At 65.0% G+C, this 57118-nt stretch carries 53 protein-coding genes and 2 pseudogenes (2 of these 55 running past the window's edge); 32 read left to right on the forward strand and 23 right to left on the reverse strand.

Going from position 1 to position 57118, the window contains the following annotated elements; translation table 11 throughout:
* The 3 genes from QO014_RS04995 to QO014_RS05005 form a co-directional block, all read left to right on the forward strand.
* Positions 1-880, forward strand: the 3' end of a protein-coding gene (locus tag QO014_RS04995; RefSeq protein ID WP_266347518.1) for a sensor histidine kinase. 908 nt of this gene lie to the left of the window's left edge; 880 of the gene's 1788 nt are visible here — the last part of the coding sequence; the start codon falls outside the window, past its left edge; it ends in the stop codon at positions 878-880.
* Positions 880-2223 carry a sigma-54-dependent transcriptional regulator gene (locus tag QO014_RS05000; RefSeq protein ID WP_266347519.1) on the forward strand — a complete coding sequence of 448 codons (1344 nt, stop codon included), beginning with the start codon at positions 880-882 and terminating at the stop codon, positions 2221-2223. Before QO014_RS04995 ends, QO014_RS05000 begins: the two co-directional genes overlap by 1 nt.
* A gap of 192 nt (positions 2224-2415) precedes the next feature.
* Complete coding sequence (locus QO014_RS05005; protein ID WP_266347520.1) at positions 2416-3495, forward strand: Ldh family oxidoreductase; 1080 nt, start codon at positions 2416-2418, stop codon at positions 3493-3495.
* A 45-nt stretch (positions 3496-3540) separates the two neighbouring features.
* Here the strand turns inward: QO014_RS05005 and QO014_RS05010 are convergent, their stop codons facing one another.
* Positions 3541-4578, reverse strand: a complete 1038-nt coding sequence (locus QO014_RS05010) for a C-terminal binding protein (RefSeq protein ID WP_266347521.1) — start codon at positions 4576-4578, stop codon at positions 3541-3543.
* A gap of 69 nt (positions 4579-4647) precedes the next feature.
* On the opposite strand from QO014_RS05010, the gene QO014_RS05015 reads away from it, so the two are divergent.
* From QO014_RS05015 to QO014_RS05080, 14 genes are all read left to right on the forward strand, one after another.
* Positions 4648-5358, forward strand: coding sequence for a GntR family transcriptional regulator (locus QO014_RS05015; protein ID WP_266347522.1), 711 nt, complete (start codon positions 4648-4650; stop codon positions 5356-5358).
* Positions 5359-5481: 123 nt separating this feature from the next.
* Positions 5482-6822, forward strand: coding sequence for an ABC transporter substrate-binding protein (locus QO014_RS05020; protein WP_266347523.1), 1341 nt, complete (start codon positions 5482-5484; stop codon positions 6820-6822).
* A 256-nt stretch (positions 6823-7078) separates the two neighbouring features.
* Complete coding sequence (locus QO014_RS05025; protein ID WP_266347524.1) at positions 7079-7957, forward strand: carbohydrate ABC transporter permease; 879 nt, start codon at positions 7079-7081, stop codon at positions 7955-7957.
* Positions 7954-8820, forward strand: a complete 867-nt coding sequence (locus QO014_RS05030; RefSeq protein ID WP_266347525.1) for a carbohydrate ABC transporter permease — start codon at positions 7954-7956, stop codon at positions 8818-8820. The genes QO014_RS05025 and QO014_RS05030 overlap by 4 nt, the downstream gene beginning before the upstream one ends.
* A gap of 11 nt (positions 8821-8831) precedes the next feature.
* On the forward strand, positions 8832-10103 hold the full coding sequence (locus QO014_RS05035; RefSeq protein WP_266347526.1) for a mandelate racemase/muconate lactonizing enzyme family protein: 1272 nt from the start codon (positions 8832-8834) through the stop codon (positions 10101-10103).
* Between the two features lies 1 nt (position 10104).
* Positions 10105-11187, forward strand: a complete 1083-nt coding sequence (locus QO014_RS05040; RefSeq protein ID WP_266347527.1) for an NAD(P)-dependent oxidoreductase — start codon at positions 10105-10107, stop codon at positions 11185-11187.
* A gap of 35 nt (positions 11188-11222) precedes the next feature.
* Positions 11223-12008 carry an HpcH/HpaI aldolase family protein gene (locus QO014_RS05045; protein ID WP_266347528.1) on the forward strand — a complete coding sequence of 262 codons (786 nt, stop codon included), beginning with the start codon at positions 11223-11225 and terminating at the stop codon, positions 12006-12008.
* An 84-nt stretch (positions 12009-12092) separates the two neighbouring features.
* Positions 12093-12884, forward strand: coding sequence for an SDR family NAD(P)-dependent oxidoreductase (locus QO014_RS05050; RefSeq protein ID WP_266347529.1), 792 nt, complete (start codon positions 12093-12095; stop codon positions 12882-12884).
* A gap of 3 nt (positions 12885-12887) precedes the next feature.
* The gene (locus QO014_RS05055) at positions 12888-13742 is read left to right on the forward strand and encodes a transketolase (RefSeq protein WP_370877096.1); all 855 of its coding nucleotides are present in this window, start codon (positions 12888-12890) and stop codon (positions 13740-13742) included.
* A complete protein-coding gene (locus tag QO014_RS05060; RefSeq protein ID WP_266347530.1) occupies positions 13735-14718 on the forward strand; it encodes a transketolase family protein in 984 nt (327 codons plus the stop codon). The genes QO014_RS05055 and QO014_RS05060 overlap by 8 nt, the downstream gene beginning before the upstream one ends.
* Entirely contained in the window at positions 14715-15887 is a 1173-nt protein-coding gene (locus tag QO014_RS05065) for a mandelate racemase/muconate lactonizing enzyme family protein (RefSeq protein ID WP_266347531.1), read from the forward strand. The genes QO014_RS05060 and QO014_RS05065 overlap by 4 nt, the downstream gene beginning before the upstream one ends.
* A gap of 193 nt (positions 15888-16080) precedes the next feature.
* Positions 16081-16899, forward strand: a complete 819-nt coding sequence (locus QO014_RS05070) for a transporter substrate-binding domain-containing protein (RefSeq protein ID WP_266347532.1) — start codon at positions 16081-16083, stop codon at positions 16897-16899.
* A gap of 82 nt (positions 16900-16981) precedes the next feature.
* Positions 16982-17647, forward strand: coding sequence for an amino acid ABC transporter permease (locus QO014_RS05075; protein ID WP_266347533.1), 666 nt, complete (start codon positions 16982-16984; stop codon positions 17645-17647).
* A 10-nt stretch (positions 17648-17657) separates the two neighbouring features.
* Complete coding sequence (locus QO014_RS05080) at positions 17658-18329, forward strand: amino acid ABC transporter permease (protein WP_266347534.1); 672 nt, start codon at positions 17658-17660, stop codon at positions 18327-18329.
* 20 nt (positions 18330-18349) lie between these two features.
* Here QO014_RS05080 and QO014_RS05085 read toward each other — a convergent pair whose 3' ends face one another.
* Entirely contained in the window at positions 18350-19384 is a 1035-nt protein-coding gene (locus QO014_RS05085) for a LacI family DNA-binding transcriptional regulator (RefSeq protein WP_266347535.1), read from the reverse strand.
* 223 nt (positions 19385-19607) lie between these two features.
* Here QO014_RS05085 and QO014_RS05090 point away from each other — a divergent pair, with 223 nt between their 5' ends.
* The 4 genes from QO014_RS05090 (at position 19608) to QO014_RS05105 (ending at position 24115) form a co-directional block, all read left to right on the forward strand.
* A complete protein-coding gene (locus tag QO014_RS05090) occupies positions 19608-20687 on the forward strand; it encodes an ABC transporter permease (RefSeq protein ID WP_266347536.1) in 1080 nt (359 codons plus the stop codon).
* 57 nt (positions 20688-20744) lie between these two features.
* Entirely contained in the window at positions 20745-21692 is a 948-nt protein-coding gene (locus QO014_RS05095) for a sugar ABC transporter substrate-binding protein (RefSeq protein ID WP_266347537.1), read from the forward strand.
* A 63-nt stretch (positions 21693-21755) separates the two neighbouring features.
* Positions 21756-23327, forward strand: coding sequence for a sugar ABC transporter ATP-binding protein (locus tag QO014_RS05100; RefSeq protein WP_266347538.1), 1572 nt, complete (start codon positions 21756-21758; stop codon positions 23325-23327).
* The gene (locus QO014_RS05105) at positions 23324-24115 is read left to right on the forward strand and encodes an SDR family NAD(P)-dependent oxidoreductase (protein WP_266347539.1); all 792 of its coding nucleotides are present in this window, start codon (positions 23324-23326) and stop codon (positions 24113-24115) included. The genes QO014_RS05100 and QO014_RS05105 overlap by 4 nt, the downstream gene beginning before the upstream one ends.
* Here the strand turns inward: QO014_RS05105 and QO014_RS05110 are convergent.
* Together QO014_RS05110 and QO014_RS05115 are read right to left on the reverse strand one after the other, a co-directional pair.
* Positions 24112-25023, reverse strand: coding sequence for an aldose 1-epimerase (locus QO014_RS05110; protein ID WP_266347540.1), 912 nt, complete (start codon positions 25021-25023; stop codon positions 24112-24114). The genes QO014_RS05105 and QO014_RS05110 overlap by 4 nt on opposite strands.
* Entirely contained in the window at positions 25007-25612 is a 606-nt protein-coding gene (locus QO014_RS05115; protein ID WP_266347541.1) for an SDR family oxidoreductase, read from the reverse strand. Before QO014_RS05115 ends, QO014_RS05110 begins: the two co-directional genes overlap by 17 nt.
* A gap of 136 nt (positions 25613-25748) precedes the next feature.
* On the opposite strand from QO014_RS05115, the gene QO014_RS05120 reads away from it, so the two are divergent.
* Together QO014_RS05120 and QO014_RS05125 are read left to right on the forward strand one after the other, a co-directional pair.
* The gene (locus QO014_RS05120; RefSeq protein WP_266347542.1) at positions 25749-28199 is read left to right on the forward strand and encodes a thiamine pyrophosphate-dependent enzyme; all 2451 of its coding nucleotides are present in this window, start codon (positions 25749-25751) and stop codon (positions 28197-28199) included.
* A gap of 10 nt (positions 28200-28209) precedes the next feature.
* Positions 28210-28944 (forward strand): E3 binding domain-containing protein, encoded by a 735-nt coding sequence (locus tag QO014_RS05125; RefSeq protein WP_266347543.1) that lies wholly within the window; start codon positions 28210-28212, stop codon positions 28942-28944.
* Between the two features lie 87 nt (positions 28945-29031).
* Here the strand turns inward: QO014_RS05125 and QO014_RS05130 are convergent, their stop codons facing one another.
* Positions 29032-29811: an SDR family NAD(P)-dependent oxidoreductase gene (locus QO014_RS05130; protein WP_266347544.1), complete on the reverse strand. Its 780-nt coding sequence runs from the start codon at positions 29809-29811 to the stop codon at positions 29032-29034.
* A gap of 247 nt (positions 29812-30058) precedes the next feature.
* Between QO014_RS05130 and QO014_RS05135 the strand changes: the two genes are divergently transcribed.
* The 7 genes and pseudogenes from QO014_RS05135 to QO014_RS05165 all read left to right on the forward strand — a co-directional run.
* Positions 30059-30832: a GntR family transcriptional regulator gene (locus tag QO014_RS05135; RefSeq protein ID WP_266347545.1), complete on the forward strand. Its 774-nt coding sequence runs from the start codon at positions 30059-30061 to the stop codon at positions 30830-30832.
* 201 nt (positions 30833-31033) lie between these two features.
* Positions 31034-32095, forward strand: a complete 1062-nt coding sequence (locus QO014_RS05140; protein ID WP_266347546.1) for a substrate-binding domain-containing protein — start codon at positions 31034-31036, stop codon at positions 32093-32095.
* 64 nt (positions 32096-32159) lie between these two features.
* Positions 32160-33662, forward strand: coding sequence for a sugar ABC transporter ATP-binding protein (locus QO014_RS05145; RefSeq protein ID WP_266347547.1), 1503 nt, complete (start codon positions 32160-32162; stop codon positions 33660-33662).
* Positions 33659-34675, forward strand: a complete 1017-nt coding sequence (locus QO014_RS05150) for an ABC transporter permease (protein WP_266347548.1) — start codon at positions 33659-33661, stop codon at positions 34673-34675. Before QO014_RS05145 ends, QO014_RS05150 begins: the two co-directional genes overlap by 4 nt.
* Complete coding sequence (locus QO014_RS05155) at positions 34672-35655, forward strand: ABC transporter permease (RefSeq protein ID WP_266347549.1); 984 nt, start codon at positions 34672-34674, stop codon at positions 35653-35655. Before QO014_RS05150 ends, QO014_RS05155 begins: the two co-directional genes overlap by 4 nt.
* Before the next feature lie 31 nt (positions 35656-35686).
* On the forward strand, positions 35687-36565 hold the full coding sequence (locus QO014_RS05160; protein ID WP_266347550.1) for an SMP-30/gluconolactonase/LRE family protein: 879 nt from the start codon (positions 35687-35689) through the stop codon (positions 36563-36565).
* A 6-nt stretch (positions 36566-36571) separates the two neighbouring features.
* Positions 36572-36726: pseudogene (locus QO014_RS05165) on the forward strand (IS630 family transposase); the annotation flags it as partial.
* 341 nt (positions 36727-37067) lie between these two features.
* Here the strand turns inward: QO014_RS05165 and QO014_RS05170 are convergent.
* Together QO014_RS05170 and QO014_RS05175 are read right to left on the reverse strand one after the other, a co-directional pair.
* The gene (locus QO014_RS05170; RefSeq protein WP_266347551.1) at positions 37068-39491 is read right to left on the reverse strand and encodes an arylsulfatase; all 2424 of its coding nucleotides are present in this window, start codon (positions 39489-39491) and stop codon (positions 37068-37070) included.
* Between the two features lie 190 nt (positions 39492-39681).
* Positions 39682-40260 (reverse strand): HdeD family acid-resistance protein, encoded by a 579-nt coding sequence (locus QO014_RS05175; protein ID WP_266347552.1) that lies wholly within the window; start codon positions 40258-40260, stop codon positions 39682-39684.
* Positions 40261-40579: 319 nt separating this feature from the next.
* On the opposite strand from QO014_RS05175, the pseudogene QO014_RS24550 reads away from it, so the two are divergent.
* A pseudogene (locus QO014_RS24550) lies at positions 40580-41194 on the forward strand (transposase family protein); the annotation flags it as partial.
* A gap of 30 nt (positions 41195-41224) precedes the next feature.
* Here the strand turns inward: QO014_RS24550 and mfd are convergent.
* The 12 genes from mfd to QO014_RS05250 form a co-directional block, all read right to left on the reverse strand.
* Positions 41225-44731: a transcription-repair coupling factor gene (mfd, locus tag QO014_RS05195; protein WP_266347553.1), complete on the reverse strand. Its 3507-nt coding sequence runs from the start codon at positions 44729-44731 to the stop codon at positions 41225-41227.
* Positions 44732-44735: 4 nt separating this feature from the next.
* Positions 44736-45023 carry an FAD assembly factor SdhE gene (locus tag QO014_RS05200; protein WP_266347554.1) on the reverse strand — a complete coding sequence of 96 codons (288 nt, stop codon included), beginning with the start codon at positions 45021-45023 and terminating at the stop codon, positions 44736-44738.
* 74 nt (positions 45024-45097) lie between these two features.
* On the reverse strand, positions 45098-46540 hold the full coding sequence (locus QO014_RS05205; protein ID WP_266347555.1) for an amidase: 1443 nt from the start codon (positions 46538-46540) through the stop codon (positions 45098-45100).
* The gene (locus tag QO014_RS05210; protein WP_266347556.1) at positions 46537-47715 is read right to left on the reverse strand and encodes an amidase; all 1179 of its coding nucleotides are present in this window, start codon (positions 47713-47715) and stop codon (positions 46537-46539) included. Before QO014_RS05210 ends, QO014_RS05205 begins: the two co-directional genes overlap by 4 nt.
* A 26-nt stretch (positions 47716-47741) precedes the next feature.
* Complete coding sequence (gene hpxZ, locus QO014_RS05215; protein WP_266347557.1) at positions 47742-48158, reverse strand: oxalurate catabolism protein HpxZ; 417 nt, start codon at positions 48156-48158, stop codon at positions 47742-47744.
* Positions 48159-48241: 83 nt separating this feature from the next.
* A complete protein-coding gene (locus QO014_RS05220; RefSeq protein ID WP_266347558.1) occupies positions 48242-49165 on the reverse strand; it encodes a ribokinase in 924 nt (307 codons plus the stop codon).
* An 84-nt stretch (positions 49166-49249) separates the two neighbouring features.
* Positions 49250-49666, reverse strand: coding sequence for a VOC family protein (locus tag QO014_RS05225; protein ID WP_266347559.1), 417 nt, complete (start codon positions 49664-49666; stop codon positions 49250-49252).
* A gap of 106 nt (positions 49667-49772) precedes the next feature.
* Complete coding sequence (locus QO014_RS05230) at positions 49773-51038, reverse strand: RNA polymerase sigma factor (RefSeq protein ID WP_266347560.1); 1266 nt, start codon at positions 51036-51038, stop codon at positions 49773-49775.
* On the reverse strand, positions 51035-51442 hold the full coding sequence (locus tag QO014_RS05235; RefSeq protein ID WP_266347561.1) for a YciI family protein: 408 nt from the start codon (positions 51440-51442) through the stop codon (positions 51035-51037). Before QO014_RS05235 ends, QO014_RS05230 begins: the two co-directional genes overlap by 4 nt.
* A 138-nt stretch (positions 51443-51580) precedes the next feature.
* A complete protein-coding gene (locus tag QO014_RS05240) occupies positions 51581-51946 on the reverse strand; it encodes a hypothetical protein (protein WP_266347562.1) in 366 nt (121 codons plus the stop codon).
* Between the two features lie 124 nt (positions 51947-52070).
* The gene (locus tag QO014_RS05245; RefSeq protein WP_266347563.1) at positions 52071-52607 is read right to left on the reverse strand and encodes a hypothetical protein; all 537 of its coding nucleotides are present in this window, start codon (positions 52605-52607) and stop codon (positions 52071-52073) included.
* A 157-nt stretch (positions 52608-52764) separates the two neighbouring features.
* The gene (locus QO014_RS05250) at positions 52765-52989 is read right to left on the reverse strand and encodes a hypothetical protein (protein WP_266347564.1); all 225 of its coding nucleotides are present in this window, start codon (positions 52987-52989) and stop codon (positions 52765-52767) included.
* A gap of 305 nt (positions 52990-53294) precedes the next feature.
* Between QO014_RS05250 and mazG the strand changes: the two genes are divergently transcribed.
* The gene (gene mazG, locus QO014_RS05255) at positions 53295-54122 is read left to right on the forward strand and encodes a nucleoside triphosphate pyrophosphohydrolase (RefSeq protein WP_266347565.1); all 828 of its coding nucleotides are present in this window, start codon (positions 53295-53297) and stop codon (positions 54120-54122) included.
* Between the two features lie 11 nt (positions 54123-54133).
* On the opposite strand, the gene QO014_RS05260 is transcribed toward mazG, so the two are convergent.
* The 4 genes from QO014_RS05260 to QO014_RS05275 all read right to left on the reverse strand — a co-directional run.
* Positions 54134-54817: an HAD-IA family hydrolase gene (locus tag QO014_RS05260; RefSeq protein ID WP_266347566.1), complete on the reverse strand. Its 684-nt coding sequence runs from the start codon at positions 54815-54817 to the stop codon at positions 54134-54136.
* A gap of 99 nt (positions 54818-54916) precedes the next feature.
* A complete protein-coding gene (hflX, locus tag QO014_RS05265; RefSeq protein WP_370877107.1) occupies positions 54917-56299 on the reverse strand; it encodes a GTPase HflX in 1383 nt (460 codons plus the stop codon).
* Between the two features lie 9 nt (positions 56300-56308).
* Positions 56309-56563 (reverse strand): RNA chaperone Hfq, encoded by a 255-nt coding sequence (gene hfq / locus QO014_RS05270; protein ID WP_266347567.1) that lies wholly within the window; start codon positions 56561-56563, stop codon positions 56309-56311.
* Positions 56564-56713: 150 nt separating this feature from the next.
* Positions 56714-57118 carry the final stretch of a D-amino-acid transaminase gene (locus QO014_RS05275; RefSeq protein ID WP_266347568.1) on the reverse strand. The gene runs 474 nt beyond the window's last position, so 405 of the gene's 879 nt are visible here — the last part of the coding sequence; its start codon lies beyond the right edge, outside the window; its stop codon occupies positions 56714-56716.

Here is a 57118-nt window from a genome sequence, read left to right on the forward strand (position 1 = left end):
CGGACTGGGCGCTGCCGGGTTCTGGCTGCTGCGGCGACAGAGACTCTTGGGCGAACAGACCCGACAGGCGGCGATGCGCCGTGATCTCGAAGAGCGTGTCGCAGCACGCACGGCCGAACTCAGCGCCGCCAATGACCAGCTCCGAGCGGAGATGGCCGAAAGGCGGCGCGCGCGTCTCGCCATGCAGGCCATGCAGGACGATCTTGTCCAGGCGAGCAAGCTCGCCGTGCTCGGCCAGATCGCGGCCAGCGTCGCCCATGAGGTCAACCAGCCGGTTGCTGCCATCCGCACCTTCGCGGAGAACGCCGAGTTGCTGCTCGCCCGGGGCGATACCGGAATGGTGCGCAGCAATCTCTCGACCATCACCACGCTCACCGAGCGGATCGGCGCCATTACCGGAGAATTGCGGGCCTTCGCGCGCAAGACACCCGGCGAGGTCGAGCACGTCTCATTGCGGGGAGTGATCGACGGCGCCCATCTGCTCGTCGGCCATCGCCTCCGCGAGCAGGAGATCGCGCTTTCGGTCGAAATGGCGGAAGCGGACATCATCGTGGTGGCCGCGCGGGTTCGGCTGGAGCAGGTCTTCGTCAATCTGCTGCAAAACGCGATCGAGGCGCTCTCAGGACAAACCGACGGGCGCATACGCATTGATGCCAGGACGGAGGGCGAGCGTGTCACCATCATCGTCGCCGACAATGGCCCCGGCCTGCCGCCGGAAGTCATGAGTGAACTGTTCATGCCGTTCACCACGACGAAACCGAAGGGATTGGGCCTCGGGCTGGTGATCTCAAACGACATCATCGCCGAATGTGGCGGCACCTTCGTCGCGGAAAATCGCGATGGTGCCGTCTTCACGATCACACTGCCGAGGGCACTCTGATGGATGTCGCGTTCATCGATGATAACGAAACGCTGCGCGCCGCCAACGTCCAGGCCCTGATGCTCGCGGGGCTCACCGTCGTGCCCTATGCATCCGCCATGGCCGTGCTCGATGCCATCGACGCCGACTTTGCCGGTGTCGTGGTGAGCGATGTGCGCATGCCACGCATCGATGGGCTCGAACTGTTCCGCCGCCTGAAGCGGATCGATCCAGACCTTCCGGTCATCCTCATCACCGGCCATGGCGACATCGCGATGGCGGTCGATGCGATGCGCGAGGGTGCTTATGATTTCCTGGCCAAGCCCTATGCCATCGACCGGCTGCTCGGCAGCGTTCGACACGCGCTCGAAAAGCGTCGGCTGATTCTCGAAAACCGCGCCCTCCACCGGGCCGCCGAAGCGTCGAACGACGACATGCCCCTGCTCGGTGCAACGCCGGCCATGATGCGACTGCGGCAGACCTTGCGCCAGATTGCCGACGCCGATGTCGACGTACTCGTCGAAGGCGAGACCGGCAGCGGCAAGGAGGTCGTGGCCAATACCCTGCACCGCTGGAGCCATCGCGCAGCCCGGCCCTTCGTGGCGGTCAATTGTGGCGCTCTGCCGGAGACGATGATCGAGAGCGAGCTGTTCGGTTACGAGGCGGGCGCCTTCACGGGCGCGGTCAAGAAGCGCATCGGCCGGATCGAGCATGCGCATGGCGGCACGCTGTTCCTCGACGAGATCGAGGCGATGTCGCCCGCGCTCCAGGTCAAGCTGCTGCGCGTGCTGGAGGCGCGGGAAATCACGCCGCTCGGCGCCAATGATCTGCGTCGGGTCGATATTCGCGTGGTCGCCGCGTCGAAGGCCGATCTGCATCAACTGGTGCGCAAGGATCGTTTTCGGGAGGATCTCTATTACCGACTGCACGTCGCCACCGTCAGCATCCCGCCGCTGCGCGAGCGACGTCCGGACATTCCGCTTCTCTTCGGGCATTTCCTGGCCCGCGCGGCGAAGCGCTTTCGCCGGGACCCGGCCCCGATCGGCGAGACGGTCTGGCGCCGCCTCGACCAACACGATTGGCCCGGCAATGTCCGTGAACTCGCCCATTACGCGGAACGCGTCGCTCTTGGCCTGACCGACGAGCCCACCGCGCCCGAGCCCCTCCCGTCACCGGCCATCGCCGGCGGGACGCTCCCGGAGCGGGTCGACGCCTATGAGGCCGATCAGATCCGCGCCGCGCTGACCGCCAACCGGGGCGATGTGCAAGCGACCGTCAAGGCGCTCGGCATCCCGCGCAAGACCTTCTATGACAAGCTGCGCCGACATGGCATCCACCAGTCGGCATTCAGGGCGCCCCGGTAGCGCCGGACCTTCGCGGCGGAAGCCCGCTCGCGCCGGCCGGTCGGCGTCCCGGCCGTTGCGATTTCGTCTTCAAAATGCTGGTCGTCGCCACGACGACATTCCATTGCGAGCCGGATTGGGCTAACCAACATAGTATTATAATAATAGCCGCTCGACGGGGCCGTATGAGCGGTTTCTGGTTGGGGAAATGCCTTGGCTCTGGAAAGCATCGATGGCGTGCGCGTCCCTGCACGCGACCTCTCTCCGTTCGTGATCGACATCTTCAAGGCCGCGGGCGCGGATCAGCCGAGCGCCGAGGCGGTCGCAGCGGCCGTGGTCGACGCGTCTGCGCGGGCGTTCGACACGCATGGCGTCCGACTGGTTCCCTTCTACATGCGCGGTCTCGAAGGCGGGCGGATCAACAGCGCCCCGCATCTCGACATCACGCGGAAGGCACCGGCTGTCGCCCATGTCGATGCCGATGACGGCTTCGGTCATCTCGCAAGCTATCGCGCCATCGAGGAGGGTTGCGCCATCGCAGCCGAAACCGGCGTGGCCGTCGTCACGGTCGGGCGATCATCCCATCACGGCGCAACCGGCTGCTACACGAGGACCGCCGCGACCAAGGGCTTTGCGGCGATCGGCATGACCCATGCCGACAGCGCCGTCATACCCTTCGGCGGGACGAAGGCGTTCTTCGGCACCAATCCGCTGAGCTTTGCCATTCCGGTTGCAGGCGAAGACCCGATCCTTCTCGACATGGCGACCAGCGCCATACCGTTCAATCGCGTCCAGCTTCGCCAGGCGACGGGGACACCCCTGCCCGAGGAGGTCGCGATCGACAAGAACGGTGCCTTCACGACGGATCCCAATGCGGCGGTCGCGGTCGGACCCGTCGGCGGCGCGAGGTTCGGCTATAAGGGCAGCGGGCTAGCCACGATGGTCGACCTGCTCTGCTCGGCCTTCACCGGCATGGCGCATGGCCGGGCGCTCGCGGCGTTCGGTGGGCCGGATTTCGCCACGCCGATCCCGATCGGACACTTCTTCATTATTCTGTCGCCTGCCCTCTTCCAGACGCTCTCGCTGTTCGATGCGCGGATCGCCTCGTTCCTGGCCGATCTCAGGGCACAGCCGGGCAAGGACGGACGAACCGTTCACGCACCCGGCGATATCGAAAAGGCGGAGGCACGGCGCCGCCTGACGGAAGGGCTGCCGATCGATCGCGTCACCTGGGCGGCGCTTTCGGATTTCAGCACGCGCTTTGGCGTTGCCTTGCCACTGACGATCAGTTGATGGAGGGCGGAGGACCGGCACCGGTCCTCCGCCTGCTTGCCGGCGTCAGGACGCCTTGCGGATCGACACGGCTGGCTTCAGAAACTCGCGATTGACGCAGTTGGTCAACCGTCCCTCGTTCAGATAGGCGAGGATCACCTCCACCGCCTTGCGCTGCATGTCCTTGATCGCATCGGGACTGTAGAATGCCGCGTGCGGCGTGAGGATCAGCCGGCCCGCGAGCCATGGCTCGCCGCTCGTCCAGGCCTTGACCAGCGGATGATCCTTATCGGCCGGCTCCTGCGGCAGCACGTCGAGCCCGGCACCGGCGACGCGTCCATCGCGAAGCGCGGCATGGAGAGCATCGAGATCGACGATCGGGCCACGCGCCGTATTCACCAGAATCAGCCCGGGCTTGGCGGCGGCGAAGGCTGCCGCGCCGACGAAGCCCCGCGTCTCGTCGTTGAGCGGCGTATGCACGCTGACGACGTCGCTTTGAGCCATCAAATCGGCGAGGCTGTGCACGCGGTCATAGCCGACTGACAGCTCGGCGCCGTTCGGCAGATAGGGGTCGTAGAACACGACCTTCATGTCGAAGGCAGCAGCGCGGCGCGCGGCGGCCAGGCCAATCCGGCCGAGGCCGATCACGCCGAATGTCGCCCCCTTGTGGCGACGGATGAGCGGCGCGGCGGCAAACCGCCAGTTGGCGACGGGATCGCGCTTCAATCCCTCGCCATAGGTCGATGTTCCGCGCGTCAGCGACAGCATCAGCGCGAGCGCATGGTCGGCAACTTCGGTGGTGCCGTAATCCGGCACGTTGCAGACCGGCACGCCGCGGGCGCCCCAGCCCGCGAGGTCGAGATTGTCGTAGCCCACGCCCTCGCGGACAACGATCCGGACGCGCTCGAAATCATCGAGATCGGCCGGCACGAGATGTGTCGCGGAGCAGTTGATCAACGCGTCGGCCGCAGCGCTTCGTTCGCGCGCGATCCGATAGGCTGGATCGGTTGGGATGGGATCGATATCGAAATCGACCTTGCCGCCGAAGAGCTTCCGCAGTTCCTCGTTCTCCGGCGGATACCAATTGACCTTGAATATGCGCATAGTGCTCCTGCCATTCCTCGCCTGTTTTCCTACTGGCGTTCCTCTAATTGTTAACAGTAGACTGTGACCATGAGCAAGAGCCCACTCATCCCCAATCTGCAACGTCGTGAACGCCGGGTCCTGACGGACGACGTCGCGGACTCGATCCGCGAGGCCATTCTGAGCGGCCGGCTGAAGGGGGGTGACCGGCTGATCGAGGACGAACTGGCGGAGAGCCTGAACGTCAGCCGGGGGCCGATCCGGCAGGCGATCTTTCGCCTGGAGCAGGAGGGCCTCGTCGTTCACGAGACGCATCGCGGCGCGACCGTCGCCGAGGTTTCCGTCGAAGACGCCGCCGAGATCTACAGCCTCCGCCAGGCGCTGGAACGACTCGCGATCGCCTCGGCATGCGAGCGCGCGACGGAGGCCGATCTGGCGCCGCTTGACGCCATTCTCGTGTTATTTCAATCGATTCCGCGTAGTTCCATTACACGCCGCCGTGTCGCGGAGCTCGATATCGACTTTCACGACGCCCTCTTCCGCGCCTCCCATCACGGCCGGCTCTGCCGCGCCTGGGAAGCGCTGCGCTCGCAGATCTTCGTTTTTCTGCTGCTCCGCGACGGCCTGCCGGACGACTATCTGACCTCGTGGTATCGCGACCATTCCCGTCTGCTCCAGGTCGTGCGGTCGCGCGACAAGGACTTGGCCATGGCGACGATCGAGGAGCATATCGGCGGCGCCTATGCGCGCCTGCTCGAACACATGGCCCAACACGACGTTCTGCGCATCCAGGCGAGCTAGCCTTTCTTGACAGGGCCTGATCTCATGCTATCGTCGGATTGTTAACAAAAAACAATATGGCCTGCGCCAATGCGGGCCCGACGTCGGCGCGTTCGCATCGACGGTCCAGGGAGGGAAACGATCATGACCAGGTTGCTTGGGTCAGAATTGCACGCGCATGCGTCGCAGGGGTCGACGGCGCATGCGGATATTCGCCCCACGAGACGCCAGATCCTCGGCGGCGCGGCCGCATTGGGCGGAGCCGTCGCGGCCGGCCCGCTTCTCAGCCGCCCGGCGCGCGCCGCCGACCGCATTCCGCTGAAGGTAATGAGCTGGGAGCAATTCCAGCCCGGCGAAAAGGAAGGCTGGAACGCTCTGTTCCAGAAGTTCAACGAATCCCAATCGAAATACACCGTCGACTGGACCGGCTGGCCGGCGAGCCAATATGTCTCCAACGTCGTGATCCAGGCGCAGGCCGGCGGCATCGATGCCGACGTGCTGATGGCGATGCCCGACCTTTCGGCCCAGGTCATCCGCAAGTTCAAGCTGGCCGAACCGCTCGACGATGTGGTCGCCGCACTCGGCATTACGCCCAGCCCGGGGCATGAGTTCCTGCGCAAGGATGGCAAGCTCTACGGTCTCTCCGCCATCGATGTGAATTTCGCGCTCGTCTACAACAAGGCGCTGTTCGAGAAGGCGGGCCTCAAACCTGCGACGACACCTGAAGAGTGGATCGAGACGACCGCGAAGCTGACCAAGCGGCCGGACCAGTTCGGCATCGCCCTCACCAACGTCATCGCCGATGCCGGCGAGTGGTGGTTCCAGCTGCAGAATTTCTGCCTTCCCTTCGACGGCAAATGGGCCGAGGGCAACACGCCGCTCGCCAACTCGCCCGAGGTGGTCAAGGGCCTTGAACTCTGGAAGAGCCTTTACGAGGCCGGCGTGCCGCAGGGCACGGCACAGAGCGCCATCATGAAGCTGGCGGCGGATGGGCGCGTGGCCCAGGCGTTTGGCGTCAACCCGACCGTCGTCGTGCTCCGCGCCACCAACCCGGCCATCTATCCCGACCTTCGCTCCGCCGCGCCGCCATGGGCGAGCAAGCGCTCGCTCGACCGCATTCACCCGCTGATCGCGCTCAAGGGCAAGAATGCCGATGGCGCCAAGGAATTCATCAAGTTCGCGATGTCGCCGGACATCATGGCCGAGTTGATGATCACCAATCTCTATGTGATGCCGCCCTACGATCTTGCGACCAAGTCGGAGAAGTTCAAGAAGTTCCTCGCCGACAAGCCCTGGATCACCGGCTTCAACGAGGCCAAGCAGGTGTCGCCCATCGACGTCATGGGTGACTTCGCCTTCGTCGACGACCAGTTCGGCCGGATCATCATGCAGAACTTCCAGAGCGCCTTGCGCCCCGGCGGTTCGGTGAAGACCGCGATGGATGGCGCCCAGCGCCAGCTCGAAGCGCTCGCCAAGCGGGTCTAGCTGCGGTGGGTCGAATGCCGGCCGACGTCGCCTGACAGGTCCTCCCGACGTCATCCCCGCGGAAGGGGGGATCTCTGCCGCCGATGCGCTCAATATGTCGGCGGCAGGGATCCCGGGCCTGGCCCGGGATGACGGCGGAGGCTGTCGTAGTTGGCGGCAAGGCCAGTCAATACGGGAAGGCGTCAGGAGGATTGACTTGGCATTGGCTTCGGCGCTCCCTCAAACCGTGGCACGCGAAAGCCGACGCGGCAGGTCCATGAAGGGCAAGCCACGCAATGGCGTGGTTGGCAGCCGTGCCTTTCCCTATCTGCTGATCCTGCCGATGCTCGCGCTCGAGGGCGCGCTGATCGTCTATCCCATCATTCGCGGCGCGCTGTTCAGCCTCGATACGCCCGATGGGCTCGGCCTCGACAATTACCGCCAGATGCTCGTCGATCCCGATTTCTGGCGCATGATCCGCAACACGCTGGTCTTCACCCTCTCCGTCGACGTGATCATCCTCACGATCGGGCTGTCGCTGGCGCTGCTGATGAATTGGAGCTTCCGCGGCCGCAGCATCGTGCGCAGCCTTCTGACCGTCCCCTGGGCGATCCCGGAGGTGCCAGTCGCGATCACCTTCGTGCTGATGCTCGATCCGAGCTTCGGCGTCTTCAACGCCTTCCTGCGCCTCGTGCCGGGTGTCACCGAGAGCCCGCAATGGCTGCTCGATCCGGTGCTCGCCATGGTGGTCGTGATCACGGTTACGGTCTGGAAGGGCTTCCCCTTCTATTCGCTGGTGCTTCTCTCGGCGCTCCAGAGCGTGCCCGATGAGCTCTATGAGGCCGCGAAGATCGATGGCGCCGGCCGTTTCGCCCAGTTCCGCTACATCACGATTCCCGGCATTCGCGGCACGCTGGCGCTCCTCGCCGTGCTCGCCTTCATCTATTCGACGCAGCAATTCACCCTGATCTGGCTGATCACGGGCGGCGGTCCCGTCGATGCCACGACGACACTCGCGCCGGCGATCTACATGCAGGCGTTCCGCTTCTATAATTTCAGCTATGCCGGCGCGATCGCGGTGGTGGGCTTCCTGATATCGGCCGTGGCGACCACCTTCTTCGTCATCGTCCAGCGGCGTCTGGAGGTGCGGGAATGAGTGCCACCGGCCTTTCCGCCTTTGCCCCCGGCCGCCGTTCGATCTCGGGCGAGGCCATCCTGCGCGGCGGCGCGATCATCGTCATTTCGGCGATCATCTTCTTCCCGGTCTACTGGATGGTGCTGTCCTCGCTGCGTTCATCCAGCGAGTCCCTCTCCTTCCCGCCGCCACTCCTGCCGCATGGCATCGATCTCTCGGCCTATGCGCAGCTCTTCACCGATAAGCCGATCGCGCATTGGCTGCTGCTCTCGACCTTTGTCGCCACGCTGACGGTGATCGCCACGCTGCTGCTGGTGATCCCCGCGGCCTATGCGCTCTCGCGCCTCTATTGGGCCGGGCGCTCGGCTTTCGGGCTGCTGCTGCTCTTCACGCAGATGATGCCGGCGGCGGTCGTCGTGGCGCCGGTGCTGGCGCTCTACCGCAATCTCGGCTGGACCGACAATCTCTGGGCGCTCGCTTTGCTCCATACGGCCTTCGTCGTGCCGCTCTGCGCCTGGGTGCTCAAGACCTCTTTCGATGCCGTGCCGAAGGAGATCGTCGAGGCGGCGCTGATCGATGGCTGCAATCGCTGGAAGGTGCTCTGGCTGGTGGTGCTGCCGCTGACACGGCCTGGCCTCGTTGCCGTCAGCGTCATCGCCTTCTTCGCGAGCTGGAACGAATACCTCTTCGCGTCGACGCTGATCACGAAGAGCGACCTCTACACCGCCTCGCTCGGTCTCGCGACGCTGATGACACAACTCGATACGCCGCTCTTCGTGCTGATGGCGGCGGGCGTCACCTTCTCGGTGCTGCCGGTCTTTTTCTACATGGCGATCCAGCGCCATCTGCTGCGCGGCCTGACCGCCGGCGCGGTTAAGGGCTGAGGGGGGAAACGATGAAGATCACCAGGATCGAGACGATCTGGTTCGAAGCGGTGCCGCAATCGGAATGGGCCAAGCTCAATCCCAAGGCCCGGCAGGCGTTGCCCAATAATCTCTGGGTCCGCATCTACACGGATAATGGTCTGGTCGGCCTCGGCGAGACCTATTATCTGCCGCGCGCGGTCGCCCCGATCATCCACGATATCTTCGCGCCGCTCCTGATCGGCCGCGATCCGCGCGACATCGAAAACCACTGGTCGAACATGTTCGCGCTGGTGAATTTCTGCGGTGCCTATGGTGCGGAGATGCGGGCGATCTCGGCCGTGGACGTCGCTCTTTGGGACATTGCGGGGCAGAACGCCGGCGAGCCGATCTACACCATGCTGGGCGGGCGCAGCCGTGACCGGATCGCGATCTACAACACCTGTGTCGGCTACGGAAAATATGACGATCTCAATGCCTGGCTGACCGGAAAGGCCGGCGAACTGGCCGAGAATCTCGTCGCGCAGGGCATCACGGCCATGAAGATCTGGCCGTTCGACCAGTTCGGTCCGACACTTTCCGGCCCGGTCGATAGCCGCAAGCCAATGGTGATCTGGGGCGCGCAAACGGCTGCCGGTCCGCGCGGCCACTCGCTCAGCCATGACGAGCTGAAGGCCGGCATCGCGATCGTCGAGGATATCCGCCGCGCGGTAGGCGACCGGATGCAAATCGCGATCGAGGGCCACGCGCGCTGGGATCTCGGCGTTTCCACGAAGATCGCCCGTGCGCTCGAACCGCTCGACATCATGTGGCTCGAGGAGATCATGCCGCCGGACAATGTCGACAGCTATGTCCGGCTGAAGCAGGAAACGACGATCCCGATCTGCCAGAGCGAGCGCGTCTTCACCCGCTATGGCTTCCGGCCCTGGATCGAGAAGGGCGCCGCCGACATCATCATGCCCGACCTCTCCTGGGGCGGCGGCCTGACGGAGGGCCGCAAGATCGCATCGATGGCCGACACCTATTTCCTGCCCGTGACCTGCCACGACACGATCGGCCCCGTCGCGCTCTGGGCGGCGACGCATCTGATGCACCATATTCCCAACGCGCTGATCATGGAGACGGTGCGCGGCTATATCGATGGCTGGTACGACGATGTGGTCACCGACCGCATCGAGGTCCGCGACGGCCATCTGCATCTGCCGGATCGTCCCGGCCTCGGCACGAAGCTGCGCGACGACATCGTCGACCGCCCGAATGCGCGGATCGAGATCACCACCGAAGACACGCTGAAGCGGTGGTGAGATGAAGGACTTCTCGGTCTTCTATACGGGCGACTATCTGGACGAGGACGGCAGGCTCGCCATCCCCGACATCGCCCTCGATCACTATGACGGGCATCCGTCGATCCGTGTCGACTTTCTACGCAGCCAGTCGCCGAAGCCGGGCGACGCGCTCTACCAGAGCCGGCTCTATTCGCTCGAAGTCACGGCCGACGACATCACGAATGCCGATGCCGTCGTGATCTTCCGGCCGTGGGTCAAGGCCGCGACCTTTTCGAAAGGGGCCGAACGGCTCACCGTGATCGGCCGTGCCGGAGCGGGCTATGACAAGATCGACCTCGAGGCCTGCACGGCGAACGACGTCGCTGTCTTCAATGCACCCGACACGCTGACCCATGCGACGGCCTCATCGGCGTTCCTGCTGATGCTCGCACTCGCCAAGCGCCTGCCGGAGCAGGAGCGGATGGTTCGCAATGGTCGCTGGGATTTGCAGCCCACTACCATGGGCATCGATCTGCCCGGCAAGACGCTCGGCATTGTCGGTCTCGGGGCGAGCGGCCGCGAATTGGCCCGCCTCGCCGCCCCCTGGGGCATGCGGATCATCGCCTACTCTCCAAGCGCCAAGGCGGAGGACGCTCTGGCGCTCGGCGTGGCGCTGGTGCCCAGCATAGACGATGTGTTTCGCCAGGCCGATTTCGTCAGCCTGCACAATCGCCTCGACGCGCGGACTCGCAATTCGATCGGTGCGCGCCAACTGCGGCTGATGAAGCCCACGGCCTATTTCATCAATGTCGCGCGCGGCGAGATCGTCGATCAAGCCGCCCTGCTCCAGGCACTGCGCGAGAAATGGTTTGCCGGCGCAGGTCTCGACGTCTTCGAGCATGAGCCGCTGCCGAAGGACGACCCGCTGGTGGCGCTCGACAACGTCATCCTGACGCCGCACTGGCTCCCCTCCACCCGCGACGCCGCCCGCCTGACCATGACGACCATGGCCGAGGGCATCATCCGCGCGTCAGAGGGCCTCGTGCCCGACAATGTCGTGAACCGGGCCGTGATCGAGCGGCCGGGCTTCCAGGCGAAGCTCGCCCGTTTCGCTACGTCCTGACCCCAAGCCGAGCCTCAGAGGCCAAATGGAAGACCATGATCAGAAAGAACCGCGTCAAAGCTAAACTCAAGGCCGGGGAAAAGGCCTTCGGCATCTGGCTGCAGAGCGCCGACCCGACCTTCGCGGAGATTTGCGCGCTGATCGGATTTGACTGCTTCATCATGGATCAGGAGCACGGTCCGGGCGACATGCAGGCGGCGATCGACATGGCGCGTGCCGCCGCGGTCACCGACACGACGTCCATCGTGCGCGTGCCATCGTCCGATCCGCTCTATCTGCGCCGGATCCTCGATGGCGGCGTTGAAGGCGTGCTGGTGCCGATGGTCGAGACGGCGGAACAGGCGAAGAGCATCGCCGATGCCTGCCGCTTCCCCCCGCTCGGCAAGCGGGGCAATGCCTGGGATATCACCCGTGCTGCCGGTTATGGCGTGGCGCGGGACTATATGAAGCGCGTGCATGACGAATTGCTCGTCATCGTGCAGTTGGAAACCGTCGAGGGCATCCGGAATGCCTGCGCCATCGCCGAGGTCGACGGCATCGATGTGATCTTCATCGGGCCGACCGATCTCGCGGGAAGCGCTGGCGTTGGCGGCGATACCGGGCACCCGAGCGTCGAGGCGCTGATCGCGGAAGGTGTCGCCGCGGTGAAGCCGACTGGCAAGCCGCTCGCCACAGTGCCGCGCCGCGGCAAGACCTGGCAGCAGGCCTTCGACGATGGCTTTTCCTTCGTCGCGGCGGGCAGCGAGATCCATTATTTCCGCGGCGCCGCCGAGGCGCAGTTCAAGGATTGGCTGGACTATAGCGCCCTCGCCCCGACCTGACCCGAGACCCTGATTTTCCTGAGCAACCGCTTGACGAAGCGCGAATGTTAACGTTACCATTTGTGCATAATCACGGAAAAGAAAATGCCCAAGGATAGTGGAACACATGGCGCCCGCGCTCTGGTAACAGGCGCAGGCGGCGGTCTTGGCCGCCAGATCGCGATCGATCTGGCAATGCGCGGCGTCGACGTCGCGGTCGCGGACCTCAATGAAAAAGGCGTCGACGAGACAATCGCGCTTTGCGCGTCGTCAAAGGCGCGCCTCCTGCCGGTCATCGGAGACCTGACCGCTGACGATGGGCCCGAGAACGCGGTTCGTAAGGTCGTCGGTGCATGGGGCGGCCTCGACATACTGGTCAACAATGCCGGCTATGGCGGCATTGAGCGCTTTCTTGAAATGACGGCCGGGCTTTGGGACCGAACGCTCGCCGTCAACGTCAAGGCGCTGGCACTCATGACGGCAGCCGCCGGTCGTGTCATGGCCGAGCAGAAATCCGGCCGCATCGTCAACATCACCTCCCCTGCCTCCCGCATGGCACTGCCCAACTACACCGCCTATGCGGCGAGCAAGGCGGCGGTGGATTCGATCACGCGCTCTGCCGCGATCACGCTCGCGCCGCTCGGCGTGACGGTGAACAGCGTGGCACCGGGCATGATGGACACCGAGATGCAGCGCTCGACCGAAGCCGTTTTGGCACGTCTCGAAGGCCGCAACGATGTCGACGCCTTCCTCGACGAACGGACACGGCGTGTCCCGATCGGACGGCGTGCCGAGATCACCGAAGTGTCCGCGACCGTCATCTGGCTCGCGCTCGACGCACCGGCCTACATCACCGCCGAGCGGCTGAACGCTTCTGGCGGACTGGACAGGGACTGAGCCATGGCGCTCCGCAACCATCCCCCGGGACCGCCCGACCTTCAGGCTATCCGCGCACATGCAACCAACATGCGCCGGCACATATTGCTCATGGCCGAGGGACCGGGCCAAGGCTATGTCGGCCAGGGACTCGGCATCGCCGACGCGCTGGCGGCGCTCTATTTTCACGAGCTTCGTTATGATCCGGCCGATCTCGAGGCCGAGGAGCGCGATCGCTTCCTGCTTTCGACCGGGCATTATTCGATCGCGCTCTGGGCGGCGCTCGCAGAGGCCGGCATCATCCCGCTTTCCGAACTTTCGACCTATGGCGCCGACGATAGTCGCCTCGATATGTCGACGATCGACACGACGCCGGGGGTCGAGATCATCGGCGGCTCGCTCGGCCATGGCCTCGGTCAAGGCGTCGGCATGGCGCTTGGCCTGAGGCTGAAAGGATCGACTGCTCGGGTTTTCGTCGAGCTCTCCGATGGCGAGATGCAGGAGGGCGCGACATGGGAAGCTGCCATGTCGGCCGGCCATTTCCACCTCGACAATCTCGTGGCACTCATCGATTGCAACGGCATCCAGGCCGATGGCCCGGTGGTGCTGGACATGGAACCCGTCGCCGACAAATGGCGCGCTTTCGGCTTTGCGACGCAGGAAATCGACGGCAATGATCTCGCCGCCGTCCTGCGTGCGCTCGAGCAAGCCCGTGCGACCGACGGCAGGCCGCACGCGATCATCCTGCGCACGCTGCCCGGCAAGGGCGTGCCGACACTTGAGAAGCGCGAAAAGGCGCATTTCGTGCGCGTCGATGCCGGCGAATGGCAGGCCTTGCGCGCCGAACTCGAACGCGAAGCGGAGACGTTCCATGGCTGAGGCTGCTCGCACACTGGCGATGGGCCAGGACGAGGCGACCGGAACGCGCGCCACTGTCGATGCGCCGTTCGGACAGGCATTGCGAACGCTGGGCGCGACCCGGCCCGATATCGTCGGACTGACCGCCGATCTCGGCAAATATACCGACATCCTGCCCTTCCGCGACGCCTATCCCGACCGCTTCTTCAATGTCGGCATGGCCGAGCAGAACCTCGTCGCGATCGCGGCGGGCCTCGCCCAGACCGGCTACACGCCGTTTGCCACCACCTATGGCGTCTTCGCCAGTCGGCGAGCCTATGACTATGTCGCGATCGCAGTCGCCCACGCGCGGCAGAACGTGAAGATCGTCGCGGGCCTGCCCGGGCTCACAACCGGCTATGGCGGCACGCATCAGGCGATCGAGGATCTGGCGCTGATGCGCATGACTCCCGGCCTCGTCGTCATCGATCCGTGCGACGCAACCGATATCGCGGCGGCGACCATCGCCGCTGCCGAGTATGACGGCCCGGTCTATATGCGCCTCCTGCGCGGCAAGGTGCCGGTCGTTCTCGATCCTGTGACCCACCGTTTCGAGATCGGTAAGGCGCACCAGCTTCGCACCGGCGCCGATGTCGGCATCATCGCCACTGGCTTCATGACGGAACGCGCGCTCGATGCGGCAACCGCTCTTGCAGCGCGTGGCATTCATGCGGGCGTCCTGCATGTGCCGACTATCAAGCCCTTCGACGCGGACGCCGTTGCCGCCTTCGCGGCGTCCGTCGACAGGGTCGTGACGGCCGAGAACCATGTCGTGCGCGGTGGATTGGCAAGCCTCGTCGCCGAAACCCTGTTCAATGCCGGCATCGTGCGGCCCTTAGCGCGCATCGGCCTGCCGGACCGGTTCATCGAATGCGGCGCCGTGCCGACGCTGCAGAAGCGCTATGCGATCACCACGGCGGATATCATCGCGGCAGCCGAAGGGAGGCCCATGGCATGAAGATCACCGAGATCGAGACGTTCACGGTCGGCGCCGGATGGAAGAACTGGCTCTTCGTGCGCGTTCATACCGATGCGGGCATTACGGGCCTCGGCGAAGGCACGTTGAACGGCTTCATCCGCACCACGGAAGCGGCCGTGCGCGAGCTTGAGCATTTCGTCATCGGCAAGGATCCGCGCCAGATCAATCGGATCGCCAAGGCGATGCTCGACGGTGTCTCGCTTGATGGCGGTCATATTCACCGCACCGCCATCGCGACGATCGAAGTCGCCTGCTGGGACATTCTCGGCAAGTCGCTCGGCGTGCCGATCCACCAATTGCTCGGCGGCCGCGTGCGCGACAGCGTGCTCGGCTATGCCAATGGCTGGTATCGCACGGAGCGCACGCCCGAGGCGTTCCTGGAGGCAGCGGAACTGGTCATCGCCAAGGGCTTCAAGGCGATGAAGCTGGACCCGTTCGGCACGGCACAGGGCTTCATCGACGAAGGCGAACTCGACCTCGCTTATGAGATTCTCGCCAAGCTGCGCGAGAATCTCCCGAAGCACACACGCCTCCTGATCGATGTCCACGCCCGCTTCACGGAAGCCGAGGCGATTCGCGCGGCCAACCGACTGGCGCCGCTCGATCTCTATTGGTGGGAGGAACCGACGACACGCGACCGGCAGGAGACCGTGCACGCCGTCGCAAGGCTCTCACCCATCCGCGTCGCGACCGGCGAAATGTACGACACGATCGGCCAGTTCTTCACGCTCGCCGAGGGCGGCGGTGTCAACATCTTCCAGCCCGAGCCGATGTCGCTCGGCGGCATCACCAATACGCTCGCTGTCGCCAATCTGGCGCTCGCCCATGGCAGCTATATCGCCCCGCACCAGAGCGGCGGCCCCGTGGCAACGGCCGTCTGCCTCCAGCTCGCCGCCTGTGTGCCGAACTTCCTGATCCAGGAGCATTTCGACGCGTTCAACGAGCCGTGGACGCGCGATCTCGTCACCTGGCATCCGGCCATCGATCCCGCTACGGGCCACCTCTCTTTGCCCGACGCGCCCGGTCTCGGCGTCGAGCTCAACGAGGCGGTGGCGCGGGCACATCCCTATGATCCCGACGCCTATCTGAATGTTCATCAGGAAGGCTGGGAACGCCGTCTCGGCGCGCGCGGCCAGAGAACACAATAAAGACGCTGCCGTTACGTCGGCTGCACTTGATATTGTTATAATAGTATGTTCGTCTCATGACCTCGCTGCCTTGGAGAGGAAGGCCAGCGGGTGCCGGAAACGGCAGTGCGTCCTGCGTTGAGGAATCGAGGAACGCTGAAGCCCGGACAACGCCATCAAGAGCGAACGGGTGAAACCAGAGGGAGGAAATCACATGCGGAACAGTCACCGCCGCGCCATGCTGCGCGGCGCCGTCGCACTCGTCTTCGGCCTGTTCGTGGCAGCGGCACTGCCGAGCGCCGGCAATGCGACCACGATCGACGAGATCATCTCGCGCGGCAAGGTCACGATCGCCATCGACACGACCACGCCACCCTATGGCATGATCGACGACAATATGCAGCCGACCGGCTTCGACATCGAGCTGGCGCAGTTGATCGGCACGGCGATGGGCGTGCCGGTCGAGTTCGTGACCGTCACCTCGCCCGGACGCATTCCGGCGCTGCTGACCAATCGCGCCGACATGGTGGTCTCGATCTTCTCGATCACCGCCCAGCGCGCCCTGCAGGTCTCCTTCAGCATCCCCTATGCCTCGCAGTCCTCCGTCGTGCTGGCGCCGAAGAGCACCGCCATCAAGTCGGCCAAGGATCTCGTGGGTCTCAAGGTCGGCGTCACGCGCGGCACCGGCGAAGACGGCCTCCTGACTGCGGCCGCCAAGGACACGCCCGGCATCGAAATCCTGCGCTTCGACGACTATGCCTCGATCTCGCAGGCCATGCTCTCCGGCCAGATCGACGCCATGGGCGGCGGCGACTATGGCGACATCTACTTGAAGAAAAGCGCCAAGGGCGATGATTTCGAACTGAAATACATCCTGAAGACGTTCTATTTCGGCATCGGCGTCCGCAAGGACAGCCCCGAACTGCTGCAGTGGTTGAACACCTTCATCTTCACCTTGCGCCAGGACGGCACGCTTGATCGCCTGTCGTTGAAGTACCGCAAGACGCCGCTGCCGCAGCTTCCGACGTTCTGATCGACGATCCCGCACGAAACGCCATGGCGACCCGGCTTGCGACAGCCGGGTCGGACAAGCTCGGTTCCGATGGGAGGTGCGCGTGAACTACGTCTTTCAGTTCGGTCCGATCTTCCAGCGCATGGACGAGCTTCTCTATGGTGCGCTCCGCACGATGGAGTTGACCGCCGCCTCGGTCGCGGCAGGCCTCGTGATCGGCATCCTCGGTGCGCTTGGACGCAGCTTCGGCCCGCGCTGGCTGAGCCGGATCATCTCCGCCTATGTCGAGATCATCCGCAACACGCCGCTGCTGATACAGCTCTATTTCGTCTTCTTCTCGCTTCCGCTCTTCGGCCTCAGGCTGTCGAGCGACCAGGCGGCGATCCTCGCGCTCTCGATCCATCTCGGCGCCTATGCGACCGAAATCCTTCGTGCCGGTGTCGAATCCATTCCCGCCGGCCAGATCGAGGCGGCGAAATCGCTGGGCCTTTCGCGCCGGCAGATCATCCGCCATGTGATCCTCGTCCCCGCCGCCCGGGCTGTCTATCCCGCGTTGACGAGCCAGTTCATCCTGCAATTGCTGGGCACGTCGATCGTGTCCGCCATTGCAGCCGAAGAGTTGACCGCCGTCGCCAACAACATGGCGATGCAGACCTTCCGCAACTTCGAGATCTATATCGTCATCGCGGTGATCTATTTCGTGTTGGTCCAGGGATGCAGCCTCTTCTTCCGGCTGCTGTCGCTGGTCATGTTCCGCTGGAAGATGTGAGGCCGGACCGATGAGCCTGCGCGAATTCGGCCTGCACGAAGTCTTCTTCCTTCTGATGGCAGCGCGTTGGACAGTGCTGCTCGCACTCGTCACCTTCGTTGGCGGTGGTCTTCTCGGGCTCGTCATCGCAGCCCTTCGCGTCAGTCCGACGGCGATCCTGCGCCATGTCGCATCAGGCTATATCGGCTTCATGCAGAGCACGCCGATCCTGATCCAGCTCTTCATGGTCTATTATGGCTCGTCATTCATCGGCTTGCGCCCCGATCCATGGCCGGCGGCCGCAATCACCTTCTGCCTGAATGCGGGAGCATTCTTCGGCGAGATCTTCCGCGGCTCCATCGAATCCGTTCCCAAGGGGCAATGGGAGGCGTCGAAGGCCCTTGGCCTTCGCTATCTCGCGACACTCCGACTCGTCATCATTCCGCAGGCGATGCGCCTCAGCCTTCCGCCCACGGTCGGCTTCATGGTGCAGATCGTGAAGACCACCTCGGTCGCCTCGCTGATCGGCCTCGTGGAGCTGTCGCGCACCGGCACCATGATCAATACGGTGACGTTCCAGCCCGTCCTCGTCTTCGGCACGGTCGCGGCGATCTATTTCGCGCTCTGCTGGCCGCTCTCGCTCCTCGGCCAGCATCTGGAACGGCGCCTGATCGGCGGACGCGAAAGACGGGTGGCGCTTTGAGCGCGTTCAGCGCGGAAGCCTCAGGCACTCTCGCGATCGATAATCTCGAAGCCGAGCGTCTCGATCCTGGGTACGTCCGTTTCACCATGCAGCCGCCGCAGCAATTGCTCGACCGCCCGGCGTCCCATGGCGTAGCGGTTGACTCTCAGCGTTGTCAGGGCCGGGAAGAGCTGGACCGCGAGGTCGACGTCGCCATAGCCGGCAATCGCCAGCCGGTCCGGGATTTTCCAGCCGCGCCGATGGCACTCTTGAACGGCACCGATCGCCAGTGTGTCGCTCGAGCAGAAGATGACGTCGACGGCCGGGTCGATTTCAGTGAGCATCTGCACCGCATCGGCGCCGCCGGCCGGCGTGATGGGGAGCTCCACCTCGAGCGGCGCCTCGTAGCGATGGCCACGGTCCAGCAATGCCTGCCGGTAGCCGATGCGTCTTTGCTGCAGGCGGTCATTGCCATGGACGGGCGTCGAGACGAAGCCGATCCTGCGATAGCCCTTGTCGACGAGATGCGAGGTCATCGCATAGGCGGTTTCGAAGTTCGACACACCCACGGCCATGTCGAGGGGTTCGTGTCCCCTCACCTCGCTGATCTCGACGATCGGCGCTGTTCCCGCCTGAAGCAACTGGCGCGCGGCGGGCGATTGCACGAAGGCCTGCAGGATCAACCCGGCCGGCTGCCAGCCGAGCAAGGCGCGGATGGCGTTTTCCTCCGCATCGGGCGTGAAATCGCCCTGGATCAGCAGCAGCTGGTGTCCGCTGGCGTGACAGACATCCGACATGCCCTGAACCTGCTCGGCAATGCCCGAATTGATCAGCGGCGGCACCATCGTGCCGATGATGCGACGGCCGCTCCGCATGCTGGAGGCGAGCTGGTTCGGGATGAATCCTTCCCGCTCCACGAGCTCCAGAATGCGGGCCCGGGTATCGGGCGAGACCTTTTCCGGATCGTTCAGCGCGCGCGAAACGGTCATCGGCGCGACGCCGGCGCGACGCGCGATCTCCTTGATGCCCAGCCGGCGCGGCCTCTCCGGCCCCGGTCCACTCGGGGGCTTTACCATCGGCGTTCGCATCGATCGAGCATGGGAATCATCGCCCCAGTCTACCCTCTGCGCGCGGGTTCGCCATCGGCCTTGCAAGACGACAAATCCACCGCGATTGGTCGTGACAAAATTATAATATCATGTTTTTATACCGGCAGGCGACGAGCGGTCATCTCGGCGCCATGGCCGAAGCCGGCACGACGAATCTTCGTCGATAGAGCGGCACGGTGGGAGGAACGGAATGAATTTGGCAGCGCATGAGAATGCGCCGGCGAGCGCTGGCGGATTCGGCAATCGGATGAGAGGACTTCTCTCCGTCAGCGAACTCGGCGTCTTCGTCGCCGTCGTCGCGATCAGTCTCATCTTCTACGCGATCGCACCGGCTTTCCTGTCGGCGCAGAACATTCGCGCAATCATCAATTTCGTGTCCTTTGTCGGGATCATCGCGATCGGGCAGACGATCCTGATGATCGGTGGCGAGTTCGACCTTTCCGTCGGGTCGATCGCCGGGCTCTCGGCCTGCGTCACCGCCATGCTGATGAAGGATGCGCATCTGCCGATCTTCGCCGCGATCATCGGCGGACTGGCACTCGGGGCGGTCATTGGCCTCGTCAACGGCATTGTCGTGGTCAAGCTGAAGATCCCGGCCTTCATCCAGACGCTGGGCATGCTCTTCATCGGGCAAGGCCTGATCCAGGTGGTGACCGGCGGCAACCCGGTCTATCCCCTGCCCGAATCCGTCGGGGATTTCGGCGCGACGCGCGTCTTCTTCGGCCTCGGCTATAGCTTCGTCTTCTTCTTCATTGCCGGTTTCATCGCCGATTTCGTCCTTCGCCGGACGGTACTTGGGCGCAATCTCTATGCGACCGGCGGCAATGCCGAGGTGGCACGGCTCGTCGGCATTAATGCGAGCCTCTACAAGATCTGCGCCTTCGTCTTCGTGTCCGTCATGGCCTCGATATCGGGCATGTTCGTGATGGCGGATCTCGCCAGCGGCATCACCTCGATCGGCACGGGCTGGGAGCTGACCGTCATCGCCGGCGTCGTGGTCGGCGGCGTCAGCCTCTTCGGCGGCGCAGGCACCATCATCGGCGGCCTGCTCGGCATGCTGCTGCTGCAGGTCATCCAGAGCGGCCTCGTGGTCATCGGCGTCGGCGCCAACTGGCAGCAGATCGCGGTCGGAACGATCATGGTTCTCGCGGTCGGTCTGGATCTGCTGCGCCGCCGCGTCTTCATCGGCGCGCACAGCAAGCCGACGGGCGGAACCGGTGGCGCAGTCGCCACGACCGAGCAGCCGACCTTGCCGGCCAACGCCAACTAACACCCAAGCCATAACAACGCCCGCGATAGTCGACGGGCGAATACTGGAGGAGACGACATGACAATACGGAAAGCGGCGGGGGCGCTCGCGCTTCTGCTCACGCTGGGAGCCGCCGCGCAGGCAGCGGAGAAGACCATTCTCTGGGTGCAGCCGCTGCGCGACCATCCCGTGCACAAGCTCATGCAGGCGGGCTTCCTGGATGAGTGCAAGAAGCTCGGATACACCTGCGAGATCGTCGGCAATCCGAGCGCCTCGACCTGGGATGTCCCGGCGACGCTGCCGCTTGCGGAAGCGGCCCTCGCCTCGAAGAAGTTCGACGCGGTCGCCGTCTACACACCCGATCCGGCGATCTACCCCTTCATCGCCAAGCTCGCCGCAGACGGCCTGCCCGTCGTCACCTGGCACATGGTGCCGGCCGAAGGCACCGTGAAGGGCCTGCTCGCGACGACGGCGGAAGACGTCACCGAAGCCGGCACGAATGCGGGTATCGCCATGGGCGAGAAGCTCGGTGGCAAGGGCACGGTTGCGGTCACGCAGTCGGGCTCCAACGTCACCGAGAACGAGATGGCCGCGTCGTTCAAGAAGGCGCTGAACGCGAAGTATCCCGACATCAAGGTTCTCGACGTACAGTATGAGGGCGTCGAGCCGGGCGCAGCCCGCGCCAAGGCGGTCGGCATCCTGCAGGCCAATCCCGATGTCACCGGCGCATTCTCGACCACCGGCTATGGTCCCATGACATGGTCCGGCGCCAAGCGCGCGACCGGCCGCGACATCGTGATCATCTCGATGGACTATACCCGCCAGAACCTCGATCTGGTGAAGTCCGGCGACGTCTACGGCCTGGTGGCGCAGCCGCTCTACGAGGAGGGCGGCAAGGCCGCCGAACTCGCGGGCGCGGCCGCCGATGGCCAGAAGCTCGCATATGTGAACACGCTGCCGGCGAAGGTCATCACCGCGTCCGACCTCGACCCCTACTACAAGATCCTCGACTCGGCCGGCCAGTAGGCTTCAACCGACGGGAAAACGAGGCGGAGCACAGGCTCCGCCTCGACATTGAGCGGGGTGGAAATGATGAGCGAAGAAACCGCCATTCGAACGATCGGCATCGTCAAGAGTTTCGCCGGCGTCCAGGCGCTGCGCGGCGTGGACCTGGCGGTCCGCCGAGGCGAGATCCACGCCTTGCTCGGCCAGAACGGCGCCGGCAAGTCGACGCTCGTCAAGATCCTGAACGGCGTGCACCGGGCCGGCAGCTATACCGGCACGATCCTGCTCGGCGACAAGGACGTGACCTTCAAGTCGCCGCTCGAGGCGCGCGCCGAAGGCGTCGGCTATGTGCCGCAGGAAATCGAGATCCTCGAGCAATTGACGGTCGCGGAGAACGTCTTCGCCGGCCAGATGGGCCTCGGCCGCGGTCTCATGGTTCATCGCCGCACGATCAACCAGCGCACCGAAGCCATCTTCGCCGAGATGGGGCTTTCGATCGATCCGCGCTCGCTCGTCGCCATGCTGACGGCCGCACAGCGCCATCTCGTCATGATCGCACGGGCGCTTTCCATGCGGCCCAAGGTGCTGATGCTGGACGAGCCGACCGCGTCGCTCTCGGGCACCGAGGTCGATCAGCTCTTCGCCATGCTGCGCCGGCTGCGCGCCAATGGCACCACGATGATCTACATCACCCACCGCCTGCCGGAGGTGATCGCGCTCTGCGACCGCGCCACGATCCTGCGCGATGGCCGCGTCGTTGCCGAGATCGACCGCGCCGAATTCAACGAGGAACGCATCATCTATGCGATGTCGGGCCAGAAGCTGCAGCGCCTCTATCCCCATCACGAGGCGCCGGCCAATTCCGATGTCCTGCTGCGCGTGCGCAAGCTCTCGGTCCCGGGCCGGTTCGGGGTCAATCGCGGCGTGAGCGAAGTCAATTTCGACGTCAGGGCCGGCGAGATCGTCGGCCTTGCCGGCCTGCTCGGCTCGGGGCGGACCGAAATCCTGCATGCCATCTATGGCCGCATCCCCTTCTCCGGCGATGTCAGCGTCGCCCACCACGCGAAGAGCGTGCGGACGACGAGCGAAGCCCGCGCGGCAGGGATCGCGCTGCTGACCGAAGATCGCAAGCGCGACGGCCTGCTCTTCAACCTGCCCGTCGGCGGCAATATCACGATCGGCAATCTCCAGAAATTCGCCCATCACGACATCATCAGCCGATCGAGCGAGAAGAAGGCGATCCTGGAGGCGATGCGCGCCCTGAACGTCAAGGCGCGTTCGCCCCAATCGAGCGTCGCGCATCTGTCGGGCGGCAATCAGCAGAAGCTGCTCTTTGCCCGCGTCTTGATGAACGGCCCCCGCATTCTGCTGCTGGACGAGCCAACCAAGGGCGTCGATGCCTCGACCCGTCACGAAATCTACCGGCTGATCGTCGAACTCGCTGACAAGGGCGTCGCGCTGATCGTGGTGGCGTCCGAGCTGGAAGAGGTCATCGGCCTCGCCGATCGCTGCCTGGTCGTCGCGGACGGCCGGATCGTCGACGAATTCAAGCGTGGCGCATGCGACGAGGAACGCGTCCTGCGCAGTATTGCGAGCGCCCAGGCGGCGATCGCCTCGGGCGCGCAGATGGAAACCAATATCGGGGTCTGTGCATGAGTTTGTCTCTTCCCGGCTCGCCGTCCCTCGCGGGTCGCACGATCCTCGTCACCGGCGCCGGCACGGGTATCGGACGGGCGACTGCCGAGCATCTCGTCGCCAATGGCGCGCGCGTGTTCGGCATCGGGCTCGACGGCAAGGATGGCGAGACCCTGCATCGGAAGCATGCCGATGCAGGCTCGCCGCTCATCTTCCGCGAGACCGACGTGACGAACGAGGGTGAAGTCCGTGCGGCCGTCGACGCGGCAATCGCGGCCTATGGCAAGCTCGATGGCGTCGTGAACGCGGCCGGCATCTACATGACCGGCCAGCGCCTGGAGGATGTTTCCGATGAAGCCTGGGACAGGACGATCGCGGTCAATCTGACGGCGATCTTTCGCATCTGCCGGGCGACCTTGCCGCTGCTGCGTCAGGCGGGCGGCGGCAGCGTCGTCAACATCGCCTCGGTCCATGCGCTGGCGACCGTCCCGGGCGTCCCTGCCTATGCCGCATCGAAGGCGGCCGTGCTGGGCCTCTCCCGCCAGATGGCGCTCGATTATGCCGTCGACCATATCCGGGTCAACGCGCTGATCGTCGGCTCGGTCGCGACGCGCATGACGCTCGATGGGCTCGACGAGGCCGGCGGCGCGGAGGCGGCCGGCCTTTCCTTCGAGACCAACAAGATCGCCCGCATTGCCGACCCGCGCGAGATCGCGACCGGCATTGCGTTCCTGTTGTCCGACGCCGCCTCCTTCGTCACGGGAAGCGGTTTCGTCATCGATGGCGGCATGACCGCCCGCCTTCTCTAGAGGCGGAACGGTTCGAAGCGGATTGTGCCGCTCGCGGTCTCGCCCGGCTGCAGGACGATGATGCCGAGGCCCGTCCGGTCGCCGGCGAGCCGATCGAAAGCGCCGGACGAATTGCTCTGCGGCTCCAGGCAGAAGAACGACCTTCGGGGATCGGCATAGAACATCAGGTGTCCGAAGACCGGATCCGCACGCATCCTGAGGCCGCAGCCACGCTTGGGAAAGCGGATTTCCGCGTCCCCGGACCAGCCGCTGTAGCAGTTGTTCCGCCAGCCCTCGGGCAATCGCGCGCCCGCGCTGAAATCGAGCTCGGGCGGGACGGTGATGCGATCCGACGCGACCCCATCCGGGCCGTCGAGCCAGAAATGCGACGCGGCGAAGGTGAGACGCGTATCGGGATCGCGCGGGAACCAGGGGTGTTGGCCGAAGCCGAAGGGCATCGCCACCGCACCGCGATTGGTGACCGAGGTCGTGACGGCGAGCCCCGTCTGGTCGAGCACGAAATCCTCGGCCGCATCATAGCTGTAGAGCGCGGGATCCTCGACGCTGAGCGTCAGCCGAACCTGATCCGCGCCTTGGCTTTCGACCGTCCAGGCCCTGTGCCAGGCGGTGCCGTGCACGTTGAAGCGCTCCGGCGGATTGTTGGCGGTGAAGAGATATTCGCGCCCCTCGAAGACAAAGCGGTTATCGGCGATGCGGTTGGCGTAGGGCATCATCGGGAACATCGCCGTATCGACGGGATTGCGGCGCGACGCCAGATCAGCCGAGAGCGGCCGCATCAGGTCGACCGACTGTCCGTCCATGTCGAAGCGGAACGACGCCAGGCCGCCGCCGATCTCCGGCACGATCTCGGCCGAGATGGCACCGGAGCGGATCCCGATCAGTTCCACCGGCTCAGAAATTGCGGCCATAGCCCGCCCCCCAACCACCATCGACCGTCAGCACCTGCCCCGTCATGTAGCTGTTCATCGGGTCGGCGAGAAAGAGCACCGCATGGACGATGTCCTCAATCGTGCCGGCCTCGCCAAAGGGGACATGGCTGAGCAACGCCGCGCCACCGGCCAGGAACCCGCCCTCCCCGTCCTCTATGGCGCCCGCACCGACGGCGTTGACCTGGACATTCGGGCCGAGGCGCATGGCGAGCGCGCGCATGGCGGCGACCGTTCGTGCCGTGGCCACCGATTGCACGGCGTGCCGCCGCGCCGGCAGCAGGCCGAAGCTCGCTGTGAGCACGATCACCCGGCCGCCACGCTCCTGCATGGCCTCGCCGATCCGGTCGGCCGCAGCGACGAGAGCCTCGACATCGGCCGCATCACCCTCCGCCACGAGATCGTGTGCCACGACCAGAAGATCAGGCGCGACAAGGGTGTTGACCGTGTCTGCCGGCGCCCGCCGTGACACGCCCGCCCCATTCGTGATCAAGGCCGCGACAACGGCCTCGATGACCGCGCTGTCGCGGCCCACGACAAGCGCCGCGCGCCCGTCGAGATCGACTTTCATGCATTCCTCCCGGCTGTGATTTTCTTTTGCATCTTGAAGGGCTCTATCATAACATCATGCTATTATAATCATAGATGCCCGATTTGACCGATTTCGCTCCCGCGCCTCGGCAATTGACGGCACGTAGGGAGAAGGCATGAGCGTCCAGGTTTCCCGTCCCTCCGCACGGTCCGGCAAGGCCGGCTCCCCCCAGAAATCCGGCAGCCTGCCCGCAGGGCTGACAGCCGAGGCCATGATTGATCTCTATGAGAGCATGGTCCTGCTGCGCAAGTTCGAGAGCGTTGCGCAAATGGCCTGCCGCAAGGGCGAGACGCCCGGCTTCTTCCATCTCTATATCGGGCAGGAGGCGACCGCGGTCGGCATTTGTGCGCATCTGCGCAAGAGCGACTGGGTAACATCGACCCATCGCGGCCACGGCCACGCCCTGGCCAAGGGCATGGCGCCCGATATCCTTATGGCCGAACTCTACGGCCGCGCCGATGGCTGCTGCGGCGGGCGTGGCGGCACCATGCATCTCTATGATCGTTCAATCGGCTTGTTCGGCACCAACGGCATCGTCGCGGCCGGCATCAGCCATGCGGTCGGCGCGGGCATCAGCGCCCGTACGCGCGGCAAGGACGATATCGGCGTCGCCTTTTTCGGCGACGGCGCCACCAACCATGGCGGTTTCCACGAATCCCTGAATTTTGCCGGTGTGATGCGGGCCCCTGCCCTGCTCGTCTGCGAGAACAATCTCTACGCGACGGCGACGCCCCTGAAGTCCGCGACGCTCAATCCCGAGATCGCGTCAAAGGCAGCCGCCTACGGCATTCCGGGCGTGGCGGTCGATGGCAATGACGTGATCGCGGTCTATCAGGCGGCGGGTGAAGCGATCACCCGCGCCCGCGCCGGCCAGGGTCCGACGCTGTTCGAGGCGAAGACCTATCGCACCGTCGGCCACCATGAGGGCGACCACGTCACGGGCACCTACCGGACGCAGGCCGAGGTCGATGAATGGGCCGCACGCGACCCGATCAAGACTTATCGCCAGCGGCTCATCAACGAGTTTGCAGTCGCCTCCGCCGAGGAACTCGACGCGATCGACGCACGCATTGACGGCGTGGTGCAGCACGCGCTCGAATTTGCCCGCAATTCGCCCGAGCCCGATCCGGCGACCGTCGGCCAGCACATCTATGCCGAACCGATCAACCCGGCGGAGGCTCTGGTGCAGGCGGCACCGTCCGGCACCGTGACCCAGAGCTGGCTCGATGCCGTGCGAGACGGCATTGCGGAAGAAATGCGCCGCAATCCGCACGTGCTCTATTTCGGCGAGGGAACCGGCGAGCGTGGCGGCACCTTCGCCCACACCAAGGGTCTCTGGACAGAGTTCGGCCCCAACCGGATGATCGACACGCCGATCTCCGAGCAGGGCTTCACCGGGGCCGCGATCGGCGCCTCGGCGACGGGCGCCCGCGCCATCGCCGATCTGATGTTCGCCGATTTCATGTTCGAGGCCGCCGGGCAGATCGTGCTGCAAGGTTCCAAGCTTCGCTACATGTCGAACGGGCAGATGAACGCGCCCTTCATCGTGCGAGTCGGTGCCGGCACGGTGAGGAGCGCCGGCCCGCATCATAGCGGCACCTACCATCCAGTCTGGGGGCATATACCGGGCCTCATCGTCTGCATGCCGGCGACGCCGGCCGATGCCAAGGGACTGATGAAGACGGCGCTCCGCGCCGGTGATCCCGTCATCATGATGGAGCCCAAGGCGCTCTTCGCCAGCAAGGGCGAGGTGCCGGTCGGCGATCATCTGGTGCCGTTCGGCCTCGCGCGGATCGCGCGGCCGGGCCGTGACATCACCATCGTCGCGGCGGGCCAGATCGTTCACCGCGCGCTCGAAGCGGCGGAGAAGCTCGCTGACCGGGGCATCGAGGCCGAGGTGATCGACCTGCGCACCATCATGCCGCTCGACGTCAAGACGGTCGCGGCGTCCGTGGCGCGCACGCATCGCCTGCTGATCGCCGATGAAGGCTATGGCCCGTTCGGCGTTGGCGCCGAAATCGCGCAGGCGATCAACGAACTCGCCTTTGACGATCTCGACGCGCCCGTCGGGCGCGTCCACACCGAGGCGATGTCGCACCCGCTGGCGCCCTCGCTCGAGCGCGCGATGATCGTCGATGCCGATCGCATCATCGCCGCGGTCGACGGTGTCATGTCGGGTCGTCCGCCGGTCTCGCGTCACTGGCACGCGCTCGGCGGTCAGGCAGCCGAAGCGCCCGCGCCAAGCCCAGCCCCGAAGGCCGAGGCACCGAAGAAGACGGAGCCTGAAAGGGCGGCCGCTGCTCCAAGCCCGTCCATATCCGGCGAGGGCGAGCCGATCACCATGCCGTTCGGCGATCTCACCATCAGCGAAGGCACGATCGTGCGCTGGCTGAAGGCGCCCGGAGAGACGGTGAAGGCGGGCGATATCGTCGCCGAGATCGAGACCGACAAGGCCGTCGTCGAGATCGAGGCGCCGATCGCCGGCATGCTCGGCCCGATCGAGCAGGATGTCGGCGCGGTCGTCCCGATGGGCGGGCGCATCGGCGCCGTCCTCGGCGCGAAGTGAGGCCAGGCCGATGGCAAGCCAAGCCCTGGAACGGATCGCCGCGTCACCCTATGCGCGGCGCCTGGCGCGCGAGCGCGGTATCAATCTGAGTGGTCGCCGGGGGTCCGGCCCCAATGGCCGCATTGTCGCCGCTGACCTTGAGGCATTCGTCGCAGCCCCGGTCCCGACACCTGCGACGGCGCCGGTCGCCGCAGCTGAAACCCCAGCGATCAGCCCCCCGTTGGCGACGGCGCCCGCCATCATGGTGGCACGTCAGGTCTCTGGATTCGCGGCGAGCTTCGATCTCGCGCCGGTGCGTGGCCTGCTTCCGGCGATCGCCGATGTTGCGCCGGACGTGACGGTCGACGATCTCGTACTGAAGGCGATCGGCCGCGCGCTTCGCGTCGCCGAGGTGCCCGCGGAAACCGTGCTCTGGCGCGACAAGGCAGCGAAGGCCGAGGCGGTGATCCCGCGCGCCGATGGCCTCTCGCCCTCGCGCATCGCTGCCTTGCGCAGCGGGCTCGAACAGGAGCCGATGCGAGGCGCATCGATCGTCGTCTCGCGCATCCGCGAGGATGGCATACGCCCCGTCGCGGCAATGCTCGACCCGGATAATGCGCTGCGTCTCACCATCGTTTCGGGGAATAGCGATACGGCCGAAGCCCTGCTCGCCTTCGACGAGGCGGAGATTACCGACGCGGCGGCAGCGCGCTTCCTCGCTGCCTTGCGCGATTGCCTCGGCAATCCGCTGCGGCTCCTCGTCTAGCGAGGAACTACACGGCATCGCCCTCTCGCGCTTGCGCGGGAGGGGCTCGATGCGTTGGCAGACGGGCCAGGCCCGTCCGTGCTTGCCTCACATCATGTAGCCTGCCGTCCAGCCACCATCGACGGTCATGATATGGCCGTTGATGTAGCAGCTCTCCGGCGCCGACAGGAACAACACCGCTTCCGCGATCTCGTCGAGCGTTCCGGGACGTCCGAGCGGCAGGTGATCCATAAAGGCCTGCGTGCGGGCATGGAACGTGCCGTTCTCGCCATAGAAGAGCTGGCGGGTACCCTCCGTCATGATCGATCCGGGCGCCACCGCATTGGCGCGCACGCCCTTCGGGCCGAGTTCGAGCGCCATGGATCGCGTCAGGTGGATGATGCCGGCCTTGGCGGCGACGAAGGGACTCTGCAGCCGCATCGCCGCAAGCCCGACCACCGAGGCGATATTGACGATCCGCCCGCCCTCGCCGCGCGCCAGCATCGGCTTCAGCGCGCTGCGCGTCACCAGGAACAGCCCATCCAGATCAACGGATATGATGCGGTGCCATTCCTCTGTCGGGAAGGCATCGATATCGACCCGGTGCGCAAACGTGTTCACGCCGGCATTGTTGACGAGGATGTCGAGCCGGCCGAAATGCTCCACGGTCTTGGCGACCGCGCTGTCGATCGCGGCTTCGTCGCGTATATCGACCCGGCAAGCCAGGGCGCGCGGCAAGCCGGCGGCGATCCGTTCGGCATTGGCGATATCGATATCGGCGATCACCACCGCCGCGCCATTGTCTGAAAGGCGGCGCGCAATGGCGCTGCCAATACCGTTTGCCGCACCGGTCACGAAAGCGACCTTGCCGCCGAGATCACATTGCATGGAATTGAGCCTCCCCGGAGCGCTCCATGGCGCCCTTTTATTATTGTGATAGTATAATCTTTAGCGCCAGCGTGGCAATATCCGCGCGGTGTATTGCCGGCTTGGTGTCGCCCTATGGCAGCGGGCTCATGTCGGCTAGGATGAGGGACGAATCCGGCTCCGTGCCGGTCCAGCGAGGACAGCGGTGAAAGAGACGGCGAGAGAGCACGAAGACGAATTGGAGCCGAAAGCTGCGGTGAGCCGTGACGTGGATGAGAGCGATGGCGCCGCGCTTGCGCTGCTGCCTGCCCGCCCGCTTTCGCGCGATGATGGCCCGCTCTATCGCCAGCTCACCGAACTCCTCAAGGCGCCGATCAAGGATGGTTCGCTGACCGCTGGCAGTTCCCTGCCGCGCGAGGCCGACATTGCCGAGCGTTTCGGGATCAGCCTCATCACCGTTCGCCAGGCGCTGCGCGAATTGGAGAATGACGGCTACATCAAGAAGCGCGCCGCCAAACCGGCAGTCGTGGCGGCGAAGGTCGCCCGCGCCAAGGCGAGCTTCGGCTTTTCGAGCCTCGCGGCGATCGCGGAATCGACCAAGGATCGGCGGCTCGAAATCCGCAGTTATCGCAAGGAGAAGTCGGCGCAGGCGAGCGCCGTCTTCGGGCTCGCGGATGGCGAGAACCCCCATTGCCTGCGCGCGGTGCTGTTCGTCGGAGAGCAGCCGGCCTGCCAGTGCACCTTCTACTTTCCGCCGACGATCGGAAGCCGCCTCGGCCGCTCCGATTTCGACGATGTCGTCGTGTTCCGTTCCGTGCAGCGCCATCTGGGCATCAAGCTCTCCGGCGCACGGGTGAGCGTTCGCGCCGAGCTCGCGGATGCAGCGCTCGCCCGCACGCTCGACTGCGAGGCCGGCGATCCGATCCTCGTGACCGAGATGGTCTATCGCTCCCCCGATGGCGAGCCGGTGGAACTGACAATCAACAAGAACCGCGCGGACTTCTTCAGCCTGACCTTCGACGCGCCGAACGACATCGTCTGACGTAACCAGGCAAGGTTCGTCCGCCGCGTTGGGAGTGAGCGACCGTGGACAGGTCGATAAAATTATAATAGCATACGAGCACATTCGACACTGCGCGAATTGATCGCATAGAAGTCGAATGATAACGTTATCATAAAGCGGAATAATACCGCCGGACCAAGAAGCTCCAGAGGAAACGTAACCAGGTTGGGAGGAACGACCGTGAGACGATTGACGCATGCCATCGCGCTTGCAGCGATGACGGCTGGTCTGGCAGCGAGCGCCGCCGGCCATGCGACGGCCGAAGACAAGAAATACACAATCTATCTCTCGAACAATTTCGTCGGCAATGACTGGCGCCAGCAGATGGAGCGGGTTGCGACCGTCTCGGTCAACAAGGGCCCCCTCGCCGGCCGTGTCGATCTCAAGATCGAGAATGTCGAGAACACCGTTCAGGCGCAGATCAACTCGCTGAACAACATCATCCGCGCCAAGCCCGACGCGATCCTGATCGACGCCGGATCGGACACGGCGCTCAATCCCACGATCAAGAAGGCCTGTGCGGCCGGTATCGTCGTGATCAGCTTCGACCAGGTCGTGACCGAGCCCTGCGCCTATGCGCTCGAATCCGACTGGCAGCGCATCCCGGCCGTGATGGCCGAATGGATGGCGAAGCAGCTGAACGGCAAGGGCAAGGTCTTCGTCGATCGCGGTCTGGCCGGCGCGCCGATCTCGGCGGCGCTCGAAAAGGGCTATCTCGACGTCCTCAAGAAATATCCGGGCATCGAAGTGGTCGGAAACTACAATGGCGAATATGCGCTCGGGCCGGAGCAGGCCGGCGTGGCGAGCCTGCTGGCCGCACATCCCCAGGTCGATGGTATCCTGACGCAGGGCTATGGCTCGGGCGCCATGAAGGCGCTGCAGGATGCCGGGCGCCCGATCGTTCCGGTGGTGGGCTTCAGCTATAATTCCACCGCCGTCGCCTGCGCCAAGACCGAAGGCGCCAAGTGCATCCTCGGCTCCAATCCGGCCTATCTTTCCTCCGAGGCGATCAAGCTTGCGGTGGATATACTCGACACCGGCAAGAAGCCCGCGGAACGCCACGTTCTGGTCAAGGGCGACTTCCTCGCCACGGCGCCTTTCACCTCGGAGCTCTATCCCGATGCGGTGACGCAGGTGATCGAGGTCGGCAAGAACGCCTTCCCTGACAGCCCGCCCGGCCTGACCCTGCCGATCACGCCCGACTGGGTCGAGATCACGGCTGCGGAAGCCGCCGGCTCCTGATCCCGAGACATGCCCCATGCAGCCCGCGGCGCGCACGCCGCGGGTTCGCCCTTGCGAGGACGAGATGGATCTCATCGAGGCAACCGGCATTACCAAGCGCTATGGCGGCATAACGGCGCTCTCGGACGCGAATTTCCGCGCGTCGGCCGGCGAGGTCCATGCCTTGCTGGGCGAGAACGGCGCCGGCAAGAGCACCTTCATCCAGATCCTCGCCGGCATCGTGCGCCCCAATGGCGGCACGCTCAATCTGAACGGCAGCACGTTTCGCCCCGGCAATGCTCGCGAAGCCCAGGCTGCCGGCATTTCGGCCGTGTTCCAGGAATTGTCGCTGGTGCCTGACCTGACGGTGGCCGAGAATATCTGGTTTCGGCGCGAACCGCTCTCGGCGGTCGGCATGGTCCGCAAGGATCGTGAACGGCAGGCAACGCTCGATCTCTTCGAGCGCTACCGGATCCCGGCTCCCTCGCCTGATCGCGAGGTACGCCGACTGACGCTGGCGGAGCGGCAGATCGTCGAGATCGCCAAGGGCCTCTCGCGCGCACCGTCCGTGCTGATCCTCGACGAAGCCACATCCGCCCTGCCCCCGCGCGAGACGGACTGGCTGCTCGGCCTTGCGACGCAGCTCGCCGAAGAGGGCATGCTCGTCATCTACATCTCGCACCGCCTGGCCGAGGTCCGCCAGATCGCCCAGCGCATCACCGTGTTCCGGAACGGCGCCACGGTCGCGACGCACGACACCAGCGCTGTCGACGACGACACCATCATTGCCGATATGCTCGGCCGCCGGATGGACCGCCTCTATCCCGAGCGCATTTCGACCGCGACCGACCGCGTCGCGCTTCGCCTGCGCGGCCTCTCGGTCGGCAGCCGGCTCGCCGATATCGATCTCGAGCTGAAGGAGGGCGAGGTCATGGGCGTCGCCGGCCTGCAGGGCCATGGCCAGCGCGAGCTCTTCCAGTCCCTGTTCGGTATCAGCCGCGCGCGCGGCGAGATCGAGCTCTGGGGCAAGCCCTCCACCATCCGCAGCCCGCGCGACGCGCTCATCGGCCGCGATGGCATCGCGCTGGTGCCGGAGGATCGGCGCAGCCACGGCCTTCTGCTCACGAAGAGCGTTCGCGAAAACCTGACGCTCTCCGTCATTCCGCGCTTCACCCGCTTCGGACTGCTCAGCAAGGGCCGCGAGCGGGCGCTGGTCGATGAGATGCTGCGCACGCTGCAGATCAAGGCCGGCACGCCCGACCAGCTCGCCGGCACGCTTTCCGGTGGCAACCAGCAAAAGGTGATCTTCGGCAAGATGCTGCTGACCCAGTCGCGAATTCTGCTTCTCTATGATCCCACGCGCGGCATCGATGTCGGCACCAAGGGCGAGATCTTCCGTCTGATGCGCGATCTCGCCGCCAAGGGCTACGCGATCCTGTTCTATTCGAGCGACCTGCCCGAGATCGTGAACGTCGCCGACCGCGTCGCCGTGCTCAGGAATGGCCGCCTCGCCGCGACCTTGTCCGGCGACGAGATATCCGAGCACCGCATCCTGCGCGAAGCGATGTTCGAGGCACGGGCAGCATGACCTTGGCCCTCCCCGACGAGACGACATCCAAGCAGGCGGCCGACGCCAGCGCCGCGCGAGACCGCGCCGCTTGGTTCATCGACCGCGCACCCTTCCTCGTCGCCTGCACGATGCTGGTGGCGCTCGTCGCCGTCTATGGCAGCCTGCGCGAAGGCGTCTTCACCCTCGACGAACTCAATCTCGACAGCGCCGCCGCGATGACGCTGTTGCTGGCCGCGACGGGCCAGACCATCGTCCTGCTGCGCGGCGGCATCGACCTTTCGATCGGTGGCATGATCAGCCTCGGCACGGTCCTCGCCGCCACACAGTTCGGCGACAATCCGCTTCAGGTCGCGGCCTGCTCGGTCGCGATCGCCCTGCTCGGCTTGCTGGTCGGTGCCTGCAACGGCTTCCTGATCTCCGTACTGCGCCTGCAACCTTTCCTCGTCACGCTCGCGACCTGGTCGATCCTCTCCGGCGCGGCATTGATGATCCTTCCGACCGATGGCGGACACCTGCCGGATGGCTGGATGGCGTTCGGCAGCGATTCCCTGCTGGGCCTCTCCTCCTCGGTCTGGCTTCTCCTGCTGCTGATGCTGTTCTGGGTCTGGTTCCGCGCCACACGGCTCGGCATAGCCATCCGCGCCACCGGCTCGAACGAGCGCTCGGCGGAATTGTCCGGCGTCTCGATCTTCCGGATCAACATCGCGACCTATGGCCTTTCCGGCCTGTTCGCGGCGCTGGCGGCGCTCTATCTCACCACCCAGACCGGGACGGGATCGCCGACGATCGGCAAGGACTACATCCTGCCCTCAGTGGCGGCCGCGGTGATCGGCGGCATCAGCCTGTTCGGCGGTCGCGGCGGCCTGATCGGGACGATCATCGGCGCCTTCATCCTGACGATCATCGGCAACCTCGTCTTCGTGCTGTCGATCTCGAGCTACTGGCAGCCGATCGTCTCCGGCGTGATCCTGCTGGTAGCGGTTTTGGCGAGTTCGCTCGCCGAGAAATCAGCGCGCCGGAGCCTCTCATGAGCCGCGTTCTCGCCCGCCATCGCGCCATCCTGCTCGCCTATCTCGGCATGATCGTGCTGCTGGTCATCACGTCCTTCTTCTCGGAAGGATTCCTGGCCGGAAGCCATCTGCGGACCATGGTGATGCTGTCGGCCTTCATCGGGATCGTCGCGCTCGGCCAGACCTTCGTGATCATTGGCGGCGGCATCGATCTTTCCGTGCCCTGGGTGCTCAATTGCGCCGCCGTCCTCGTCACGCTGATGGCGAATGGGTCGGATGGTCCGCTCCTTTATGCGATCCCGATCGCGCTTGCCGGCGGCGCGCTGGTCGGCGCCATCAACGGCTTCGGTATCGCGCTCTTCGGCGTGCCGCCGATCATCATGACGCTCGCCGTCAACGTGATCCTGCAGGGCGGCATTCTGGTCTATACGGGCGGCGCGCCGACCGCCTCGGCACCGCCACTGATCCAGTATCTCGCCGTCGGCAGGATCGGCCCCGTCCCGGTGATCGTGATCCTCTGGATGCTGCTGGCGGTGCTTGCGACGCTGCTGCTCTCCAAGAGCGCGTTTGGACGCTATCTCTACGCGCAGGGCACGAGCGCCACCGTCGCGGAGTTCTCCGGCGTGCCGACGCTTCGCGTGACCGTTCTGGCCTACACCCTTTCCGGCCTCACGGCTGCCTTGGCCGGCATCCTGCTCACCGGCTACACCGCCCAGGCCTATCTCGGCATGGGCGATCCCTATCTCTTCACCTCGATCGCAGCGGTCGCCATTGGCGGCGCCTCGATCCTCGGCGGCAGCGGCCACTATATCGGCACCATTGCCGGTGCGCTCGTCCTGACGATCCTGACCGGCCTGCTGCCGGCGCTCAATCTTTCCAACGGCGCCCTCCTCATCGTCTACGGCGTGGTCATTCTCGTGACGGTGTCGCTCGCGAGCGAGGCGCTGTCGGACTTCTTCTCAATCATCGCGCGGTCGATCGGCCGCAAACGCGATGCCTGAACTGGCAATGCCCAATCGTGGTGGGGAAACGATGATCGATATCGAATGCGTAGTCGACGCCAAGGCCATTCTTGGCGAAGGCACGTTCTGGGATACGCGCGAAAACGTGCTCTGGTGGATCGACATCTGGGCGCCGACCATCCACCGCTTCGACCCGCGCACAGGCGAGGACCGCGTCTATGAGGCGCCGGAATATCTCGGCTGCCTTGCCACCCGCGAAAAAGGCGGCCTCGTCGTCACCATGGCGAGCGGCTTCTATTTCTTCGATCCGGAGACGGGCCTCTTCGATCCGATCGTCGATCCGGAAGCGGATATCCCGAATACGCGCTTCAATGACGGCAAGACCGATCGCCAGGGCCGGTTCTGGTCCGGCTCGATGTTCGAGGCCGAAGGGCCTGTACAGAAAGTCGCATCGCTCTACCGGATGGATGCCGACCTCTCGGTCCACAAAATGGTCGAGGGCGCCGGCTGCTCCAACGGCCTCGCCTGGAGCCCGGACAGCCGGACCATGTATTACACCGACAGTCACACGACGATCGTCTGGGCCTTCGATTTCGATCCCGTCACCGGCACGGTCGAGAACCGCCGCACCTTCACCGATGTCGCGGATACCGGGGGCATCGTCGACGGCTCCACCGTCGACGCAGAGGGCTGCTACTGGGCCACAGTTCCGGTAACCAGCAAGATCTGCCGCTATGACCCCGATGGCAAGCTGATGCAGACGATCCTGCTGCCGACCGACCTGCCAACATGCGTCGGCTTCGGCGGCGAAAACCTCGACGTGCTCTACTGCACCTCGGCCGTCCTTCGCCGCCCACCGGAGAAGATCAATGGAGCAGCCCTCGCGGGAGGCCTGTTCGCGATCCACACCGGCGTCAAGGGGCTACCCGAGGCGGCATTCAAGGGCTAGGAGCCGCGCGGCGAGCGCTGCCGGGCCGGCGTGCCGCACGGTCATTGGAAGACGACGACCTTCATCGGTACGGTGCGCTCCGCCTCTCCGGCATCACCGTGCCCTTGGTCTACGACAGCGCCATGAACGGCGCCGTCTTCCTCGCTCACGTCGAGCAGGTGCCAGTATCTTTAGCTCTATCCAGTACGGCGCGCGGCCCTTCAGCGCGCTGCAGGACCTCGTCTGGCGTACTCGCCTCGACCAGCAGAGCAGAGCTTAGCCGACGCGCTGCAGCTCCTCCTGCTGCCGGACATGCCCGGTGCGATCGCTGACCGTTGAGGACGTAGCAAGGATGCCGGAGCCGGTGACGAAGCCGAGCATGGTGCCGATCAACGCCTGATCCGTGCCCTCGCTACGGGCTTATCTTCTCGTCGACGCCAAATCGAAATCGGATCGGAATCCGGTCTTCTCGGCACGGACCAGGAACCCAACGCAGAGACAAAGCGGGTTCGCCCGCAACACCTCAATCGCCGGCGATCGCGCGCTTGGCTTCCTGCTCCAGGTCGGAATAGGCGGTCTTCTCAACCGTCACGACCACGTCCAGGATCGTCCCGCCTTTGAACGTGCCGGGCGAGACGTAGTCGCGGCTGACGGCGTCGCCGCTGTCGTAGCCGACGCAGAGGCCGTCGCCCGAGAGCGTGAACTTGCCGGGCTGGGTCTTCATCGGTCCTTCGGCGACGACCTTGTCGTCGATATAGAGCTTCGTCGATCCGATGGACTCGTCATGCGGTCCGGCTCCGGTGCGCGTGAACTCCACGCCCAGAGTGTATTTTCCGGGCTTCAGCTCGATGTCCGAGACGAAATCCTGCTCCGGCGCGATGCCGAGGAAGTTGTAGACGTAGTGGAGCTTGCGATCCTTGATGAACAGGCTGTGGCCGCCGAAGCGCGAGCCATGCGCGAAAATCACGCCCGAAGCGTCGGCATCCACGATTTCGACATTGGCAAGGATCTTGTAGGAGCGACCGCGAATGTTGACCGCAACGCCTTCCGGTACCGGTACTGTGCCGGGATAGTAGACATAGCGATCGCGCGCGGGCTCAGCGGACGGGCGCTCGATACCGAGGATCTCGACGGCGGTTCGGTCGTCCATCGGCAGCGCCAGATTGGCCCGCGCTTCCTCGCTCCAGGCTTGCTTGAGGGCCGCCAGCCGGTCCGGATAGACCTTTGCGAGATCCTTCGATTCCGAGCGGTCGGTCTCCACATGATAGAGCTGCCACTGGTCCTGGTCGAAATGGCCGAGATCGGTAAAGGGCGCATGCACCGACGCGGCGAGCCAGCCATCCTCCCACATGCCGCGCGTGCCGAGCATGGCGTAGAACTGGCGCTTCTTCTCGGTCGGATCGTTCGGTTTCGCGTCGAAGGTGTAACGCATGGAAACACCCGACAGCGGAAACTGCTCGACCCCGTGATAGACCTTGGGCATCTCGATCCCGACGATGTCGAGCAATGTCGGCACGACGTCGGTCGAATGGTGGTACTGGTCGCGGATCTCGCCGCGCGCCTTGATGCCCTTGGGCCAGGAGATCACCAGCGGGTCCGCCGTGCCGCCCGAATATTGCGAGTAACGCTTGAACATCTGGAACGGCGTCGAGAAGGCTGCCGCCCAACCGGTCGGGAAATGCTCGTAGGTGTCGGGACCGCCGAGCTTGTCAATCAGCTTCATGTTCTCGGCGATATCGTCGGGATAGCCGTTGAAGAACTTGTTCTCGTTGACTGAACCGTTCGGGGTGCCCTCGCCGGAGGCGCCGTTGTCGGCGGCATAGAGGACGATGGTGTTGTCGAGCTGCCCCGATTTTTCGAGATAGTCGATGACGCGACCGATCTGCGCGTCGGTATATTCGGAGAAGCCGGCATAGACCTCTGCCATATGGGAGAAGAGCTGCTTCTCGTCAGGCGACAGGCTCTCCCAGGGGCGAACCATGTCGGCCGGGTTGGCCACATCTGCCGGCAATGGGTTCAGCGGCGTCAATTCGGTCCCCTTCGGCACCACGCCCCTGTCGATCATCCGGTCCAGGACCCAGTTGCGATAGGCCTCGTAGCCGTCGTCGAACTTGCCCTTATATTTGTCGACATAGGCCTGGGGCGCCTGGTGGGGCGCATGATTGGCACCGGGATTGTACCACATGAACCAAGGTTTCGACGGGTTCGTGGCCTGCTGGTCGCGGATCATCGCGATCGCCTGGTCCGCCAGATCCTTGGAGAAATGATAGCCTTCTTCGGGCGTTGAAGGCGGTTCGACGAACCGATTGTCTTCCACCAGATCCGGATACCACTGGTTCGTCTCGCCGCCGATGAAACCGTAATAGCGGTCGAAGCCCATGCCGAGCGGCCAGGTACGTCGATCGCCACCCGAGGCGACGTCCTGTTCCGGCACATTGTGGTCCTTGCCGAGCCAGAACGTGCTGTAGCCATTGTCCCTGAGAACCTCGGCAATGGTCGCCGCCTGGGGCGGAATGCGCCCGCTCCAGCCCGGAAAGCCGTTGGCTCCCTCGGTGATCGCCGCCATGCCGTTCATCGTATGGTTGCGCCCGGTCAGGATCGTCGAACGCGTCGGCGAGCACAGCGCCACTGTGTGCCATTGCGTATAGGTCAGCCCATTGGCTGCCAGGCGGTCCAGCGTCGGCATGTTGATGCGACCGCCATAAGGCGACCAGGCCGCGAGGCCGGTGTCGTCATAGAGCACGAACAGGATGTTGGGGGCCCCCTTGGGCGCCGCTTTCGGCGTGAAGGGCCCCCAATCGGCGACGGAGTCGCGAACGTCGAGTTCGATCTTGCCCTTGAAATCCTTATAGGGCCCGACCGGCTGCGTCTCCTGGGCCGAAGCCGGACCCGAAAGGGTCAGGCTCACGGCCATGCTGGCGGTTGCAAGCAGAGTGGCGGGTTTCATGGCGGCGATCCGATCCTGTTGGAGATGTCCGGCGACCTCGACGCGCCTTCGAATGAGCGCTGTCGGCTCGCTCGGCGCCTGGGTTCACTTCGGCCATACGAGTCGGGCGGCCAGCCTTTGGAATGCAGCCCTCAGCGGAAGGCACGGCGCGCCCCATCGCGAGCCGGCCGGCCCGACCGGTTGTCCTCGATCAAACCGCGGCAACGCGCCGGAGGCCGAGGCCGACGCTGATCCAGCCGATACCGGCCATCAGAAGGTCAACGCCGAGGAAGATGCCGAGCACCGACAGCGACGACACCGGCCAATGCGCCAGAATGATCAGGCCGAGCAGCAGCGTGATCGCGCCCGAGATGACCACCCAGATCCAGGGCGTGCCGTGTTTCATGCCGAAGCCCAGGAAAATCCTCACGAGACCCGAAACGAGCAGCGCCGCGCCGAGAACGAGGGTCAGCCCAGCCGCCGTCAAGAGCGGATTGGTGAAGGCGATGAAGCCGGCGACGATATAGAGGGCGCCGAGCACCAGCCAGAAGAGGAAGCGTCCCCAGGTCTTGATCTGGAATGAGCTGACGACCTCCGCCGCGCCGGCGACGATCATCATGATTCCGATGAAGTAGACGCTCACAACCGTCGCCGTGATCACGCTGCCGAGCGCCAGCAGGCCGGCCACGGCATAGATGGCGCCCAGAGCAACGATCCAGCCCCATTTGGCGCTGAGCGGTGCCAGTGACGGCGGCGGCCCGAGATCCAAACCGGTTATTGTGTTCGACATCGCGATCCCCTCTTCTTCAAGAAGCGGCCATACCGCCGGGATGGCGGATTGCCAGGACAGACTGTCATTTCACCCCTTCATCGGAGCGACGCGCGTCGGCCATTGATCGCTTAGCTTCGGGCCGCGCCCGCTGTATAGCGCTGCACCCAATTGGACATCGGCACCTTGATTCACGTCAAACCTAGCCGAAGTCGCGCCGCGTCCTCCGAAGTCAATGTCGTGCGCTCCGTCGATATCTTGGGAGCGCACGACATTGACTTCGGTATTTGATCCCGGACTTTGATGTTGCGCTCTCGACGCAGGAATTGAGGGATGCGCTATGGGCCAGGTTCTGCATGGGAGCGCCACAACGACAGGGGCGATCCGTCGAGCGATTGAGCATGGTCAAGAGAGGCTGAGGGTTCGGGCGCAGCGCTACGGCATCAATCCGAAGACCGTGGCGAAGTGGAAGAGGCGGTGGGGTCTCAGCGGTTCCCTGCAGGATCGAGATCGTGCTCACCGACAATGGCATCCAGTTCGCGGATCCGCCGATCGCGGAACTGCCCAAGAACCGTTCCGGACCGACCGCCAGATGGCGCGGGCACGCCTTTGATCGCGGCTGTCAGGCCACGGTATCGAGCACCGGCTAACGAAGCCCAGGCACCCCTGGAGTGAGGAGGATCGGGAAATGGTCCGGCGGACCATTTCCCCGACGAACAGCCAGGTCGAGCGGATGAATCGCACCATCAAGGAGGCGACCATCAAGCGCCTCCACTACGACGGCCATGACCAGCTCCGCGCTCACCTCGAGCGCTTCATCTCCGCCTGCAACTTCGCCCGCCGCCTCAAGGGCCTGAAGGGCCAAACGCCCTACGAGTTCATCTGCAAACGATGGACGATCGAGCCCCAAAAGGTCAGGACCGATCTCATCCACCAAATGCCGCGACTAGACAGCAAGAACCGGCCATGGCCTCTTGGGAGCTGCTTAAGCCGCCTTCTTGCCGTCGCCTGTGGCGAGCCTTGCGAGTTGTGTCAGCACGACCGCTGTTCCCTTGAGGCGCTTGTCGGCGTCTTCCCAGTCGCGGATCAGGACGATCTTCTGGTCCGGCCGCACCTTTGCCAGGCTGCCCTGCTCGCCAATGTAGCGGATCAGTCCGGCCGGGTTCGGGAAGGTCGAATGGCGGAAGGCGATGACGATGCCCTTCGGGCCCGCATCGACCTTCTCGACATTGGCCTTGCGACAGAGCGCCTTGATGTAGACGATCTTGAGCAAGTGCTCGACTTCCTCCGGTAGCGGACCGAATCGGTCGATCAACTCGGCTCCGAACGAATCGATCTGCTCCGGCTCGTCGAGATCGCCGAGGCGGCGATAGAGGCCGAGGCGGAGCTGGAGGTCCGGCACATAGGTTTCCGGCAGCATGACCGGCGTGCCGACGGTGATCTGCGGCGACCAGCGGCCATCGGCCTCGCCACCCTCCTCGTCGCCACCCTGGCGAAGCTGCGCCACCGCCTCTTCCAGCATCTGCTGGTAGAGCTCGTAGCCGACTTCCTTGATGTGGCCCGACTGCTCCTCGCCGAGGAGGTTGCCCGCGCCGCGGATGTCGAGATCGTGGCTCGCGAGCTGGAAGCCGGCGCCAAGCGTATCGAGCGATTGCAGCACCTTGAGGCGGCGATCGGCCATGGCGGTCAGTCGTTTTTCGGCCGGCACGGTGAACAACGCATAGGCCCGCGTCTTCGAACGGCCGACGCGGCCGCGCAGCTGATAGAGCTGTGCGAGGCCGAACATGTCGGCGCGATGCACGATCAGCGTGTTGGCGGTTGGAATATCGAGACCGGATTCCACGATCGTCGTCGAGAGCAGAACGTCATAGGCGCCGTCATAGAAGGCGTTCATCACGTCTTCGAGTTCCGTCGCCGGCATCTGGCCATGCGCCACCGCGACCTTCACCTCCGGCACGAACTTCTCGAGGAATTCCTTGCGTTCGGCGAGGTCGGAGAGACGCGGGCAGACATAGAAGCTCTGCCCGCCGCGATAGCGTTCGCGCAGCAGCGCCTCGCGCACGGTGAGGGCGTCGAAGGGCGAGATGAAGGTGCGCACCGCCATGCGATCGACCGGCGGCGTCGTGATCAGCGACAACTCGCGCACACCCGTCAGCGCCAGTTGCAGCGTGCGTGGGATCGGGGTCGCCGACAGCGTCAGGACGTGCACATCCGCCTTGAGCTCCTTCAGCCGTTCCTTGTGCTTGACGCCGAAATGCTGCTCCTCGTCGATGATGAGCAGGCCGAGATCCTTGAACTCGATGCCCTTGCCGAGCAGGGCATGGGTGCCGACGACGATATCGACCTGGCCTTCTTTCAGTCCCTTCTTGGTCTCGGCCAGGTCCTTGGCCGTGACCAGCCGTGAGGCTTGCTCGACGCGGACGGCAAAGCCGGCGAAGCGGTTGGAGAAGGTCTTGAAATGCTGACGCGAGAGAAGCGTCGTCGGAACGACGACGGCGACCTGCTTGCCGCTCATGACGGCGACGAAGGCGGCGCGAAGCGCGACCTCCGTCTTGCCGAAGCCGACATCGCCGCAGATCAGCCGATCCATCGGCGTGCCGGCCGAAAGATCGGCAATGACGGCCTCGATGGCCGCGAACTGGTCCTCTGTCTCCTCATAGGGGAAGCGCGCGGCGAACTCGTCATAGAGCCCCTCGGGCGGAGCCAGGACCGAGCCGTGGCGCATGGCGCGCGCCGCCGCGATCTTGATCAATTGCCCCGCCATGTCGCGGATGCGCTTCTTGAGCTTGGCCTTGCGCGCCTGCCAGGCGACGCCGCCGAGCTTGTCGAGCACCGCCTCGGCATCCTCCGAGCCATAGCGCGACAGCAACTCGATGTTCTCGACCGGAAGATAGAGCCGGTCGCCGCCCTGATAGGTGATCTCGAGGCAGTCATGCGGCGCACCGGCCGCCGTGATGGTCTTTAAGCCTGCAAACCGGCCGATGCCGTGATCGACATGGACGACGAGATCCCCCTCGGCGAGGCCGGTCACCTCGGTCAGGAAATCGGACGCTTTCTTGGAGCGCTTGCGCGGGCGAACGAGACGATCACCCAGAATGTCCTGTTCGCCGACAACGGCGATCTCGGGCGTCTCGAAGCCGGTCTCGAGGCCGAACACGGCGAGGCCGACCACGCCCTTCTCGAGCTTTTCGACGCCATACCAGTCGCCGACCTGCTGCACGCGCTTCAGATTGTGGTCGGCGAGCACCTGGGCCAGACGGTCGCGCGCGCCCTCCGACCACGAGGCGATCACGACGCGCTTCTTTTCGCGCATCGCACCGATATGGTTGATCACGGCGTCGAAAACGTTGACATCGCCGGCGGTGCGCTCGGCCGCGAAGGTGCGTCCCTGGCGGCCGCCGAGATCGAGCACCATCGTGTCGTCCGGCTCGGCGAACGGCGTCATCCGCAAGAGCGGGGCGGTCTTCTCGCGGCTCGTCCACTCCTCGCGATCGAGGTAGAGCTGCTTCGGCGGAATGGGGCGGTAGGGCACGCCACCATCGCCCTGCGCCATGGCGCTCTTGCGCGCGTCATAATGGTCGACGATATCGTCCAACCGCTCGACGATGGCTTCCTCGGCAAGGTGATCGAGAACGACCGGCGCGCCGGGCACATAGTCGAACAGCGTATCGAGCCCCTCGACGAAGAGAGGCAGCCAGTGCTCGAGGCCGGTATAGCGGCGCCCCTCGCTCACCGAATGATAGAGCAGGTCATCCCGATTGGTGGCGCCGAACAGCGCCACATAATGCTCGCGGAACCGCGCGATCGCATCCGGCGAGAGCACGACTTCGCTCATCGGCACGAGGTCGAGCCGCTTCTTCTGCGCGATCGTACGCTGGCTTTCGACATCGAAGGAGCGGATCGAATCGATCGTATCGCCGAAGAAATCGACGCGGATCGGCTCGCCCTGCCCGGCCGCGAAGAGATCGACGATGCCGCCGCGCACGGCATATTCGCCGGCCTCGCGCACGGTTGAGGTCCGGAGGAAGCCGTTATCCTCCAGCCAGTGGGTCAGCCGGTCCATGGAGAGCTGATTGCCGGGCGCAATCGACAGGCTCTGGCGCGCGATCTGCTCGCGGCGCGGCACGCGCTGCACGATCGCGTTGACGGTGGTCAACACGACGAGCGTACGACCCTTCTTCACCTCGTAGTGGGCAAGATCCGACAGCGCCGCCATGCGCCGCGCGATCACCGCGGCGTTGGGCGATACGCGGTCATAAGGCATGCAGTCCCAGGCCGGGACGGACACAAACTCCGTTGCCGGTGCGAAAAAACGGATCGCCTGTTCCAGATCTGCCATGCGCGTGCCATCGCGCGCCACGACGAGCAGATAAGGCCGGTCTGTCTTGCGGCAGAGCGCGGCGAGATCGGCGACGACCTTTCCGTCCATGCCATCCGGAACGCCGGAGAGCACCGTCGAGCGGCGACCGAGAATGGTGTCGAAGCGGATCATTTGACTATCGGATGGTAGCGCCGGCGAAGGCGGCAATCTTGCGGAAGAAGGGCGTGTCGATATCGGCGGGCAAGGCTTGCTGGTTGGTGAGCCAGTTCAAGAGATCGCTGTCCTGCTCATCCAGAAGCTGGTCGAGTTCGTCGAGTTCGGCATCATCCAGAAGAGCGATCTGGGCGTCGGCGAAGCGGCCGAGGATCAGATCCATTTCGCGCATGCCGCGATGCCAACAGCGAAAATGGGTCTTCCGACGTCGAACGTCCAGTCCAGCGCTCGACAATGTGGTTCCGGTCATAGCCATCTCCTGCTCGCGCCGGTGTCATACGTCCGAAGCGGCCCGAGTGCCAGCCGAGAATCGGCCGCTCCGCTTCAGGCCGCCTGAAGCGCTTCGCCGAGCGGCAGGGCTCCGATCCAGGGGCGGGCGCGCTCGATCTGCCCGGCGAGCGCGAACAGCCTGTCCTCGCGGCCGAGCGCCGCGCCGAACTGGACGCCGACCGGCATGCCGTCGACGACATCGAAGGGCACGCTCATGGCCGGCATGCCGGCAGCGTTGAAGTGCCCAGTGAAGCCTCCGAAGGCGCCGAGGCGCTCGCCGAAGCGCGCCAAATCCGTGGAATCTGGATCGAGATGGCCGATGGAAAGCCGCGCCTGCGCCGTGACGGGCGAAAGGAGCAGATCATAATCCTCGAAGAATGCCGCCAATATCCGTCCAACCGCGTGAGCGCCGTCAATGGCGCGGACATGGTCGACTGCGCTCAGGGAGAGCGCCTCGTCCATCGCGGCGGCCGTGATCGGCTCCATCAGGGCGCGGGGATCAGCAATGCCATGCGCGGCCGCGAAATCCTCGACCAAAGCAAGCGTGAAGGCGGCGCCGAGACGGCGGAAGAGCGTGCCGAGACGGGAGCTATCTACCGCGGGCCTCGCCTCCTCGACATGGTGGCCGAGCTGTTCGCAGAAACGCGCAGCCCTCTCGACCGTCGCCGCACAGGCCGGATCGACTGCCCGTCCGCTAAAGGGTGTCTTCATCAGCGCGATCCTGAGCGGCGTGGGATCGCGGCCGGCATGCGCCTCGAACGACACGGCCGGCGCCGGCAGGCTGGAGCGTCCACCGGCCTCGGCGCCGGCGGTCGCGTCAAGCAGTCGGGCGCTGTCGCGCACGCTGCGGGTCAGCGCGTGCGAAGCGGACATGCCGAAGTAGATCTCGCTCGCCTTCGGGCCGGACGGCGTGCGGCCGCGGCTCGGCTTCAGTCCGAAAAGTCCACAGAGTGAGGCCGGCATGCGGATCGAGCCGCCGCCATCCGTGCCATGCGCCATCGGCACCAGACCGGCCGCGACAGCCGCCGCCGTGCCGCCACTGGAGCCCGCCGTCGAATAGGCCGTGTTCCATGGATTGCGCGTCGGGCCGAAGGCGAGCGGCTCGCAGGCGGAACTGTTGCCGAGTTCGGCCGAATTCGTCTTGCCGAAGATGACGAGGCCGGCCGCCTTGTAGCGCGCGACGAGCGTCGAATCGTAGTCGGGCACGAAGTTCGCAAAGAGGCGGCTGCCATTGCTCAGCACCGTGCCCGCGAGCGCGAGATCGAGATCCTTCAAAAGGAAAGGCACGCCTCGGAAGGGGCCGTCCGGCAGGCCGTTGCCGATAGCGGCGCGGGCGAGGTCATAGTGCTTGTGCACGACGGCGTTGAGTGCCGGGTTGAGCGTCTCGACCCGCTCGATGGCTGTCTCCAGCAGTTCAAGTGGCGATACCGCCTTCGACGCCACCAGATCGGCCAGCGCAACGGCGTCATATCGCTCATAGTCGGGGATAAGGCTCATGAGGACGGCTTCCCGAGCGCGCGGGCGAATTCGATCAGAGAGAGATCGGAGCCCCGTGCGCCGAGGATGGCTATGCCCACGGGGATCGTGCCGGCCTGGCCGAGCGGCAGGTTGACCAGCGGCAGGCCGGAAAGCCCGGCAATAGCGGTGAGATTGACGATCCGGTCGCCAGCCTCGTTCATGACCGAGAGCGGCGCGTCGCGGTGGGGCGGCAGGATCGGCATGGTCGGGAAGCAGATGACGCGCCCACCCGCGAGCAGCGCATCGAGCCGCGCACGGATCGCGGTGCGCAGTAACGCCGCCTCGGTCCTCTCGCTCTCGGGAATGAGCGCGGCATGGGCAAGAGTCGAGCCGACCTCATAGGAAAAGCGCGGATTATAGGTATCAACCCAGGCCCGGAACGTCCGGCTGAATTCGGAGCATTGCAGGCGGACCTGAGCCCTGTTCCAGGCGGGAAGCCCCTCCTCCGCGATCACGATCTCGCGCGACGCGCCGACGGCCCTGGCGATGCTGCGCGTTGGCTCCGCGGCGGCGTCGCGCACGACCGGATCGCAGGCGGCAAAGGCATCGGTCGCAAACAGTATCTCGGTGATTGGCGCTGCCGGCGCAGCGTCCTGCAGCAGGACGGCGCCGACCTTGGCAAAGATCTCTGCGCCGGCGGCGAAATAGCCGGCTGTGTCGAAGGATGGCGCCTGCGTCATCAGCCCTTCGACGGATATCGCACCGTGGGTCGGTCGGATGCCGTAAATGCCGGTGAAGCTCGAGGGTACGCGCACCGATCCGCCTGAATCCGTGCCGAGCGCGAAATCCACAAGCCCGCCAGCGACAGCTGCCGCCGAGCCGCTTGACGAGCCGCCCGGAAAGCGATCCGGCGCCTTGGGGTTGATCGGCGTCCCGTCGAACTGGTTTCGGCCGAGGAGGCCGAGCGAGATTTCGTCAGTGATCGTCTTGCCGGCGAGTGTTGCCCCAGCGTCGAGCAGGCGCTGAACCGCCCAGGCGTGACGGCGGGCCGGCGGATGGGTGCGCGCCCAGTCGGGATTGCCGCAGCCGGTGACGAAGCCCGCCACGTCGAACAGGTCTTTTGATGCGAAGGTGAGGCCCGAAAGCGGCCCCTGCCCCGTTGGCTGGACGACGACATTCGTGCCCGGCACGAAGGCACCGTAGAGATCCTGCATGATCGCTCCTGCTGCGGCGTGTTCGGTCAAGATGTGGCGGACGGCGTGTCCTGCCGTTCGATCGGCGGCGTGTCGATCACGCTGACATGGGCCGCCACGACGTGCCATGCGCCGTCGATCCGTGCCCAGCTCTGCTGCTGGCGGCCGATCTGGCCATCGGGAACGTCGGTATAGAGCGTCGAGACCGTCGCGAAATCGCGCCCGAAGGTGGTGATGACGGTCTCGGTCAATGCGCGATCGATTCCCGTCTTCACCCGCGTCTTGTTGAAGGCCTTGATCGGCGCATAGCCATACTGGATCTGCGCTGCGCCATAGCGGACGGTGTGCGGGCTGTTCCAGAACAGTTCGTCGAGCGTCGGAATGTCGACCGCGACCAGCGACGCCTCGTAGAGTTCAAAGGCGACGCGCACCTCGGCGACGATCTCGGGATCGTTGACGATCACGTATATTCTCCCAGGAGAGGGCAGGACGCCGTTTGAGGAAGTACGGCCAACTCCATGATGCGACGTGAAAATCGCCTTGGCAATCAGTCAGCCGCGACAATCCGCGCCGAGGCGCCCAGAATGTCGTCGAGCTCGGATTCTGTGGGGAAGGCGCTCCGGGTGCCTCGCCGCGTGACGGTGATCGAGGCAGCCTTCGTCGCGGCGCGAAGGCTCGTGCCGAGATCGCGCTGCGCGCCAAGGAAGGCGGCGATGAATGCGCCCGTGAAGCTGTCGCCGGCCCCGGTCGTATCGACCGCGATGACCGGTTCGGCGCTGGCACGGTGCAGCCTCCCTTCGCGGTCGAGCGCGATCGCGCCCTCGCGACCAAGAGTGAGCACGATGATGCCGACACCGTCCCGCCTCAGTTGGCGCAGGGCCGCTTCCGGCTCGGCGTCGGGGACGAACAGGCCCGCCTCCTCGCGGTTGAGCACGAGAATGTCGACCAGCGGCCAGAATGTTCGGAACGCGATATCAACCGGCGATGGATTGAAAACGGTGCGCACGCCGCGCGCCTTTGCGAGGGCCAGGGCCGCTTCGGTGGTATCGTGGCGCAGATTGCCTTGCATGAGCAGGGCGTCACCACGCTCGATCCGGCAGAGCAGTGCATCCACATCGGCGGGCTGGATCGACGCGGCACAGCCGACAACCGAGGCTATGGCGTTCTCGCCGTCCGGCGCGACGAAGATGAGCGAGCGGTCCGTGGCGCGCGGCAGGACGATGAAATCCGTCGGCTCCAGCCCCTCGCCTTTCAGTTCCTGGCTGATCCACGCACCTTCGGCATCAGCGCCGATCGGTGCGACGAGGTGGACGGCACAGCCGGCGCGCCTCAGCACGAGCGCCTGATTGGCCCCCTTGCCCCCAATATCGCGCTCAGGGGCTCCGACGATGATCGTATGGCCCGGCTGCGGCCATTGCGCCGCTGCCATGGTTTCATCGACGCCGGCATTGCCGAGGACCCAAAATCGCATGCTGAACTCCGAGATGCGATCGAAGGATCGTCCCGGAGATGCTGCGCCGTCAACCGCGAGCCGACACGCGGCGGCCGAGCGGGCTCAATTGCCGCCGATCGACCACATGACACCGAAGCTGTCCTTGAGCTGTCCGTAGCGATCGCCCCAGAACATGCGGTCGAGTGGCATGATGATCTGAAGTCCGGCGTCTGTCGCCCGCTTCCACCAGTGATCGACGTCATCGACCTGCAGGTGCAGCGTGAAGGCCTGTGGCGTCTGCGCCGGCGAGCCATACTCGGGAAAGGGATCGCTCAACATGACGGACGCATCGTTGATGTAGAGGTGCAGATGCATGGTGCGCCCCTTATCGTCGAGCGGATAGCGGGCAACCTCCTTGGCGCCAAAGGCCCGCTCGTAGAGTTCTGCGGCCTTTGCCGCGCCGTCGACGTTCAGATAGGCGGTCACGCCGCTCTTGACCTTCGGATCGGTGACGCCTTCGGCGAGCTGGATACCGGACATGATGTTCCCTCCTCTGTCATGACGCTGCGCCATATGAGCGTCCATGTCCCCAAGGACGCGCTGAACGCGTACAAGCCGACAGGGAAGCTATGAGTTTTCGCCGACGTCAGACCGTGGCGCCGGCTGGCGCCGAATCATGCGCCAGGCGGTCGAGATGGCTGCGTATATGGGCGGCCTCGGCCGGCGTGCTCGCGAGCGCGATCGCACGTCCGAAGGCTGTTCGCGCTTCGTCATTGCGGCCGAGCTGCATCAGGAAGGCGCCCTTGACGCCGAAGAAATGGAAATAGCCGGAGAGCTGCGGAGCGAGCGGCTCGATCAGCCGGAGCGCGGCTTCCGGCCCCGCGACCTTGGAGAGCGCCACCGCCCGGTTCAGCGTCACGACCGGCGAGGGCTGGATCTTCTCCAGCGTCGCATACAGCAAATCGATCTGTACCCAGTCAGTATCTTCGGCGCGGACGGCGCGGGCATGCAGCGCGGCAATAGCTGCCTGCAACTGGTAGGGGCCGGGCCTCAGGTGACGGATCGCCTTGTCGATCAGCGCCAGCCCTTCCGCGATCATCTTGGCGTTCCAGCGGCTGCGATCCTGGTCTTCCATCAGGACGATGGCGCCATCCGCGTCGAGCCGCGCCGCGGTGCGGGCATGCTGGAGCAGCATGAGCGCGGTCAGGCCCATGATCTCGGGTTCGGCAGGGAAAAGCCGCAGAAGCAGGCGCGCGAGCCGGATCGCCTCGTCGCAGAGGGGTGCGCGCCCAGGCGCTTCGAGCCCGGTGGCCGAATAGCCCTCGTTGAAGACGAGATAGATCATCGTCGCCACCACGGCGAGCCGTTCGGCACGCTCGATCGGCCCTGGCGCCTCGAAGGGAACGCCGGCAGCAGCGATGCGGCTCTTGGCGCGGGTGATCCGCTGCTCCATGGCGCTTTCGCTGACGAGAAAGGCGCGGGCGATCTGGCGAACGGAAAGGCCGGAGACGATGCGCAGCGCCAGCGGAATCTGTTGCGTGGCCGGCAGGTCGGGATGGCAGCAGATGAAGAGCAGCCGCAGGATGTCGTCGCGATAATGCGCGTCGTCCAGGCGCTCGGCGAGCGACGCCTCGGCATCGTCAAGGTCGGAAAGCACGGCCTCGTCCGGCAGTTCGCGCTCCTTGCCGCGCCGCCGCACGACATCGATTGCGGCGTTACGGCCAACGAAGATGAGCCAGGCCGCCGGATCGCGCGGCGGGCCGTTCTGCGGCCAGAGCCTGAGCGCCCGCAGGCACGCCTCCTGAAATGCTTCTTCCGCGATGTCGAGATCGCGGAAATAGCGCAGGAGCGCGCCGATCGCCTGCGGGCGGGCGGCCGAGAGCGTCGTGTCGATCCAGGCCAGCTCGGTCAAGGCTTGGGTTCCCCCGATTGGCCCGGAGCCACTGCTCCGGCCGAAGGGCCGGGAAAGAACGTGCCGACGGGCCGGATCTCATAGGAGCCGCCCGGATTGGCCTTTCCGAGTTCCTTCGCTGTATCGAGCACCGCGTCGAGCGATTCACCCTCGATCAGGTAGAAGCCGAGCAACTGTTCCTTGGTCTCGGCGAAGGGGCCATCCAGCACCAAGGGCGGCTCGCGGTCCTTGCGCAAGGTGGTCGCGGCGGTCGTCGGCAGCAGTCTGGCCACCGGGCCGAGTCGGCCCTCGCGCACCAGCTTTTCCTGCACGACGGCAAGTTTGGCCATGACAGCGTCGTCCTCCTCCTTGGTCCAGGAGCCGACGACGTCTTCCGAATGGTAGCAGAGAATGGCGTACAGCATGAGCGTTCCTCGTCGCTATGAAGACGAAGAACTATGCCCGCAGCCGACAATTTCCGGCACCAAAAAACGCGAACGTCCCGATATTGGCCGTCGGGCGCAATAGTGTCGGGACGCAAGACAATCTCGGGTGCGGCGGGATTACTCGCAGCGGAAGCTGCCGCTCGCGGTCGAGCCTGTCGCGTTCTGCAGGGTGAGCGCGATCGTAGATGCTTCAACCAGCTGCGTGGTGCCGCTCTGCATGGCGAGTTCGCCCTTGACGCCGTTCAGGAGCTTGTATTCGAGGAGCACCGTCGAATTGGCGCCGACATGGGCGGCGGTCACGACCCAGGTCAGATCCTGAGGGACGTCGATGATGGATTTAGGGCCGGCATCGCGGGCGTTGAGCGCCCAACTGCCGGTCTTGCAGGCCGGATCCTTGGCCTTGGACTTGGCAAAGCTCGCCTGCGGTGCAAGCGAAAGCGCCATCGCGGCGGCGAGCGCCAGCATCAGGTGCGGTCTGTTCATTCTCGGCTGAACCCTTCGAAAGACTTGCGCGACAGCGGCGCACGGCACCGTTCTAGAACGAGATCAGCCGCTGATGAAGCCTCGAGCGATAGGCCATCGCGCTTTCTTTCATTTCTCCCCGCCTTCAGCGGAAGAGACGGTCCACGAGCGGCAGGTCGGTCAGCGCGGCGACCACGCGCTCTGAGGTGCGCCGAAGCATCGAGCGATCGTCAGGCTCCGGGTCGGGCTCGAACATGACGGCCGGAATCGCAGTCGCATCATAGGGCATCGCGGCCACCGGCAGAACGCAATCATCGGTGCAGGGCCGCGGGACAGGGCGCGGCGGAATCGGCGCGGCCTTCGCGGTGTCGGAACGGACGGGCGCCACGAAGACTGCCTTCTGCACCGGCGCCGACTTGGCTGCGGGTGCCGCGATCGTCTCCGCGACGGTCTCGCTCGGCGGTGTCGGCAGGCGATCCGTCTTGGCCGCGCGATTGACGGTCGCGACCTGCCAGGAGCCAACGGTCAAAATCTCCGCCGAGGCGGGCTCGACGGTCTTCGGCGTAGGCTGGGTGAACCAACTCGCGAGCATGATGGCCGCCACCGAGGCTCCGATCTGGAGCGGCAGCCGCGGCAATGCATGGATAAGCTGCGTTCTCACGAACTTTGCGGCACGGATCATGTCAATCTATCCCCTCGCACCATCGGCAGGCGTCTCTATCATCAGGGATAAATTGGCTCCGCGGCGCGAAAGCGGCCCGTTCGCGGTGTTTTCAGGGCAGTTTGTTTCGAACAATTGCCGTGGAACAGTAACCGGATACAAATCACGGATCGGCGCGTCAGGCCTTGCGGGAACGGCGGATCGTGGCGATCGGAACGGGCGGATTGCCGGATTTGGCCGCTATGTCGAGATCCTGCTGCTCGATCATCGTGCGCGCAGGCTCGTCCCCGTCGAGACCGCCCAGTATGTCGCCGGGCACGCGGCGATTGGAGCGCTGGCTGCCATCTTCATAGAAAACGTCGAACAGAACGAAATCGACGCGCGGCGCGGGCTTACGGGCCATGACGGTATCTCCGATATGGTATGGCGTCGAAACAGGTGCCGATGTGCCAGGAGCCGATCCATGAGGGATCGGTGCATGCGCGTCGTGATCGCCCCAGAAACTGCCTCATGCAGTCGGGCCGGTCGTTGCCTGTCGATCGTCGGGTGAATGAGGCGCGCTACGCGCGTGAAGCAGTCGCCCGGATATAGGTGCGATGTTCGGCCTGCGCAATTGGCGGATCGTCGCCGACCGATGTTTTTCGGGCTTCAATCGCCGGCACAAGGCGTTAAGTTCGCCGCCTGACGCTCACCTTGGAGAAAGAACCGATGCAGCCCTCGCGCCATGTCGAGCGCCTGATCGAGATCATGGCCGCGCTCCGCAATCCAGATACGGGCTGTGCCTGGGACAAGGTGCAGACCTTCGAATCGATCGCCCCCTACACGATCGAGGAGGCCTATGAGGTCGCCGATGCGATCGAGCGTGGTGACATGGTCGACCTCCAGGACGAATTGGGCGACCTCCTGTTGCAGGTCGTCTACCACGCGCGCCTTGCCGAGGAGCAAGGTTCGTTTGCCTTTGGCGATGTCGTCATTGCCATCACGTCGAAGATGATCCGTCGCCATCCGCATGTCTTCGGCTCTGAGGAGGCCCGCAGCGCTGGCTCCGCCAAGGGGTTCTGGGAGGCGATCAAGGCTGAGGAGAAACGCCTCCGCGCCGCCCGTCGCGCCGAGGCCGGCATCGACGTTGGGTCACAGCCGAGCCTGCTCGACGATGTCCCGGCCTGCATGACGACGCTCGCCCGTGCGGTCAAGCTGCAGCGCAAGGCAGGCACGGTCGGCTTCGACTGGAACGATCCACGTGCCGTGCTGGCCAAGATCAAGGAGGAGATCGAGGAGGTCGAGGCGGAACTGGATCGGTCGGAGATCGTGGTCGACCGCGTCCAGGATGAAATCGGCGACCTTCTCTTCGCCGTCGCCAATCTGGCGCGGCATCTCGATATCGATCCCGATGCGGCACTGCGCGGCACCAACGACAAGTTCCGCCGTCGCTTCGGCCACATCGAGGCGCGCCTTGCCGAAGATGGCGCGAGCCTAGCCGACACGCCGCTGGAGCGGATGGAGGCTCTCTGGAGCGAGGCGAAGACGCGGGTCTAGTGCCGGCGAGCCTATTGCTCAAACAGGCGCGGCCCCTGCCCGATCCAGATGCCCGCCGCATCGCTCGACGGGCTCAGCTCGTCGAAGCCCGCTATGGTGGTGTGGGGCGTATCAAGGGGTTGGATGTGCGTTGCGCTGATCACGACCACCGTGCCGCCGGAGGCCTCGGCGGCTGCGATGCCGGCGGGAGCATCCTCGAAGATCAAGCAATCGCCTATGTCATAGCCGAGCCGATCGGCAGCGAGCCGGTAGCCGTCCGGATGCGGCTTGCCGCGCGTGACGTCCTCCGCCGTGATCATCAACCGCGGCAGGGCGATGCCGGCGGCGGCGAGGCGAACCTCGGCCAAGGCGCGCGGTGCCGAGGTCACGATGGCCCAGCGCTCCGGCGGCAGGGCCGAGAGAAACGGTATCGCTCCCGGAATTGAATCGACTCCCTCGACATCGGCCATCTCTGCTTCGGAGATCGCGGCGGCCTCCTGCTCGGCATCCACGCCGGGAAGGTCGAGGCCGCGCACCGTATCGACGGCGCGCTTGCCATGCATGGTCGGCAGGAAGGCAGCCACATCCAGGCCATGCGCGCTGGCCCATCGTGTCCAGATGCGCTCCGCCGCCGCGATCGAAGTCAGCACCGTACCGTCCATGTCGAACAGCAAAGCCGCGAAAGCGCGTCCTTCAATCAGAGATATGCCTGCCATGACCGATGGTGCCTTCTTCGCTCGTATGGTTTCACGCGCGCAGGGCACATGGCTGAGCAGAGCCGCGCGCGTGGCTGGTCGACAAGACGGACGACCGTTTCAGGAGAGTGCCACCGCCTTCGGGAAATCCCGATGGAAGGCCTGCTCGTGCTGCGGGGGAACGCGGACGGAGGCAATGGTGCGGCCGTCCTCTTCATCCGCGCGCGACAGCACCTCGCCGAGCTCGTAGAGCCGGTGCAGTTTCGAGAGATCGGCGCCTTCGAGCGAAACCTCAAAGACGAGCCGGTCCTCGTTCAGCCGATCCTCGATCAGTTTCAGCAGCGCCGGGATGCCCTCACCTGTCAGCGCCGAAATCGGAATGATCGCCGGCCGGTCCTTTTCCGCACGCAGCCTGTCCATCGGCCGTGCATCCGGCGGCAGAAGGTCGATCTTGTTCCAGACCTCGACGATCCGGTCGGAATTGCTGGTGTCGACGCCGAGTTGCTCCAGCACGCTGATGACGTCGCGCGCCTGCGCTTCGCTGTCCTCATGCGCGATATCGCGGACATGGAGGATCAGCGATGCCTCGATCACCTCTTCCAGCGTGGCGCGGAACGCCGCGACAAGATGGGTCGGCAGGTCTGAGATGAACCCCACTGTGTCGGAGAGGATCACCTCGGCACCGTGCGGCAGAACGAGCCGGCGCAGGGTCGGGTCGAGCGTCGCGAACAGCAGGTCCTTGGCGAGAATGTCGGCATGGGTCAGCGCGTTGAACAGCGTCGACTTGCCGGCATTGGTGTAGCCGACCAGCGCCACGATCGGATGTGGCACCTTGCGACGGTTCTCGCGCTGCAGGCGGCGGGTGCGCACGACGGTTTCGAGCTCGTGCTCGATGCGCGATATGCGCTCCTGCAACGCGCGCCGATCCGCCTCGATCTGCGTTTCACCGGGGCCACCGAGGAAGCCGAAGCCACCGCGCTGGCGCTCAAGGTGGGTCCAACTACGGACGAGCCGGCTCTTCTGGTAGTTCAGATGCGCGAGCTCGACCTGCAGCGTGCCTTCGCGCGTCTGCGCGCGCTCGCCGAAGATCTCCAGGATCAGGCCGGTCCGGTCGATAACCTTCGCGTCCCAGGCTTTTTCGAGATTGCGCTGCTGCACGGGCGACAGAACGTGATCGACGAAGACGAGGCCGGCATGTTCCGCCTTCACGCGTGCCGCGATTTCCTCGACCTTGCCGGTGCCGAAGAGCGTGGCCGGGCGCAGCGTGGAGAGCGGCACGGCCACGCCGTCGACCACGTCGAGGTCGATGGCGCGCGCAAGGCCAACCGCCTCGTCGATGCGCGCGGCCGTGCTTCGCTCCGGCGCATGCGTGTCGCCCTCGGTGCGGCGACGGCGGGTCGAACGGATCGGAACGAGAACGAGCACGCGATCAGGCACGCGCTCCTCGATGGTTTCGACGGCAGGCGCCGCGATCCCTTCGGCCTCTTCAGGTGATTCGATGATGTTGTTCAATCAGGCTCCAGACCGATCGCCCTCTTCGCCCGGCTCGAAGAGCTGGACGGGAGCACCCGGCATGATGGTTGAGATGGCATGCTTATAGACGAGCTGCGAATGCCCATCGCGACGCAGAAGGACGCAGAAATTGTCGAACCAGGTCACGATTCCTTGCAGTTTCACGCCATTGACCAGGAAGATGGTCAGCGGAATCTTGCTCTTGCGGACGTGGTTCAGAAAAGTGTCTTGGAGATTTTGTGCGCGGTCAGCCATTCTTGTCTCTCATGCTTTGACCTTGTTGGGGACATGCGTCCCGACGGGCGGCTGGTTCCGACCCTTGATATTAGTTTGCCCGGTTAATGGCTGCACGTCACCCAAGAAATGTGCCGCGACCCGTTTTGAACGCTGATCGTGCTCTTCCGGTCAGCGCCCGCGGGACCATATCGGCGCCTGCGCCGCAAAATCATGGAAGCGCTGCCGCAACTGCGTCGCGACAATGCCGGGCGCCCCATTTGCGACCGGGGCTCCATCGATCTGCACGACGGGCATGACGAGCGTCGTCGCGGCCGTGATGAAGGCCTCTCGTGCCGTCTTTGCCTCTTCGAGGCTGAACGCCCGTTCCTCGACGTTCAATCCGTCCGCCGCTGCCAGATCGAGAATGACCGAGCGGGTGATGCCGCGCAGAATGCCGCTCTCGGCCGGACGCGTGACGATGACGCCGTCCTTCGTCACGATCCAGGCGTTGGTCGACGATCCCTCGGTCACATTGCCATCGGCATCGACAAACCAGGCCTCATAGGCGCCGGCCTCCTTGGCGGCCTGCTTGGC

This window comes from Kaistia dalseonensis (genome assembly GCF_030814715.1).
GTDB classification, from domain to species: domain Bacteria; phylum Pseudomonadota; class Alphaproteobacteria; order Rhizobiales; family Kaistiaceae; genus Kaistia; species Kaistia dalseonensis.

Excerpts from the sequence above, each read along its gene's own strand:
- QO014_RS05250 (WP_266347564.1), bottom strand. The coding sequence starts at position 52,989 with ATGGCCCGTAAGCCCGCGCCGCGCGTCGATTTCGTTCTGTTCGACGTT.
- QO014_RS05205 (WP_266347555.1), bottom strand. The coding sequence starts at position 46,540 with ATGAGCCTTATCCCCGACTATGAGCGATATGACGCCGTTGCGCTGGCC.
- QO014_RS05145 (WP_266347547.1), top strand. The coding sequence starts at position 32,160 with ATGGATCTCATCGAGGCAACCGGCATTACCAAGCGCTATGGCGGCATA.
- QO014_RS05200 (WP_266347554.1), bottom strand. The coding sequence starts at position 45,023 with ATGACCGGAACCACATTGTCGAGCGCTGGACTGGACGTTCGACGTCGG.
- QO014_RS05025 (WP_266347524.1), top strand. The coding sequence starts at position 7,079 with ATGAAGGGCAAGCCACGCAATGGCGTGGTTGGCAGCCGTGCCTTTCCC.
- QO014_RS05110 (WP_266347540.1), bottom strand. The coding sequence starts at position 25,023 with ATGGCCGCAATTTCTGAGCCGGTGGAACTGATCGGGATCCGCTCCGGT.
- QO014_RS05055 (WP_370877096.1), top strand. The coding sequence starts at position 12,888 with ATGGCGCTCCGCAACCATCCCCCGGGACCGCCCGACCTTCAGGCTATC.
- QO014_RS05040 (WP_266347527.1), top strand. The coding sequence starts at position 10,105 with ATGAAGGACTTCTCGGTCTTCTATACGGGCGACTATCTGGACGAGGAC.
- QO014_RS05020 (WP_266347523.1), top strand. The coding sequence starts at position 5,482 with ATGACCAGGTTGCTTGGGTCAGAATTGCACGCGCATGCGTCGCAGGGG.
- QO014_RS05105 (WP_266347539.1), top strand. The coding sequence starts at position 23,324 with ATGAGTTTGTCTCTTCCCGGCTCGCCGTCCCTCGCGGGTCGCACGATC.
- QO014_RS05030 (WP_266347525.1), top strand. The coding sequence starts at position 7,954 with ATGAGTGCCACCGGCCTTTCCGCCTTTGCCCCCGGCCGCCGTTCGATC.
- QO014_RS05125 (WP_266347543.1), top strand. The coding sequence starts at position 28,210 with ATGGCAAGCCAAGCCCTGGAACGGATCGCCGCGTCACCCTATGCGCGG.
- QO014_RS05260 (WP_266347566.1), bottom strand. The coding sequence starts at position 54,817 with ATGGCAGGCATATCTCTGATTGAAGGACGCGCTTTCGCGGCTTTGCTG.
- QO014_RS05070 (WP_266347532.1), top strand. The coding sequence starts at position 16,081 with ATGCGGAACAGTCACCGCCGCGCCATGCTGCGCGGCGCCGTCGCACTC.
- QO014_RS05130 (WP_266347544.1), bottom strand. The coding sequence starts at position 29,811 with ATGCAATGTGATCTCGGCGGCAAGGTCGCTTTCGTGACCGGTGCGGCA.
- QO014_RS05015 (WP_266347522.1), top strand. The coding sequence starts at position 4,648 with ATGAGCAAGAGCCCACTCATCCCCAATCTGCAACGTCGTGAACGCCGG.
- QO014_RS05095 (WP_266347537.1), top strand. The coding sequence starts at position 20,745 with ATGACAATACGGAAAGCGGCGGGGGCGCTCGCGCTTCTGCTCACGCTG.
- mfd (WP_266347553.1), bottom strand. The coding sequence starts at position 44,731 with ATGATCCGCTTCGACACCATTCTCGGTCGCCGCTCGACGGTGCTCTCC.
- QO014_RS05210 (WP_266347556.1), bottom strand. The coding sequence starts at position 47,715 with ATGCAGGATCTCTACGGTGCCTTCGTGCCGGGCACGAATGTCGTCGTC.
- QO014_RS05240 (WP_266347562.1), bottom strand. The coding sequence starts at position 51,946 with ATGAACAGACCGCACCTGATGCTGGCGCTCGCCGCCGCGATGGCGCTT.
- QO014_RS05245 (WP_266347563.1), bottom strand. The coding sequence starts at position 52,607 with ATGATCCGTGCCGCAAAGTTCGTGAGAACGCAGCTTATCCATGCATTG.
- QO014_RS05115 (WP_266347541.1), bottom strand. The coding sequence starts at position 25,612 with ATGAAAGTCGATCTCGACGGGCGCGCGGCGCTTGTCGTGGGCCGCGAC.
- QO014_RS05225 (WP_266347559.1), bottom strand. The coding sequence starts at position 49,666 with ATGTCCGGTATCCAGCTCGCCGAAGGCGTCACCGATCCGAAGGTCAAG.
- QO014_RS05170 (WP_266347551.1), bottom strand. The coding sequence starts at position 39,491 with ATGAAACCCGCCACTCTGCTTGCAACCGCCAGCATGGCCGTGAGCCTG.
- QO014_RS05050 (WP_266347529.1), top strand. The coding sequence starts at position 12,093 with ATGCCCAAGGATAGTGGAACACATGGCGCCCGCGCTCTGGTAACAGGC.
- QO014_RS05235 (WP_266347561.1), bottom strand. The coding sequence starts at position 51,442 with ATGCTGTACGCCATTCTCTGCTACCATTCGGAAGACGTCGTCGGCTCC.
- QO014_RS05220 (WP_266347558.1), bottom strand. The coding sequence starts at position 49,165 with ATGCGATTTTGGGTCCTCGGCAATGCCGGCGTCGATGAAACCATGGCA.
- QO014_RS05175 (WP_266347552.1), bottom strand. The coding sequence starts at position 40,260 with ATGTCGAACACAATAACCGGTTTGGATCTCGGGCCGCCGCCGTCACTG.
- QO014_RS05120 (WP_266347542.1), top strand. The coding sequence starts at position 25,749 with ATGAGCGTCCAGGTTTCCCGTCCCTCCGCACGGTCCGGCAAGGCCGGC.
- QO014_RS05035 (WP_266347526.1), top strand. The coding sequence starts at position 8,832 with ATGAAGATCACCAGGATCGAGACGATCTGGTTCGAAGCGGTGCCGCAA.
- QO014_RS05065 (WP_266347531.1), top strand. The coding sequence starts at position 14,715 with ATGAAGATCACCGAGATCGAGACGTTCACGGTCGGCGCCGGATGGAAG.
- hfq (WP_266347567.1), bottom strand. The coding sequence starts at position 56,563 with ATGGCTGACCGCGCACAAAATCTCCAAGACACTTTTCTGAACCACGTC.
- QO014_RS05100 (WP_266347538.1), top strand. The coding sequence starts at position 21,756 with ATGATGAGCGAAGAAACCGCCATTCGAACGATCGGCATCGTCAAGAGT.
- QO014_RS05150 (WP_266347548.1), top strand. The coding sequence starts at position 33,659 with ATGACCTTGGCCCTCCCCGACGAGACGACATCCAAGCAGGCGGCCGAC.
- QO014_RS05080 (WP_266347534.1), top strand. The coding sequence starts at position 17,658 with ATGAGCCTGCGCGAATTCGGCCTGCACGAAGTCTTCTTCCTTCTGATG.
- QO014_RS05060 (WP_266347530.1), top strand. The coding sequence starts at position 13,735 with ATGGCTGAGGCTGCTCGCACACTGGCGATGGGCCAGGACGAGGCGACC.
- QO014_RS05045 (WP_266347528.1), top strand. The coding sequence starts at position 11,223 with ATGATCAGAAAGAACCGCGTCAAAGCTAAACTCAAGGCCGGGGAAAAG.
- QO014_RS05160 (WP_266347550.1), top strand. The coding sequence starts at position 35,687 with ATGATCGATATCGAATGCGTAGTCGACGCCAAGGCCATTCTTGGCGAA.
- QO014_RS05085 (WP_266347535.1), bottom strand. The coding sequence starts at position 19,384 with ATGGTAAAGCCCCCGAGTGGACCGGGGCCGGAGAGGCCGCGCCGGCTG.
- QO014_RS05155 (WP_266347549.1), top strand. The coding sequence starts at position 34,672 with ATGAGCCGCGTTCTCGCCCGCCATCGCGCCATCCTGCTCGCCTATCTC.
- mazG (WP_266347565.1), top strand. The coding sequence starts at position 53,295 with ATGCAGCCCTCGCGCCATGTCGAGCGCCTGATCGAGATCATGGCCGCG.
- QO014_RS05010 (WP_266347521.1), bottom strand. The coding sequence starts at position 4,578 with ATGCGCATATTCAAGGTCAATTGGTATCCGCCGGAGAACGAGGAACTG.
- QO014_RS05090 (WP_266347536.1), top strand. The coding sequence starts at position 19,608 with ATGAATTTGGCAGCGCATGAGAATGCGCCGGCGAGCGCTGGCGGATTC.
- QO014_RS05000 (WP_266347519.1), top strand. The coding sequence starts at position 880 with ATGGATGTCGCGTTCATCGATGATAACGAAACGCTGCGCGCCGCCAAC.